Here is a 57,671-nt window from a genome sequence, read left to right as displayed (position 1 = left end):
TCACTACCGCAGTTATTCCTTGTTACAGGCTTGCTTAATATTGCCTTTGGGGTATTTTTATATACCAAGCTGAACAAACATATTAAACATGCCATCATACAAACTCATGATGATCAGCTAAACAGACATGATTAAAGGGTTTGATAATTTGAATCAACAGCATTAATGACAACTGTTATTATAAATCGATTGCTGAACGCCTCATTATTATGATGCCGACCATTGATGTTGTTTGCTATAGTAAGCGCTAAGATTGAGTAGTAGTCGCTGCAACGCTTTAAAAATTCATAGCAACACGTTATTCATAATAAATAATGCCATCAGGAGTGAATCATGGCTTTGCGTTCCTTATCTAAAATCGATCAATTACTGCTTGGGGTAGACAAGGCATTGCGAGCGGTCGTACCGCATTCCAATCCGAGTACTCGCCCTCTGCCTGTGAGTAGTGATGAGATTCCTGAGCTGAGTATTACAGAATCGCGGCACGTTGCAGGGCTGATGCGTATCAATCATACCGGAGAAGTATGTGCGCAAGGGCTGTATCATGGACAAGCATTTACGGCAAAAGATAATAATGTCAAACAAGCCATGCAGCAATCTGCTGAAGAAGAAGTCGACCATCTGGTCTGGTGTGAGACGCGTCTAAGCGAGCTTGGTAGTCATCCAAGTGTGTTTACACCTTTATGGTATGGCATGTCTTTTGGTCTCGGCGCAGTAGCAGGCGCCATCTCTAACGAGTTTAGTTTGGGGTTTGTCGCTGAAACAGAAGCACAAGTTAGCGAACATCTGCAAGATCATATTGGACAATTACCACCGCAAGATCAGCGCTCAAAAGAGATATTGGCACAAATGGATAGCGAGGAATTACACCATCGTGAGTTGGCACTTGCCAATGGTGGCGCTGCATTGTCGCCACTCATGCGTCATACCATGCGCTGGATGGCAAACCGCATGAAAGCCACGGCTTATCATTTTTGATTGATTTACTTTGACAAACACAGGGCAGCAAAAAATGCCTCAGTAATGACTTTTAACACTCCTACTACTGTTTGTATTGAGATTAATTTGCTAGGGTATAAAAAATTGTACGATTTTGCCGTAGCTATATGAGTACAACGTCAATGTCTAGCAGATATCAAGCAGCTATTAAGCAATGGATTTATCAATAACGACCAAATAGACAAAACAACGATTAAATAAGGTAACTATCTTTATGAACGCCATCAGTCAACCGACCCACTCTCAAAAATCGCCTGAGTTTGCGACTTTAACCGCATTGGCCGCAGCTTGTGCCATGATGCTATCTGCGCCTGTGAATGCTGCCGAAGTTGATGCTTCAGCGACTGCAACTACTTCTGTACCGAGCGCGATTGACTCAAGCAAACGAGTGATTCGTCTTGCTAGACCTAATGTAGCTGTCAGTGCTACTCAGGCAGCAATCACTGCTCAACCAGAAGTAGCAACAAGTACTGCAGCACAAGTGAGTGCTCAAGCAAATATCAACGCTAATCAACAAAGCAGTGCCCAAGTTACTAATACTCAAATAAACAATACACAGCCCACTCGTGCGCCTCAAAATACTATTCAAAATCAAGTCATCCAAACCAATCAGAATACTGAGCTTACAGGGACGACACGGGTTTATGAGCGTGGACCGATGGTTGCAACGGGTATCGATTTACGTGGTGGTCAGCTGTCAAACATTCCAACGCCGCAAGTGCAACTTTCAGACATCAGCTTTGTACCTACCATCTTGATAGCGCAGCAAACCGGTCTTGGTACAGACAAATTGGATGTCAGTCTACTCGATGATTTTATTAAAGACACATCACCATATGCACGCCATTATCCACCAAACTTCCCTAACCGCACCCAGCGTCATTATGCTCGTGAAAAAATCAAAGTACTAACTGACTGGATTGAGCCTTATGCCAAATCGCCTAAGGCTTCTTACGATGTGTTACTGCGTGCTGCTAAGCTAAATGGTATGGGACGTAACTTAGACTTAGGGTCAGAATATACGGTACGTGGTGGGCAATATATTGATCGTGCCATCAAAATCAAACCGGATAGCGGCGAAGCCAACTTTATATATGGCATGATGCTCTCAGAAGGCGGTGGTTTTAAAGAAGGTCAAAAGTATCTTGATCAAGCGGTTAGCTTAGGTTATACCGAAGCAGAGCAAAGCTTGGCACAATCGGATGTTTTGAGTGATCGCCGTGAAAAAGCGCTAGAGCGTTTGCGTCGTTTAGAGCAGAAAGTCCCAGACAATACGGTTATCCGTCAGCAAATCAAGCTAATCGAAGATGGTAAGTTTTATATTTGGGATATACCAGCATCAAATATTAAACCAAATATGTAAATCAAAACCTTATAAAGATGATGTATGACAAATACGTCATCAATATTAGATAAACATAGTTAAAAATTAAAAATCTAGCGCCTTTTTTTATATTGAGAAATTAACAATATAGAACTAAGGCGCTTTTTTGCACCCAATATAAACGCACATTATAAATGTCAAATAAAATTTCATCCCGCTCTTACATTTACTTTTATTTGAAGCGCTGTCTTTCTTTATTATTCTATCTTTTCAGTAGTGCTATTTTCTCCAGCGTCGTATCCAGTAAATTTAGCAAAATTTGAATATAAGACGATAAATACGATAGTCGAAGCACCAAACTTCCGCTACACTCATCCTAATATAATTGCTATTTTATAATACATGCCTGTCCATTATTCACTGGAATTACCTATGATTTTCGCTGACCCTGTCAATAATGCGCCGACAGCTATTCATAAAAATAAGATGCCTTTAGCTGTATTGGCACTGCTATCAGCTATGGCAATATTACCTGCCTGTAGCACTGTCTCTGTCAATAGACAGGCCTCTGCCAAGACGATTTCGGCGCAGCGAGGTAATATTGTCACTGATAACAAGCTCAGTAGTGATACCGCATCATTATTATTGTCAGCAGGGCTCAATGAGCAAGCCTGTATGCAGCAGTTTGAGCTTTGCTTAACACAGCTTGCTGATAGCATGCTTAATAGGCACTATCGCCCAGCACTGGCCGCCTTTTCAGAGTTACACTATGCAAAAGCGCGCCAACTCGCTACCTCAAAGAGCTGTAGCAATGCGCTTGCCCGTCCGCCACTTGATCCCTATTATGCCAATGCACCTTTGGATGATGCTGAAGCTAAAGCGCAGCAGAGCAAAACCGAGATATGTTTAATCGACTATCAAGAGCGTCTCTTTGATGCCATCAAATCCAGCTATACCTACTTATTCTATGACAGCTTAGAGCATGATTTTGAAGGAGCCGATGAAAAAGTAAGTGGCGGGCGGGCAAAAAATCGTATCCCAAGCGATATCGATATCCAAACTCAAGATATCTATAATGCCGCGAGCAACGATGTTATTACTCAGCTTTATCAATCAACAGGCGACATGAACCAATTGATGCGCAATGTAAAAGTAGAGCATCTTGCCACGACCACTAATACCAGCAGGCATGATAGTAGTGAGCTTGCCGTCAATGCAGCCATTGCCAATAGTTCACCCGTCAAAGGACAGCCGACCGATCAAGTCAAAGTAATGAAGGTGCAAGTAGACAACTATCATCTAAACGTCTATTTGCCAAATGAAAACAACTATCTTAAAAATGCCAATGAGAAAAATTCTGCGCTAGCAGACTTAGTATCTACTTATGAGCTGCGCTTGTCGGGGCTAAACTCCATTAGCAAGCGACCGGGTTTAGGTATCAGTTTGGTAGCGTCATTGGACGATCGCTATACCACTACTATTCGTCAATTATTACTCTCTTCGCTCTCAGGTCAAATCGGTCAAGAAGCTGCTAATGGCAGACTTGGCAACAATAGCGCAAGCAACGCTGCAAAAATTGCTCAAGAAGAAGATGCCAGCTCACGCATTTATCCTACTGGGCATCTATTGATGACAGGACTGATTAAACCTACGGGCACTAGCGTACTCGACACCCTAAGTAGTGAGCAGCTAGATATCCATTTATATAACCCTTACCGCAGCGAGAGCGCCTCTATCTTAGGCGATGACTATCCACTGGCCGCCAACTTCTCTGCCGGTTATGGACTCTGGTTAGCAGAAAATCAGCTCGATGGTGTCGGCTATCTAAACCTTATTACCCGTCAAAAAGAAGCCAGTTTACCCAAACTTTTTATGCTTGAGCCCTACGACCCTAATAAACGTGTGATTATCATGCTGCATGGTCTTGCATCAAGTCCGGCAACGTGGGTCAATTTGACCAACGATATTTTTAATGATGATAAATTACGTAATAACTATCAGGTATGGCAAATCTTTTATCCGACCAATCTGCCTATTTTAGAAAATCGCTATCAAATCCAAAAATTAATCACTGCCACTTATCAGCAAACAGACCCTGCAGGGGAAAATCTTGCCAGTAAGAACAGCGTCATTATTAGCCATAGCATGGGCGGCATCATTGCTCGCATGATGTTATCTGATGATAATTTGGCGAATAATCTGGATGCATTAGACGATAACAGTTTATTAGCCAACAGCAGCCAGCGTCAGGTTGACGCCATGCTCAAGCAAGCACTTACCAATAAAGAGCTACGCAACCGTTTTGAATTAAAGGCGCTACCGCAAGTTGATACGGCAGTCTTTTTATCTTCACCATTCCAAGGTACTGACTATGCCGATCGCTGGTTTACCCGTGCGTTACGCCGCATTATTTATTTGCCGGTGGGCTTAGTAAAAACCGTTACGGACAATTTGGCAACCATTGCTATAAAAGGCGACTTGGCGAATAACCCTTTAGGGGCGTTATACCTGCAAAATGGTGCCAGTCAATTGAGTGACAAATCCTCCTTTATTCAATTAACCAAAGACATTAGCATCAACAAACGTGTTACTTATCATTCGATTATTGCCAATAACGATTCTGATATCACAAGAGGTCTGGCTGCAATGCAACCGGAAGGCGTCAAACTTGATTTGTCACAAGCAGTCATAGAAGATGACGATAGCGTAATTGAGACTGTCGATACCAGTAGTACCAGCAATGTAGAAAACTCAGATAATTTAAACGTTTCAGCTGCTGTAGTTGATGGAGAGACTGCAAAAGATGTGACTGCTAAGACAGATACCTTGCCACCTGAAGCACTGGTTGCTGCTGTTATCGTCAATGAAGAGATTAGCCAAGCATTAACTGAGCGTCTGTCAGATGGTATCGTACCCTATACCAGTGCGCATCTTGATGGTGCAGCGTCTGAGACTGTGATCAATGGCGGTCATAGTATCCAAGAAAATCCACAAACCATTCTGACTTTGCGACGTATATTGCATAAACAATTACAGCAATAGCTCAAATTGAATGACAGGTTGGTTATTTTCACAGTAGATTTTTTACAATAGATAGCCAAAAAATATTATTAAAAGGTATTGTTTTATATTACTGTTCTGTATCTATTGATAACCTTACTTAAACAATAGCCATAGCTTGAAAAACACTATATTACATTGTTAATCATTTATGACCAATAGGTGCGTGATATGGCTGGATAGCAACTTGCGCGTAAGCAGACTCAGGCGCATAATGCTGAAATAGAAAATATTTTAATAATGCCATAAGAGACATATCTTATAGTTTATAAGGACATAAATTATTTACTTTAACTAAATAGTAGTGCTTAAATTATCATAGATAAGGTGTTGTCTAAATGACAACGATAGCCAGTTTACATTGACTATTGTTCGTAACACTTCTTATCCTACTGACATCCGTATCGACGGACAGCTACGAACAATGATTTCAGCGTAACATGGAAGCAAGCGCTATTCAGCTACAATATAAGGGTAACCGCTTATGTTCGCTACATTTATGATTGACCAGCTTGATGCGCTGATGCTTGCGCGTATCCAGTTCGCTTTTGTTATTTCATGGCACATTGTTTTTCCAGCTTTTTCAATCGGACTTGCCAGCTTCTTGACCGTTTTAGAGTTTCGCTGGTTAAAAACTGGTGAGCCTATCTATGCCGAAGTCTACAAACACTGGGTAAAAATATTTGCCGTGGTATTCGGCATGGGTGTCGTGTCAGGCGTGGTAATGTCCTACCAATTCGGCACCAACTGGGCAGTTTTTTCCGATAAAGCGGGTAACGTGCTGGGTCCCTTGCTTGCTTATGAAGTATTGACCGCCTTTTTCTTAGAAGCATCATTCTTAGGGATTATGCTCTTTGGCTGGGGTCGTGTCAGTAAACGTATGCACCTTGCCTCAACGGCAATTGTCGCTATCGGTACGCTGATATCAGGGTTCTGGATTTTGGCTGCTAACAGCTTTATGCAGACGCCACAAGGCTTTATAGTTGGCGCAGATGGTCTACTATATCCCACCAACTGGTTAGAAATCATTTTTAACCCCTCCTTCCCCTATCGCTATGCCCATATGATGACCGCAGCTTTCTTGACGACGGCCTTTGTTATCGGCGGCATCGGTGCATATTATCTACAATCCAAAAAACATGTCGAACATCGCAAACATGGTCGTGTCATGCTCGGTATGGCGATGGTGATGGCGATTTTTGTTGCCCCAGCACAAGTACTTATCGGCGATATGCATGGGCTTAATACATTAGAGCATCAACCTGTCAAAGTCGCAGCGATGGAAGGGCTTTGGGAAAATGAGCGCGGTGCACCGCTGGTATTATTCGGCATTCCGGATCAAAAAGCAGAAAAAAATCACTATGAAGTTAAAATACCTTATGTGTCCGGTTTAATTTTAACTCACTCATTTGATAAAGAAGTGAAGGGCCTTAAAAACTGGGCACCAGAAGATCGACCATTCGTTCCCATTGTCTTTTGGGCTTTCCGTATTATGGTTGCCATTGGTATGCTGATGGTATTGGTGGGACTATTTAGTCTATATAAATACTTCAAAAAACAACAATTTAATTCTGACAGTATCTGGTTCCACCGCTTATGGATGATGATGACCCCGATGGGTTTTATCGCCCTACTTGCTGGTTGGTTCGTCACTGAAACCGGTCGTCAGCCGTGGACAGTTTACGGCGTCATTCGCACGGCAGAAAGCATGTCTCCGGTTGCGGCACAACAAGTGGCAACGACGCTGATTGGCTTTATCGTACTATATGTCTTTGTGTTCGGCGCAGGCAGCTTTTATATCTTACGCTTGATCGCAAAGGGTCCACAGCCGTATGAAGACCCTGCTGATGATAACTTCTATGAGCACTCTATCACTGAAGGTCAAGGTCGCACGTTAAGCGGCGATAGTAATGCCAGTGAGAAAGTAGAAGATTTGGATCAGCCTGCTGATGACGTCGAAGATGGAGGATTACGCTAATGTTTAACTTTGGTGACGTATTAGATTTACCCCTCATCTGGGGTGGCTTAATTGCTTTAGCTGTCTTCGTTTACGTGTTACTTGATGGATTTGATTTGGGCTGCGGTATTTTATTCCCGTTTGCAGGCTCGGACAAAAATCGTAGCCGCATGATGAACTCTATCGCCCCTTTTTGGGATGGTAATGAGACATGGTTAGTATTGGGCGGTGGTGGCTTATTTGCCGCCTTCCCAGTCGCCTATGGCATTATTATGACAGGGCTTTATCTGCCGGTCACCTTTATGCTGTTCGGTTTGATTATGCGCGGTGTGGCATTTGAGTTCCGTTTTAAAGCAACCTCACATCGCTATGTATGGGATACTTTTTTCTTTATCGGCTCTGTGGTTGCTACCTTCTTCCAAGGGATTATGCTTGGCGCGTTGGTACAAGGATTAGAGGCAAGTAATCGTTTATATACCGGCGGCCCTTTTGATTGGCTCACGCCATTCTCTGTGGTCTGCGGTATCGCTCTGATTATCGGTTACGCGCTGCTTGGCTCGACGTGGTTGATTATTAAGACTGAGCATAAGCTGCAAGTTTGGGCGCGTAAAGTTTCTGGTTGGATGCTATCAGCATTGGTAGTCGCAATGATTGTCGTGACTGCCTTTATGTATTTCTCAGACATTGATGCGCTTGAAGGTTGGTTTAGTTTCCCAGGGTTATTGTACCTTGCACCGATGCCGATTATCGTCTTGGCGTTATTTTTCTTTATGCGTAAAGACTTGACCTCAGAGCGTGAATATCGTCCGTTCTTATTGACCGTCGTGCTATTTTTGATGGGTTATATCGGTGTTTGTTTTGCGATTTTTCCTTACATCGTGCCGTATCAAATGACCATTTATGAGGCAGCAGCAGCAGATACTTCATTATCATTTATGCTTATTGGTGCTGGCATTATGCTGCCTATTATTTTGAGCTATACCGCCTTTGCCTACTATACGTTTAAAGGTAAAACCGGTCACGAGCACATGTATTAATAGCTATTAAGCAGTATTCTATATTCTAAGTTTTCAGGAGAAAACTGTTGAGGAGAATATCATGAAAAATCTTAGTAAAAAACAATCTCAGTGGGCATGGTTTATTGGTTTATATATCGCAGGTTTTCTGACGATTTTTACCATTGCCCAGCTGATTAAATTGGCAATGGGCGTATAAACATTTATCCCATTAGTTATTCATAAAAAACCGCAGTGCTAATCAATAATTAGCACTGCGGTTTTTTATGGCCTATTACTACTAGATATTATAGATTAAGCACCGCAATGTTCGCTTACACCTTTATTTTCTATAAAGGTATTTACCTGCTCTAGGCGCTCAGGCGTACCAACATCTATCCAATTATCAGGCATGATCTCAGCCGTTACTTGGAATTTTATCATTGCTTGTCTAAGTAAGGGTCCAAGGGCGGCAGATTGACCTGATACCAAGCCATCAACCAATCGTGGCGACACCACACTGATGCCAGCAAAAGTATATTTATCGGCGTCACCAATGGCCTGCTCGCTTGCCAAACCATTATTAATAGCAAAGTCGCCACCCTCATTATGTTCAGGATTATCAATCAACAATAAATGGGCGCGCTGGTCTGCGCTTAGCTCATACGTGACCAACTGACTAAAATCAAACGTCGTCCATACGTCAGAGTTGACTAAAATAAATGGTTCATTTTTTAACTTTCCAGTTTGTAGCGCTTTAAAAATACCACCTGCTGTCTCTAATGGCGCGTCAGCTTCAAGTGACCAATGCAACTGTACGCCAAACTGCGTGCCATCGCCAAGCGTATCCATCAACTTATCAGCCAGCCAAGAGGCATTAATCGTAATATCAGTAATACCAGCGGCTTGTAGCGCTTTAATATGCCAAATAATAAGTGGCTGCCCACCTACTTCCACTAACGGCTTTGGTGTCTCTAAAGTTAATGGACGCAGGCGCGTACCCTTACCGGCTGCCAAAATCATGGCTTGCGTTATTACCGACATAGATAATCCTTATTCTTGGCGAAATTTATACGAGGCGGCTGATGATCAATAGCTTTGAATACATTGGCATTAAATATATGAGCGTTAAATATATTGCTGCACAAATTTGGTTTGATAAGCAGGCAATACTGTATCCATTATCCATTGATTAAATGGCAAAACGACTTGTTGCAGACGCGCACTGCCTTTTGTACTTAGCCATTCTAATTCAAAAAGAAAATCACGCATGACTTTAGGAATATCCGCTAAATAACGACTTTTACCATCGCGCTCATAAAGCCGGATAAAAATACCTAGCACTTTTAGGTGCCGCTGTACGCCCATGATATTGACCTGACTTTCAAGTTGCTCAGCACTGTCTGCTGTTGCCAGTCCTGCTTGTTTTTGCAATTGCCAAAAGTCATGAATCCACTGCGTTACTTGCGCTTCCGACCATTCGACATAGGCATCACGTAGCAATGATACCAAGTCATAGCTATGCGCGCCAATCACCGCATCTTGGAAGTCAATCACCCCTAATCGCGTGTTATCTGCCTGATCCTGCATCAAATTGCGGCTATGATAATCACGATGGACGATGACTTGCGGTTGTAATAGAATCTCTTCTATCAAGGCTGATTTTAGGTTTTCCCATAATGACGTATCAAGTGTCACGCCGATATGTGGAATAAACCAGTCGCTAAATAAGTCCATTTCACGGGTTAGCATTGCGGCATCATAATCAGGCAATTGATGCTGAGATTTTGCTGTCTCTACCGGTATCTGTTGCAACGCAACTAGTGTCTGCATCGCTGATTGATAGTAGTCATTTACTTGCGCAGGCGTAGCACCAACCAATAAATGAGCGAACTCTACCGCGCCAAAATCTTGCAAGACCAAAAAGCCTTTTGTCACATCTTGCGCGATCAGCGTCGGCACATTGATGGCTTGCGACATGAGTGCTGCCACATTAATAAACTGCTGCATCGCGTCTTGCTCATCAGCCGAATCCATGACAATATAACGCGCTATTTTTGTCGTATCATCTGTATCAATAGTTACTAGCTGAATACGGTGATAACGGCGAGCACTGGCATCACCTGGCAAGCTTTCAAGAGTAAAGGTTTGATTCTCGAACACTTGTTGCAACCAGCACTCTAATGACTCTTGGCGCGTATTAATGGCAGGTATCGTAAGATTTAATAGTGTTTTATCGGTCATAAAAAGCATCGCAGGTTAAATATAAGTCGTAAATGACTAAATGAGTGATAAGTAGGACAAATACTTGCTAAAATAGTGAGCGCTTATTGCACAGTCGCTGTTGTCTTAAAAATAGCATGGCTATCTAATAAACTTTGATAATTTGATAAATAGTGTAGCTGATTTGGTTTTTTTTGACTATGATTAGTCGTCATTATATGTAAAACGTCCCAACTTTTAAGATTATATTATTTATTATTCGTTTATAAAGCGCTGTAGCTGTCTAAAACAGACTTGATAGACGATATATTGCAATTCAATAGGCTCTACAAATCATAGGTGTGCCCTTGTTATATTCTCCGCTTTACCAAAGCATCCGTTTGATTTTATTTGGCGCGCTAGGCTTATCGAGCTTGACCGTTAGTGCCGCTATCAATCAGACTGACTCGATGATGCCTGAGCCATTGGTGACTGATAGCTCAAACCAGTATGCCGATGACGTAGCAACTGATGCTGGTTTTAATAATGAAATCAATCAAGACATCAGCTATCAAAGCGACAGTCAGCAGGCAGCAGCCTATAAAAAAGCCAGTTTGAGTAGTGATGCTACTCTAGGTAATGACGCGGCTGTAAATAACAATAATATCACTGCGATTAACGATCGTACCAAGACGAGCCAAGATAGACGCGTTGCCCCAGTAAATACAAGCAACGCAGCAAAAGCTGGTAATCGTCGAATTGATACCAATGATGAGAGTATTCAAGAAAGCCTTAAACGTTTAGCAGAATTTTATGAGCTGACGCCAGATACGAATGTTGCAACATCAAACAATGCAGGCACTAGCGTAAATGACGAACAAAATAATATTCAAAACAGTTTGACGCCTGTAACGACTAATATCCCAACCGTAGGTAGCAATCTGCGCTTGCTGCCAAACACTGTCGATAGTGCGGCGCGCTGTGAGGGACAATGGGTCTATCCTAAGAAAAATCTAAATTATCAACGGGCTATTAATGAAGCAGGCGCCAGTAATGGTCAACCAGCACCAAATTTAAACGGTCTGCCCAATAATCAAGCGCCGCTATTTGCAGAATCAGATTATGGCTACTACGATAATGTCGATTATGCTGAGCTATCAGGTAATGTCATCATTGACCAAGGGACTCAGCATATTGAGGCCGAAAAAATCGTACTGGACTTAAGTAACGGGGTGGCAGCGGCGCAAGGTAACGTAATGTTTACGGATCAAGCCACCGGCAATGCTTCTGCGACTGGAGCACAAGACCGAACTCAACAAAACGGTAAAACTAGCCTCACTGATAAAGCGGCGCAAGGTGGTCTCATCGGTGTCGCTGACGATTTGAACTATAATACTGAAACAGGGCAATCTACTGCTACGAATGTCGCTTTTGCCAGTGTTGAGCTACAAGCACATGGTTATGCCAAGCGCTTAAACCGACCGAATGAGAGCCAATATGAATTGGACGAGGTCATGTATAGCACCTGCCCTCCGACCAATCGTAAGTGGCAATTTGATGCCAAAAGCATAGATTTAGACACTGAGACAGGACGCGGTGAAGCTTACAATACCACCTTCCGTATTGCTGATGTGCCCGTATTTTATCTGCCCTATTTTAACTTTCCAATAGACAGTCGACGCGGTAGTGGGTTTTTATTGCCTAATGCAAGTATCAGTAGCGAAAACGGACTTGAAATTGATGTGCCTTACTATTTCAACCTAGCTCCCAACTATGATGCTACGCTAAGCACGCATATTTATACCACTCGTAATCCTATGCTATCTGGAGAGTTTCGTTATTTAACAGAAAATTATGGCGAGGGTATCTTTAATGGTTCCTACTTGCCTAATGACAAAGAATACGATGGAGAAGACCGCCGCAGTTTGTTCTATGATCATTATTGGTCATCTACCAGCATCCCACGCCTAAGCGGTGAGGCCAAATACAGCTACGTATCTGATGCCGACTACCTTAATGATTTTGATACGCTAGGTTTATCAGATAACACCTTAAACTTGCCGCGCCGAGCGCAACTGAATTATTATAATGACTATGTCGACGGCGAGCTAAAAGTAGAAACCTTCCAAACACTTGATGCGTTGAATAACAGTGGGCAGATGTTGCAAGATAAAGACAAGCCTTACTCGCGCCTACCGCAGCTCAAACTTGATTACCGTCTACCTTGGGCAAAGCATTTTGATATCACTGGCGTCAGTGACTCCGCTTATTTTAAAAAATCCATCGATGATGGTTCTGAGAATGAAAAAAGTGGCACACGTTTTTATAATAAACTCAGTGCATCTTATCCTATGGAGAACTCATGGGGTTATATCAAGCCAAAGCTAAGCTTACAACATCTGTTTACCACTTATGATGAAGACAGCTTAGTTGACAATTCATTGGATAAAGATGATGGCAGCCAGTCAGTGTTTGTCCCGCAAGCCAGTATTGATGCAGGTTTACATTTTTATCAAGCCGGCTCACCGTTTGGCGCATTTGATGACACGTTAGGTGGTTATCGTTTACTTAGCCCGCGCCTGAAATATACTTACTCGCCTTATAAAGACCAAAACGATATTCCTAACTTTAATACTCGTATTGCCTCTATTAACTATGAGCAGTTATTCTCAGACAGCTGGTTTTTAGGGCATGATCGCTTACAAGATTTACATGCTTTTACCCCAGGTATTAACTATCGTTACATCGATGCAACGGGCGTGACACGTTTTGATGGTAGCATTGGTGAACAATTTTATCTCGATGATGGACGCGTTACGCTTGATAATACAAAACCTGTCTTTACCTCATCCTCTTCAGGGTTAGTTTGGGATACTAGCACACAGCCGTATAATAATGTCTGGGTCGATGTGAGTGGCGCGCTGACCAATAGCTACGATTTAAATTACATTACTACTGAGTTACGTTACCAGCCATCTGATAATAGCTTGTTTAATGTAGGTTTTATCAAACGTCAACGTGATGAAAATACCAACCAGTTACCACTGTCTGCATTGACAGCGTCAGCAGTTTTCCCAATCAATAATAACTGGCGTGTACTGGCTCAAGGTCAATACGACTATAATCGCAACCAAATGCTCGATTCATTGATTGGGATCGATTATGAAGATTGCTGTTTTGGCTTTGCGGTTTATGGTCGTCGTTACTATAATGACTTGAATATTGCTGAAAAACCCACACAAGCGATTATGGCAGAAGTAAGATTAAGTGGTCTTGGCAGTGGTAGTAGCCGTTTGACACGCTTACTTGCTGATAAAGTATTAGGTTTTGAACCTGTTCAAAATGCATGGAAAGACTAATAACATGATAAGAGACAAGCCTAATTTATAGCCTAGTATGTATGGTATAAACTGGTTTGCATTCTATTATAAACAACCCTAGCCACTATTTTAGTATTAACATTATTTGATGCTAAAGCAGTGGCTAGTGGATTTAACCGATTACCATCCGATGCAATGACATTGATGAGGAGCATCATGAGATTTTTTTCTTTACGCCAGACAAGCCAAGCAGTATTCCTATCGATGGGCTTAATGACTGCTCTTGGTATGAGCGTTAGTGCCCAAGCAGCAACGGTGAACTCTGCAAAAGCGCAAGCGACGACGACTCAAAAAAACAACGTGGCTCGTTTAACGCCTGCCAATAGTACAGATGGCATCATTGCATTGGTGAATGAAAATGCGATTTTAAAAAGTGATCTCATTGCTGCCATTGCTCAGACACAGGCACGTGCAAAAGCTGCGGGTGAACCTATTGCCAATTCAGCACAGTTACAGTCAGAAGTATTAAACGCCCTTATTTTGCGCGAACTACAGCTGTCCTTGATCAAACGTGTTGGTTTAAATCCCGATGAAGCGTCTATCAATAAGCGCTTAGAACAAATAGCAAAAGCAGAAGGTTTAAATAGCATCGCCGCTTTACAACAGCGTTTAGACTCAGCGCAATCGGGCAGCTATGCGACTTTGCGCGCGCAGTTGATTGAAGATGCCGCTATTCAAGCCTTACAACAGCGTCAAATCACCAATCGTGTGCGTATTAGCGAGCAGGACATCGATGCATTTTTGGCATCACCTGAAGCCAAACGCTTGAACCAAAGTGAGTATCAGACAGTCCATGTCCGTGTTCCATATATGGATGACTATAGTCGCCTATCAGAGGCACAGCGTAATGACGCTTTAAAAGTGGCACAAAAGTTACGTACACGCCTTCTTGTGCCAAATGTCAATGTCGCTGAAGCGATTGCAGCCAGTCAAGGCAGCTACCCTATCCCATTACAAGGTGGTGATATGGGCTTTCATAAAGCCGCTGCCCTCCCAACTGAGCTATCGAGCGAGATTACCAAACTTGAGGTTGGCGCTGTGAGTGCGCCTTTAGTCACCCCTGAAGGTATCGATATTATTAAGCTTGCCAATAAAAAAGCCAATGATACCATGCTTGTTCCTCAGTGGAATACTCGTCATATCTTGGTTAAAGTTGATGAGCTACAAACAGATGCTCTTGCTGAGCAAAAAATTAACGACCTATATAGTCAGCTACGTAATGGTGCTGCCTTTGATAGTCTAGCATCAACGTATTCAGACGATCCTGGTTCAGCAGGGCGCGGCGGCGATTTAGATTGGGTTGGTGAAGATCAAATGATTGCGCCGTTTGAAGCAATGATGAAAAACACAGCTGTCGGTGACTATTCTGCCCCGTTTAAAACGCAATTTGGTTGGCACATACTTAAAGTTGAAGGTAAGCGTCAACAAGATGTCAGCGATGAGTATCGTCGCACTATGGCACGTCAAGCTCTATATCAACGCCTAGCACCACAAGCCAAAGAAGACTGGCTACAAGAGCTACGTGCTGGCGCTTATATCCAAGTGCTTGGTTAATGATCAAGTGAACTAAATAACCAGTCAAAGTATTTTATAAAAAAGGGTATATGCCAGTGCGTATATCCTTTTTTTGTGCCTTTTGATTTGTTATTTAATTGAAAATAATTGTAGATACATAAATACTCAAGCATAAAAACGATGAGTAAAAATATATAAATCAATAACTTAAGCACAAAGAAAAGCCCCGAACCTAGGGCGATTGGTTCGGGGCTATGGTTTTTCATATTATTATTGTTATCTCTTCCGTGTTGACTCATCCTAAGTCATAAACAGTAATCCATGAGACAGTGGGCTGTCCTGTCCTATTATTGATACTGTCTCAACACTACATCCTTGCGTATCCTTGTGTTGATGGATGTATTCTAAGACAATTGATGTGCAGCGACTAGAGGCTAAAGACCTTATTTAACGTAAGCATTTGCTTACGTCTGAATTGTTTAGCTAGTAGGTATCCTTTGCTTACTAGGATTCTTCTGAATCTCACTTCTATTCCGATTCTTCATGCTCTTTAGACACCTTGCAACCTTCTTTTTTGCCTGCTTCGATCTTATTTTCCGCCTCTTTAAAGTCGGCTGCTTGTGCTGTAGGAGCATTTCCTTTTTGATTACTCTCCTCTTCTGGCTCATATTGCAACGTTGTCATCACAGGAAAGTGGTCAGAGCCAATCGAAGGTAAACGTTCAATATCAATCACTGTGAAGCAAGCACTATGGAAAAGATGATCCAATGCCCAACGTAAAAACGGATAGTTAACATGAAAAGTATTGATAAAATGTCGCCCAATACGGGGATCTAGTAGCCCTGAAATACGTTGAAAACGCCGTGTGGTCTGTGACCAAGCAACGTCATTAAGATCACCTGCCAATATGGCCGTTTGCTTATTGTCTTTAATATGCTTACCAACCATCAATAGCTCAGCATCACGGGTCGTAGATTTATCAGCTTCTGTTGGACTGGGGGGCATAGGATGCAAGCAATAAAGCCAAATGACGCGCCCACCTTGCAACTGTATCTGAGTGTGAATAGAAGGTATATCATCAATGATTAAATATTTAATCTCAGGGTCTATCAGCTCAAGCTTAGAATAAAGATGCATACCATATAAATTATCTAAAGGCACTTTTACTGTATAAGGGTAATCAGACTCAACTTGATTAAGCGCTTTTTCCCATTTTTCATCACTTTCTAAAGTAATTAAGATATCAGGTTGTTTCTGTTGTACCAACTCAACCAATTTATAAGTATCATCATTGGTGGTCAACACATTTGAAACCATGATTTTTAACTGATATTCCTCAACATCCGGCTTATCTTTGGCATTTTTTACTTCTTTCTTCCATAGCAGAGTATAGGGCAATACCATTCTGAGTTGAAAGGCTAACGTAATACTCAAAGCCGCAAACAACAGCCATTGTTCTAGCTGCCACTGAGGTCCAAATATCACCATACCAAGCCAAGCAATGATACCAAGTATCATGATTTGAATACGAGGGAAATCCACACCGCGTACCCACCAATTATCAAGTGGTAGCCATCCCCAAATAGTGATAAATGCGACGAGCCCTGCCAGTCCTTGCGCACCGTAATATAGAAAGGAGAAATCCATCATGTGTATCGACCATTTATCAAATCAACAGTTATACCATTGATTATGTTCGTTATTATTATGGCTTAGCGTCTATAATAGCTAAACGATAAATTCTCTTAATAAAATGCATATAAAAATATTTAAATAAAAAACATAAAAACGAAAAGTGCTTAAGATAAGCATTATATATAAGGGCTTACTTTAGCATTCCAGACAACCTGCGCCTACTATTGAACACTACTTACCTAATAGATACTATAAAACATTACAAAGATCAGGCTTACGTCTGTGCTTACTCTGTTATCAAAGTCGATATTTCACTCATGATGAATATCATTTCTCATTCATTAGCAGAGCTAGAAGAATGACCATAACTCAAAGTTATAACTATCATAGTTAATAGTGCTAGTAAAACCCGCGAAACCTATCAAAAAACCTTGCTTTTTGGAGCTATTCACGGCATTGTTATTGGTTGGCGATGCAACAATTTATTGTAAAAAAGGATTGAGTTTGATGAGTGATTTAACAGTAGGTTTGGTAGGCTGGCGCGGTATGGTCGGGTCAGTATTGTTACAACGTATGATGGAAGAAAAAGATTTTGACGGTATTACGCCAGTATTCTTTTCAACCAGTAATGCAGGCGGTGATGCGCCAAGTTTTGATGGTATTAAGACCAGCCAACTACAAGATGCTCATGATATTGACGCCCTTACCGCTTGTGATGTGATTATTACCTGCCAAGGTGGCGACTATACCTCAAAAGTACATCAACCACTGCGGGATAGTGGTTGGTCTGGTTATTGGATTGATGCGGCAAGCACCTTACGCATGGAAGAGGACAGCATCATCATTCTTGATCCAGTTAATCGAGTTGTTATCGATAATGCACTCGCTGAAGGCAAAAAAGATTTTATCGGTGGTAACTGTACCGTATCACTCATGCTAATGGCAATCGGTGAGCTGTTTAATAAAGGCTGGGTCGAATGGGTCAGCGCCATGACTTATCAAGCCGCTAGTGGTTCTGGTGCTAATAATATGCGTGAGCTTATTGAAGGCATGGGTGTATTACGTGATGCTGTTAAAGATGAGCTTGCCAATCCTGCTAGCGCCATTCTTGAGATTGATAAAAAAATCGCTCAGACTCAACGCTCAGACGATTTTCCTAAACAATACTTTGGCGTGCCATTAGCCGGTAGCTTGATTCCTTATATCGACTCACAGTTAGAGAACAAGCAATCTCGTGAAGAATGGAAAGGTGGTGTTGAAACCAATAAGATCCTTGGCAACTCTGAAGCAGATAAGATTGCTATCGATGGTATGTGTGTTCGCGTTGGTGCGATGCGCTGTCATGCACAAGGCTTAACAATTAAGCTCAAAAAAGACATTCCATTAGAAGAGATCGAAGCGGCACTGAAGAATAGCGGTAATGAATGGTTAGATGTGGTTGAAGACAATAAAGAAGCCACTATGAACCGTTTAACGCCTGTTGCAGTGACGGGCACTTTGACTGTCGCATTAGGTCGCCTGCGTAAGCTTAATATGGGTCCTGAGTATTTAGGCGCATTCACCGTGGGTGACCAACTATTATGGGGCGCGGCTGAGCCATTACGCCGTATGCTGAACATCATTCGCGAGCAAAATAGCTAAAGCTAATATTCTGAATTTGGATATAAAAAAGACAGCAATTGCTGTCTTTTTTTATGAGTTATTTTTGCTGATAAGCAATCATGACTTCATTGCGGCGCATAAATGGCAGTGTCCATGGTGGATTGTAACGTGCTAATTCGGGTTCACCTGTCATCTTTAATTTTTGCGCCTGCATCCAAAACTGTAATTCTGCCGTTTTCGCAGCCACCTTTTCACTGCCAGCAAGCCCTGAAAACTTAATAACACCGTAAGTCTTAGCGGGTACTTTCACAATTTCAATATTTGAATTATTTGGTTTTGGTAGCGTTTGCAGCGTGTATTGGCTTGGCATAATAAATTGCACACGCCACTTTCCATCGTTTTGTTGCATACTCACTGGCGCTGTCATGGCTATTTTTTGTGACTCATCACTGGTATTTTTATTTTCAGATTGCATCGTCACAGGGGCAGTCATGCTGATTTTGCTACTCTCGCCACTTGGCGCAGTATTGTTACCAAATATATAATCTGCTAACACCTTAAACCCTGCACGACTGGCCATATTTTGATCACCAGAAACCCAAGTTTGCGCTACCAATTGCTCATCATAACGACGCAATTCAAAATTTTCAGTTTGCGACAAGACAGTATATTTCGGCTCTTCGGTAGCCATAGCTGCTCCTGATATCGATAATAAGCTACTTAACAATAAGCTGCTCTTTAAGTAATTTCTTTTGGTCATGACTTATCTCCATTGTCCAAAAGCATATAAGGTATTAATATTTGGGTTTTGGTCTGTTTTCTACTTTAGCAATGACTTGATAAAGATGTCTGTAGCTTTTAGTTATAGTCGACTAAAAACACCCCGTGAAATCTAAGCTAAATAAACATCAATAACCAAAAAAAGCCTAACAATGCTATAATTAGCACCATTTTCATAGCTTACATAGCGGTTATCTTATGCAATTTGTCTTACATAAAACAGCCAGTGGCGTTACTCGCGCACGCCGTGGTACAGTCCACCTCAATCATGGCGACGTACAAACGCCAGCCTTTATGCCAGTAGGTACTTACGGTACCGTTAAAGGCATGCTACCACGTGATATTGAAGCAATTGGCGCAGATATCATCTTGGGCAATACTTTTCATTTATGGTTACGCCCTGGTACCGACATTATTGATAAATTCGGTGGCTTACATAAATTCATGCATTGGGATAAGCCTATTTTGACTGACTCTGGCGGATTTCAGGTATTCAGTCTTGGCGCGATGCGTAAGATCACTGAAGAAGGTGTGACTTTTAAATCACCTATCGATGGTGCTAAAGTCTTTTTATCACCAGAAAAATCGATGCAGATTCAATATAGCTTGAATTCAGATATCGTGATGCAGTTTGATGAGTGTACGCCCTATCCTGCCACTCACGATGAAGCTAAAAAGTCTTTAGAGTTGTCACTACGTTGGGGACAACGCTGCGTTGATGAGCATAAAAAGCTTGGCAGTACCAATGCGTTATTTGGCATCATTCAAGGCAGTATGTACGCTGATTTACGCAAGCAATCACTAGAAGGCTTGCTTGAAATTGGCTTTGATGGCTATGCCATTGGCGGTTTGTCTGTTGGCGAGCCAAAAGAAGAGATGATAGACGTCCTAGATTATATCGCAGATGACATGCCTGCCGATAAGCCGCGCTATCTGATGGGTGTCGGTAAGCCTGAAGATCTCGTAGAAGGAGTACGCCGCGGTGTCGATATGTTCGATTGTGTCATGCCAACCCGGAATGCGCGTAATGGTCATTATTTTGTCACAGGCGACGCCGACAATGCGGGTGTGGTACGTATACGCAATAGCCAATACCGCACCGATGAAGGTCCATTAGACCCTGAATGCGATTGCTATACTTGCCAGAATTTTAGTCGTGCTTATTTATCGCATTTGAATAAATGTAAAGAGATGCTTGGCGCGCAGTTAGCGACGATTCATAACTTGCGTTACTATCAACGTTTGATGCAAAATATCAGAGATGCCATCGAACAAGATAAATTTGATGAGTTCGTGAATGAATTTTATAGCAAACGCGGACAGACGGTGCCAGAGCTGAATTTGCGTTAATAGTAATGGTAATTTGACATTAGCTACTCATATATAAAATACAAAAAAAGGCTTAAGATTCATCTTAAGCCTTTTTTGTTCACTAAATTTTGACAATCTAACTATCAACAGGATACATATCAAGAATAAATGATTAGCCTACCAATGCAGCCACAAATACCACAATGACTGCGATTGGCGCTACAAATTTAGTAACGATTTGCCAAATCTGCCAAGTACCGTTTGATAAATTAAGCTCTTGCTGAATGCTACGTTGGTCCATTCTCCAAGCAAAGAAGATAATGCCTGCAAGACCGGTTAGCGGTAATAAGAACTTACTGGTAAGTTTGTCTAGTGCATCAAAGATGCCATTACCCATGATAGTAAAGTCGCTCCATAAGTTAAAGGACAATAGCGCAGCGATACCCAATAGCCAAATCACAGTACTTGCAGCAATAGTAGACATCGTACGGTTCATCGATGTGCGTTCTTCTAAGAACTCAACACTTGGCTCTAGCAGTGATATCGACGATGTCACAGCAGCAAAGGTAATCAATAAGAAGAACAAAGTACCGATAATCGTACCACCAGCCATGCTACCAAAAGCAATCGGTAGACTGACAAAAATTAAACCAGGACCTGATGCAGGATCAAGACCATTGCTAAAGATAATTGGGAAAATGGCCAAACCAGCTGCTAAGGCAATAACTGTATCTAAAATAACAACCGTACGAGCTGTTTTTAGTAAGTTCACTTCACGACCTAAGTATGAACCATAAGCCACCATGATGCCCATACCAATAGATAGGGTAAAGAAAGCATGACCCAATGCCGCTAGCATTACATCAACGGTCAACTTGCTCAAATCAGGTGCAAACAAGTAATTAACCGCTTCACCAAAACCACCATTTATCACGTTATAACCAACAATGATAAATAAAATCACACCCAGTAATGGCATCATGATTTTAGCAGCGTTTTCAATACCGCGCGTCACACCAATACCGACGATAAGTGCGGTAATGATCATAAATACCGTATGCCAAATCGTTAGCGTACCTGCTGATGCTAGCATTCCATCAAAGGTTGCAGCGACAGAGTCACTGTTTTGACCGGCAAAACTGCCCGTGCCAACTTTAGTGATATAGTTCAGCGCCCAGCCACCGATGACACTATAAAAAGAGAGAATTAAAAAACCACCTAAGATACCAGTTGCGCCGACAATACCCCAGCTACTTGACTTACCTTCACTAACAGCAACATCTTTAAAGGTATTAATAGGATTCTTTTGACCACGGCGACCAATGAGCCACTCAGCGACCAATACAGGAAAACCAACCAAAGCAATACAGAACAAATAGGCAATAACAAAAGCTGAACCACCGCTCTCACCTACCATATAAGGGAATTTCCAGATATTCCCTAAGCCGACTGCCGAGCCTACTGCTGCAAGTACGAAGCCAAAACTTGAGCTCCACTGCGCATGATCTTGTTTATTACTAGCCATTTTTCCTTCCTCATGCTTCAATTAATATTGCTTATAATCATCCTTGATTATTATAAATAGCTGTCCATAATATTTGACTATTTACTCTATGCATCAATGTGATGCATCCAGCAACATTAAGAAATAATTGTTTACATTGTTGTAGAGGCTCAGTTTCTGCTAAGCAACTAAAAAAGTCAAGTAATCATAAATATAAAAAGCCATAACTAATAGTTATGGCTTTTTATATTTATGATTACTATTTATAACATTTAGTTTCGATGGTAAAAACTATTTAAAATGAGCTACCGATGTATTAAAACAGAATTTAGCGCACGACTCCGCGGCGACTTTTCTGTAGCGAATCGATCAAAAATTCGATTTTTGACTCTTTTGGCAGCAGATCTTGTTTCAATACTTCAAGTGCTTGCACTGTCGTTAAACCAGATCTGAATACCACACGATAAGCTTGGCGCAGCACGTCGATGCTATCTTTAGACCAGCCTTTACGGCGCATACCCTCAATATTAAGACCATGTGCCTTAGCAGGATTACCTGAAACCATGGTAAACGCCGCTACATCTTTTAAGACCAACGTTGCACCACCAACCAAACTATAATCGTCAATTGTACAAAACTGATGAATGCCTGAGTTACCACCGACAATAATATGATTGCCAATGGTAACATGACCTGCGACGCCCACATTATTAGCCAATACATTATGGTCGCCAATCAAGCAATCATGAGCCACATGAGTGTTAACCATGAGCAAGTTATGGTTGCCAATTTTTGTCAACCCACCATCTTGCTCAGTACCACGGTGCAAGCTACAGGCTTCTCGAATGGTATTATGATCGCCAATCTCAAGCCAAGTACGCTCACCTGCGTATTTGAGGTCTTGCGGGTCTTCGCCAATGCTTGAAAATTGATAAAACTGATTGTATTCACCGATACGAGTCAATCTAGTGACGACCACGTGGCGATGCAATACAGTATGTGCACCAATCGTAACCTCATCACCGACAATACAGTAAGGGCCAATGGTTGCGGTTTTATCAATCGTAGCAGACGGTGAGATGAGTGCTGTGGGATGGATCTGACTCATAATAGAGGCCTTTGTATCATCGAATGCAATTAAATTAGTAAAACAAATACAGACAGCTTAGTGAAATTAACTAGCCTAAAGCTGCCTTTGTTAAAAAATAAGATGATGCTAATAAATAAGCATTCACATCATGGTTTAAATGTTTCATGCATTATTCAAAGTGACTAATGCGGTTTATTGCTCTTGACGCGCAATCATAATCTGCGCACTAACCGCAAGCTCATCTTCGACATGTACAGTACAATCAAACTTATAAATACCCTGCTTTTGCATCACAATTTTAGAGCGGATAATCAGCTGATCACCAGGGATAACACGGCGCTTAAAGCGCACTTTATCAACCCCTGCGAACAAGTATAAATAGCCATCTTCTGCCGTCAGTCCTGCACTAATAAAACCCAGAACACCTGATACCTGAGCCATGCACTCAACCATCAATACGCCTGGCATGATAGGCTCATCAGGGAAATGCCCATTAAAAAACTCTTCATTAATGGTGACATTTTTTATGCCCGTGATACATTCGCCTGGTGTACAAGCAACTATCTTATCCACCAATAAAAATGGGTAACGATGTGGCAAATAATGCTTTAACGTATGGTAAGTTAATGGCAATGTTAACCCTTGTTCAGCCAAGCTTTTAATGTCTTCTGCCGTTGGGTTATCAATATTGCTAGTGCTCATAGTAACGCTTCCTTGCTGTATTTAAAGTCTTGCTTGAGAGTAAAGCTTTGCTGAGTTTTAATATTATAAATAATCTAAGTATTAATTTTCTTTAACTATGAACCTTTAAACGCTAATCACGACCAAGCTGGCGAAAACGGACAGCCGCACGGCGCCAGTTAGCAGTTGGCATAGCAGCCGTGCCAGAAGAATACGATCCGGCAGTGGTGATTGACTTAGTGACCATAGTCATACCCGATAAGGTAACATCATCTGTGATATCAATATGTCCGGTAATACCGACCGCCCCGCCAATAATGCAGCGTTTGCCAATTGTAGTACTACCTGCGATACCTGTATGAGCAGCGATAGCCGTACCATCACCGATACGGACGTTGTGTGCTACTTGTACGAGGTTATCAATAATAACATGATTTCCAATCACCGTATCATCGATGGCACCGCGATCTATACAGGTTTGACTGCCAATGCGTACATGATCACCTATTAGCACACGCCCTAACTGTGCAATACGCTCCCAACCTGTGACACTAGGATTGGCAGTGGGTGCAAAGCCAAAGCCTTCCGAGCCTATCGTCACCCCAGCGTGCAACCTAACATGACTACCAATAATACAGTCATGTCCTATTACCACTTGTGATTTGATAACACCATCTGTACCAATGGTAGTATTATCCTCGATGACTACATGAGCCTCAAGCACGCTGCGATCACCAATCTGCACTTGCTCACCGATGACACAAAAAGCGCCGATAATCACTTTATTGCCAATAACGGCACTGTCGGCGATGACGGCTGTCGGATGAATACCGCTAAATGAATGTTTGCGAGCGAAAAGTTGACTCACGCTAGCATAAGCCAAATAAGGGACCGCAACAATTAAAGCTACCGTATCACTTGGCACTTCTTTGTGATGCTCTTCAGTGATAAGTACTGCCCCAGCACCAGTATTAGCTAGACTAGAAAGATAGTGAGGATTGGCCAAAAAGCTCAACTGCTGGCGATTGGCCATCGTTAAATTACCAATACCCTCTAAGGATAGACGGCGCTGCTCAGCGCTAAGCTTAGCCTTGTTAAGAACAGGCTGACGCTGCTCAATCTGGGAGATGAGTTGCTCAATCGATATCATAATCAGTATTAGTATTGGCAGGAATAAGAGGGTCGTCAAGTTGAGATATCATCTTGACGACCGGCTAAATCTAACGAACGCTTCAACTACCTAAAGGGATGAATAACAAGAATCAAACCCTTTACCTAGTAACAGGCAATTAGCAAGCGCTTAGAAAGTGTTACCAATTTGGAACTGGACTTTTTCAGTCTCATCGCCTTCTTTGTCACCGATAGGTACAGCATAGCTCAAAGAAATCGGACCAATTGGCGTATACCAAGTGACGCCTAAACCGGCACTAAAACGCAATTTATTGTCTTGTGTTAAGAGAGGTACACCAGTATCCCTATTTGGATTTGTCGTATCTGGATCAATAAAGGTGCGATTTTCTTTGTCAGTGGTATCAAATACCTGACCACCTTCAGCAAATAGTACTGGACGTACTTGATCCGCCCAATCGCCTTTAAATGGCATTGGTAAAATCAATTCAGTACCAAAGCTGACTAGCGCATTACCACCAACTTCTTCGTCTTTAAAACGAACATCATCATCTATCGCATCATTGTAGCTTTGTGATTTAGGTCCAAGCGTTGATGCTTCATAACCACGTACTGAACCATAACCGCCAGCATAGAAATTTTCATAAAACGGTAAATTATTACCATAACCAAGTTTGGTATAACCGCGAGCAACCCAATCTTTATAGATAGGTTGATAAATGTTACCACGATAAACCAGTTTCTGATAACTGGCATCACCTAAGCCAATAGTCGCATCGACTGTATGGCTCATGCCTTTATTCGGAAATACGGGACGATCTAAAGTGCTGTAATCCCAACCGAATAGTAAGTTGTAGCTTTGATATTCGTTTTTAAAGCCCGTACGACCAGAGAATTCATCTTGATCATTATTGAATTTCTCGAACGTACCACCGTCATCTATAATCTGCTGAACGCTTGATACACCTAGACGGCTACCGCCACGTACTGTGGTGTTATCAACATTTAAGCCCGCACTCACACGTTTGGTTTCATCAACCGGATAGCTATAGTTTAACGTTGCACCATAAGCGTCGGTAACATAGTTACTAACGTTTCGATCATCGTATTTGGTTTCACGGTAATAAGCGCTGATACCTTGTGATACACCATTTTCTGTGAAGTACGGATCGGTATAACCTAAGCTATAAGAATCACGCGTCTCTGAGCGTGATAAAGAAGCTTTAACACGGTCACCAGTACCCATAAAGTTGTTTTGGGTAAGATCTAACTGGAAGGTAACACCGCCACTTTGTGAATAACCAGCAGCAATGGTTGAGCTACCAGATGGCTGCTCTTCAACCGCATAGTTTACATCGACTTGGTCTGGTTGATTAGGAACTGGCTTCACATCAACGTTAACATTTTTAAAAAAACCTGTGCGCATCAAACGCGTACGTGACAGCTGAATCTTATCACTAGAAGCCAATGACCCTTCCAACTGACGCATTTCACGGCGCAGTACTTCATCTTGGGTTTTTAAGTTACCAGTAAAATTGATACGGCGCACATAAATAGGACGTGCAGGATCAATATAATAATCGATATCGACGACTTTAGTCTCATCATTGATACGGGGTACTGGTCTGATTTGCGCTAAATAATAACCCTCATTACCATAACGACTCTTAAGAGCGGCAGTGGTGGCATCAAGCTTGGCTTGTGAGTACTTTTCTTTAGCACCAAAAGTGACCAGCTCTTTTAATTCACTGGTTTCAAAAGTTGGCTTACCTAAGAAATTAATTTCGCCAAACTGATATTGCTCGCCTTCGCTAAGACTGACTTCGATAAATACACTGCTCTTATCTTCACTGATATTGAGCACCGCATTGTCTACCGAAAAGCGTACATAACCATCATTTAGGTACAGGGCTTTTAAATTTTCTAAACTTGCCGCGAGCTTCTCTTTCGCATAACGATCAGATTTAGATAATAGACGCGTCCACGAGGACTCTTTTACTGCAAAGACTTCTTTAATTTCTTTATCACTAAAGTGCTTGTTACCAATGATATTGATATCAACTACTTTGGCCGGCTTGCCTTCGATAAAGCGCACATCAAGTTTGACGCGGTTGCCATCAAGCAGCGTCTGATCGACTTCAATATTACTATTGTAATAACCTTGGCTGATATATTGCTGTTGTAGCTCGTTTGCAACGCCTTGTAGGGTTGCTTGCTTAAGTACATTGCCAACAGCAAGACCTGCATTATTTAAGCCTTGCTCAAGCCCTTCTTTGGGAATAAGTTTGTTGCCATCAAAATTAACTTCTGCAATCGTCGGACGTTCAATGACATCAAAGCGCAGATTGCCGCCTTCGATACGGCTTTGAATGTCAGCAAAGTTTTCGGTCGCATATAGTGCTTTGATACTGGCAGCCAGATTTGCATCATTGACCGTATCACCTATTGTAATAGGCAGTACTGGATATAAACTATCAGGTGTTAGGCGTTGTAGACCATTAAAGCCAATATCAGTGACCACAAATTCTGCAGCCTGAACCGGCATACTCATCATTGCTACAACTAACGGCAACCCAGCCGCGCTCATAAATAAAGGCGTACGCATAAACACTATCCGTCAATAAAAAACTTGCTTAAGTTAAGTTGAAAAGCACATCTTATCTGGTCTCTTTTGTGTCATATCGTAAACACTTAGGGAACAGACTCAGAACACTTTATATAAAACGCGTCATAAAATAAACTAAAATATAAAATTAGTACAGCAGCACGGCGATAAAAGAAATTGCTTATCAGCCTAACAATAGATACAGGATAAGCATAAAACCATTAGTCTATCGCATCTTACCGTGCAAGAAGTATGCTATATCATCAAAACAGCCGACTGATATCATTACCAATTGCTAACACCATGAAACCTGCCAGCAAGAGTAAACCAATATTTAATCCTACCATTTGCACGCCTTCAGAGAGTGGCTTGCCACGTATCAGCTCAATCAGATAATAGACAATATGACCGCCATCTAATACTGGAATGGGCAACAGATTCAAAACCGCAAGGCTCAAACTGATTAAGGCTGCGGTAGATAATACCATTTGCCAACTGATATCAAAACTTTGCTTAGCGACTTTGGCAATGGTAATCGGACCTGATAAGTTATCAAGACCTATCATACCTGATAGCATCTTGCCCATTGAGCTGACAGTCATAATAGCCAATTGCTCAGTTTTCTCAAACGATTTGATTAACGACTCGCCAGGACCATAGACCACCGTGGTTTTGTACGCATCAGGAATGACAATCTCAGACTGTGCCACCATAGCACCAATTTGTCCATAATCGTTACCTAAATTGTCTTTTTTACCTTGCGGCATAATCTGCAATTCAATCGGCTTATCATTCCGTAACACGCTAAATGTAAGCAAAGTCTCAGGATTGTCACGGATAATACGAGTGGCGCTAATCCAGTCATTAATGGCTTCATCATTGATAGCAGTGATGCGGTCGCCAGCCTTGAGACCTTGACGACTTGCCGGGCCATCAGGCGTTACATCACCAACTATCGGGGCAATATTTGGTTGCCACGGTATCATACCAAAGCTTGATAAGGCGTCTTTACCTTGCGCGGCACCTTGCATAAATTCTTTTACAGGTGCTTGATAAGTTTTGGTTGCATTATTATTGGCTTCTGATTGCAACGTAACACTTATATTGGCTGTCTCGCCCATGCGCCCAGCAAGGCGATAATTAATCCCTTCCCACGTCTGTACGTCATGACCGTCAATCGCAACGATTTTATCACCGGCAGGCAACTGTGCTATCGCGGCAGGCGTATCCGGCAATACTTGACCAATCTTGGTGGCAAGCTGCTCTGAAGGGGTCATAAATAACACCCAGAACAATGCAATGGCAATAACGAAGTTCATGATAGGACCAGCAGCCACAATAGCTATTTTCTTAAGCGGATGCTGACGATTAAATGCTAAATGCTGCTCATCTTTTGCCACTTCACCTTCACGCTCATCAAGCATTTTGACATATCCACCAAGGGGTAATGCCGAGATACGATAATCAATGCCACTTTTTTTGCTGGTCCAGCCAAAGAGTTTGGGACCAAAACCAATAGAATACGTAAGTACTCTAACGCCGCAAAGACGCGCTACAATATAATGACCCCACTCATGCAAAGCAATAAGCGGACCTAAGACAAATATTGCCGCAAGGAGTGTTAATAGAAACGTCATGATCTTTTCTCAGTAGGTACTCTTAACATCATTCTAAAAGCGATATCGATTGATACATCTAGATCAATCTTGCCACCAGCTTCTCAGTATGCTGACGCGCTAGGTTATCGATTGCCAAAATCTCATCAATATCGGCCGTCTCAGTTAATGCCGAAACTTGTATCTCATTCAATGCTTGCTCATTAATATCAGCAATATCCGTCAAACGAATTTGATTATTCAAAAATGCTGATACTGCAATCTCATTCGCCGCATTTAGAATAATGGTCGCGTGCGTACCCACTTGCATCGCCTCTCGTGCCAGACGTAAGCAGGCAAATTTTTGCAAATCAGGCTCGATAAACTCTAAACCACTTAAGGCAAATAAGTCTAATGGCTGCGAGCCACTGTCAATACGGTCAGGGTAGCTTAGCGCATGAGCAATGGGCGTTTTCATATCTGGGCTGCCAAGCTGCGCCAAAAAGCTGCCATCGCTATATTCTACCATTGAGTGAATGATACTTTGTGGATGAATCACCACATTTATCTTATTTTCAGGCAAATCAAATAAATGACAGGCTTCAATCAGCTCAAGTCCCTTGTTCATCATCGTGGCAGAATCAATCGATATTTTTTGCCCCATCGACCAGTTTGGGTGTTTGACCGCTTCAGCGACACTAGCTTGCTGCATCTGCGTAAATGACTGCTGTAAGAACGGTCCACCAGAAGCCGTTAGCCATAGCTTACGCACGCCATGATTTGGTCGGTGAATTTGGGTATTATCCTGCTGAATGGCAAATGGTAAACACTGAAAGATAGCATTATGTTCAGAATCAAGCGGCAGCAAAGTTGCATGATGCGTTTTGACCGCATTGATCATCACTTGCCCTGCCATCACCAGCGCTTCTTTATTTGCCAGTAAAATACGCTTGCCTGCGCGGGCAGCAGCTAGAGTAGAAGGCAAGCCTGCGGCGCCAACAATAGCAGCAACGACAGTATCAGTTTGTGAATCGGTAGCGATATCCACGAGGCCTGTTTCGCCGCCGACTACTTCAATATCAAGTCCTGCTATACTCAGACGCTTGGCAAACTCATCAACCGCAGCTGTCGGTACGCTAACACGCTTAGGAGCAAACTGCTCACAAAGAGCAAGCAGCTTATCTAAACGGTGATATCCAGATAAAGCATAAACATCGTAATGCTGTGGTTGTGCCGCCAAGATGGCTAACGTACTGTCGCCAATCGAGCCTGTCGCGCCTAATACGGCAATACGTTGGGTCATAACCATGGGTGCCTATAAATGATACGGTAGTAATAAGATGAAAATTAAATGAGCAGCTAAGCTTATGTTCTGTCAGATAACTGCATAAGCGATTTTGATAGTATTAGGCAAGTCAAACGATAATCAAACCAAACTGCTGTATTGCCCAAAAACCAAGCGCAAATATCGGCGTAGCAGATAGCAGCGAATCAATACGGTCAAGTATTCCACCATGCCCCGGTAGAATAGTTCCTGAATCTTTAACATCAGCACGGCGTTTGAGCATAGACTCAAACAAATCGCCCAGTACGGAAGCTAAAATCGTCAGAGCCGATAATGCCACAAAGGCGATGAGCGCTGCACCCGTCAATTGTAATTTAAAGACACTTATAATTACTACGACCAGTAGTCCTGTGACTAAGCCACCCGCCAGCCCTTCCATACTCTTATTGGGTGAAACGTTCGGTGCCATTTTTCGGCGCCCAAGCTTGCGTCCGACAAAGTAAGCACCACTGTCTGCACACCAGACCAATAAAAACACATATAGTAGCCACCATGGCGACAATTGCCATAAGTAAAACATAGCCGTAATTGAAGCCGTTAATATCACTGCTCCCATTAGCGCCAACTGCTTACCGTACCATTTGGTAGACGTTGGGAAAACTCGTACCCAAGACAGCGCCATTAACCATATGACGAGAGAAGCTGCCCACCAAAAAAGCCACGTGACTTTAAACATGAGTGACACTAACGTCAGCAGCAATACCAATACTACGAAGACCGCAGGCTGACGCCACTTTGGCATCAATTTAGTCCATTCATGGGCGGCAATAATCACCCCAATCCCTAAAAGTGGTGCAAATAATATAGGGGTTTGGCTCGCAAACATTGCAATACCAACGATAATAACGAGAACAATTGCCGTCTTAATTCGTTGCCACATACTTATTGAGCCTTATAATAATGAAGAACATTTGGTCAAATTGCGCGATAAATATTTACTATAGATAATGACGTATCATAGCCAGCTGCTGACTATAATAACGTATTGATAGTGACGCACGCTATTGAAAGTGCTCCAAATTGACAAAAGTCGTCTAATGCTCTTAACATGACCTCTAAGATATTTGCTGAGCCGTCACTATTTGCTCGCTGGTTTTGCCAAAGCGGCGTTGACGTTGAGCAAAATCCTCTAGCATTGCTGCTAGCTCATTGACTCTAAAATCTGGCCACAATGTTGGGGTAAAGAACAGCTCTGCATAGGCTGACTGCCACAATAAGAAGTTGGAGAGACGGTACTCGCCGCCAGTACGTATCAGCATGTCTACTTCTGGCGCATCTGCCAATTGCACATACTCTCCAAGTTTTTCCTTATCAATATCATCGATTGATAACTGACCTGCCTGCACTTGCTGTAATAGCTGCTTTGCTGCATGAGCGATATCCCACTGTCCACCGTAACTGATGGCGATGACCAATGTCATAGCATCAAAATCAGCCGTTTTTGCTTCAGCATCTGCCATCAATAATTGCAAATCATCACTAAGCTGACTGCGGTCGCCGATAAAACGCAAACGAATACGGTACTTAACCATACGAGGCATCTGCTCATTGATGGTTAAGCTCAGCAAATGCATCAGCAATGCCACTTCAGTCGGTGGGCGCTGCCAATTCTCACTGGAAAAGGCAAAGACGGTCAAAACCTCAATACCCGTACTGACGCAATACTCAACAATCGGGTCTAGCGCATCTTTGCCAGCGATATGACCCTGACCTTTACCTAAATTATGGACTTTACCATAGCGGTTATTGCCGTCCATAATAACAGCGATATGGCGTGGAAGAAGGGCTGGAGCTAAATTCTCTGACATAGACATAGGCTAACTTGCTTGTTGTTTAGGTAAAATAATCATAACGCGCGCCATACTTTATAAAAACCCTAACTCATAATTTATATAAAGAGATTCATATAAAGTGCTTATAAAAAAGGACAATATAAACAAGCTATAGAGTAAGATTAATTGTCTACACGGCAACAAACAGCCAATAGCACTTTGATATTGGCTGTTTGTTTTTAGCGACTTGTTATATAAAATATTGATAGCGCATCATTTTTGACAGCAGAAAAATGTACTTATACTGCCATCAAATCGGTTTCTTTTTTGCTTAAGCGGCTATCGATTGTTTCAATATATTTGTCAGTGATTTTTTGAATGTCGTCACTGGCGCGGCGCTCGTCGTCTTCAGAGATCTCTTTTTCTTTGGCTAACTCTTTGATGTCATTCATCATATCACGGCGGATATTACGAATAGAAACACGGCTGTTTTCTGCTTCGCCACGTGCCAATTTTTGCATATCTTTTCGAGTTTCTTCTGTCAATGCTGGCATAGGAACACGAATCACATCAGCAGTCATTGGATTAAGACCCAAATCTGCTTCGCGAATAGCTTTGTCAATCGCTTGCACCATGGTACGGTCAAATGGCTGTACCAGTAGCGTACGCGAATCTTCAACGTTAACACTCGCTACTTGATTTAAAGGCGTAGGCGAACCGTAGTAGCTGACCATCACACCTGTCAACATACCTGGATGCGCGCGACCCGTACGAACTTTACTAAAGGTGCTTTCAAGCGCTTCCAAGGTTTTTTGCATGCGCGCTTCGCCGTCTTGCTTAATTTCTTGAATCATGAGGTATCCTTATTTATCGCTACCGACAAATCATTTATTGTTTATTATAAAAACTATTCAGGTGTTTTCACAGATAAGCAGCTGTCTTACTTCTGCCTATCTTTTATCATATTTTTGGGTACGTTATTAATGATAGACGCGTGTGCCCTCATTCTCGCCCATCACAACATTTAATAAAGCATTAGGCTTATTCATATCAAAGACTTGTAATGGTACATCGTGCTCACGACATAATGCGATGGCAGTCAAATCCATAACTCCAAGCTTTTGCTCTAACACCTCATCAAAGGTCAGACCATCATATTTTACCGCATCGCTATGTAGGCTTGGGTCTTTATCATAAACACCATCTACTTTGGTCGCTTTTAGAATCAAGCCTGCTTCAATTTCAATACCACGTAAGCAAGCAGCCGTATCAGTGGTAAAGAATGGATTGCCCGTACCCGCGACAAAGATACATACTTCGCCATTTTTAAGATAACGAATCGCATTACGGCTGCTATAACTTTCAGTGACTTCACCAATCGGCAGGGCTGACATTAGGCGCGTTTTGATATTACGGCGCTCAAGAGCATCACGCATTGCAAGGCCATTCATAACGGTTGCAAGCATGCCCATTTGATCGCCAGTGACGCGGCCGACCAAACCCTCTTTTTGTAATTGGGCACCGCGATATAAGTTACCACCACCGACCACGATACCCACTTGGACACCAAGCCCGCGCAAATGGGCGATAGATAAGCTCATCTTATCAAGCACTTCAGTATCAATACCCATATCTTTCGTACCCGCTAAGGCTTCACCAGAGAGTTTTAGCAAGATACGAGAATAACGCGGGTTTTTGTCAGACATGAGGTCACCTTGTCAGTATTGAATTATAATTAAAGTTATCGGTAATATACAAATAGAGTTTACTTTGAGACTTGACGGCATTGCCCAACTTAAGGATAAGCAGGTACAAAGGTCAAATTGCGCTAATTGTAGCAAAAACTGCCCACGATTGGGCAATTTTCATGCGCCTATTACAGTGACTGCTTAGCCTTTGTAACTGGCAAACAAATCATATTCACTAGCATCGTCGATAGTAACCGTTAAGAACTGCCCAACTTTGACGTGAGCGTCAATATCATCGACATAGACATGACCGTCAATCTCTGGTGCGTCAGCATAGCTACGGCAAATCGCAACACCTTCTTCTCTATCAATTTCGTCGACCAATACCATCAAGGTTTTGCCAATTTTCTCTTGCAGTTTTTGGGCTGAAATATCTTGCTGTAACGTCATCAAACGCTCGTAACGTTCTTGCTTGACATCTTCTGGCACATGATTTGGCAAGTCATTGGCAACCGCACCTTCAACTTCTGAATAGGTAAAGGCACCAACGCGATCAAGACGGGCTTCTACCAACCAATCAAGCAAGCATTGGAAATCTTCTTCTGTCTCACCAGGGAAGCCAACAACGAAGGTTGAGCGAATGACGATATCAGGGCAAATCTCACGCCATGCATGGATACGCGCCAAGGTGTTTTCGCTGTGCGCTGGACGCTTCATTGCTTTTAGGATGCGATGGCTGGCATGTTGGAATGGAATATCAAGATAAGGCAATAATTTTTTCTCGCCCATTAATTCTACGACTTTATCTACATGCGGATACGGATAAACATAGTGCAGACGCACCCAAATACCCAAATCGTTTAACGCTTGGCATAAGTCATAAAATTTTGACTTCAGCGGCATACCATTCCAAAAGCTGGTCTTATATTTCAAATCTAGACCATAAGCAGAAGTATCTTGCGAGATAATCAATAGCTCTTTCACGCCAGCATTTTTCAGCGCCAGCGCTTCATTCATCACACTATCAATCGGACGCGACACCAAATCTCCGCGTAAGCTTGGAATAATGCAAAAAGTACAACGGTGGTTACAACCTTCTGATATTTTTAGATAAGCATAATGGCTAGGCGTTAATTTGATACCTGCCTCATTAATCAAATCTATTTTTGGATCGTAACTCGCATCCAAACTGCGGTCCGGCTTAGGCACATGCAGCGAAACGGCTCTAATCACTTCATCGTAAGCGTGTGCGCCGGTTACTGCTAATACAGCAGGATGCATTTCACGGATTTTATCGGCTTCTTTACCGAGACAACCCGTCACAATCACTTTACCGTTTTTACTAATCGCTTCACCGATGGCATCGAGCGACTCTTGTACTGCTGACTCGATAAAGCCACAAGTATTGACTACGACTAAGTCGGCACCTTCATAGTCACTGGCAACTTGATAACCATCACGGCTAAGCTCAGTGATAATGCGCTCACTATCGACCAAGGCTTTTGGACAACCTAGAGACACAAATCCAATCTTTGGTGCGGCATTGACAGGGGCATTGGTCGTTGCTGTTGTCGTTTTAGCTGAAGCTGCTGAAACTACCTCGCTGCTTTGTTCGACACTACGATTTTGATTATGATTGGCTTTATGATGGTAAGGTTGAACACTGTCCGTCGAGCTTTGCGCAGGCATTGCTGTCGGCTTAGCAGGATTAAAGAGAGTGGCAGTGTCTTTTGGTATAGAAGCTGGCTGTGAAGGGGCTATAGTCGTATTAACGGACTCGGTAGAAATATTGGGCATGGCTAACCTTGCTAGAGATAAATTGGCTGTGCGCATTGTACGTTTTTTTTACAAAAATCGCCAGTTTTGCCGCCCTATAGTGTTGATTTATGGTTAAATATTATATCGAGCCTCTATTTATCTAGGTATTACTCATGACCGCTGATTTTATAAGCACAAAACCAACGCCTGACTTAACCTTTATATCGCAGCATTTGTTCACGGCTATCTTGTGGGTCAATGATGAATTGTCTATTACTTGGCTAAATGCCCAAGCTGAGCAGCTACTGGCGATCAGTAGTGGACGATTGCTTAATCAGTCGGTGTTGATGCTGCTTGCGCCCGAAGAGTTGAAAACCAAAAGCAGCACACTTATTGACAGTCCAAAAGACAAAACCTGCTCTTTGACTGAACGCTTTTTTCAAGCGAAGCAGTATCAACAACCTTTTATTGACCATGACCATCTGATAAACAGCCCATTAAATGGCAACTTATCACTCTCGATTGACTATAGCGTGACCCCTGTTATCTATCAGCAGCAAAATTACTTTATTATAGAGATATGGGGCAAAGACCGCCAAAGTCGCATCTCAGAAGAACAGCGCCAACAGCAGCAATACAATGTTGCGCGTCATATGCTGCGCTCGGTTGCTCATGAAATCAAAAATCCGTTGGCTGGTATTCGCGGTGCCGCGCAATTATTGCAGCGTCAATTTATCAAATTTAGTGAGCGCTCTTTTAATACTCACACTACTGATACTGACTACCCTAGCCTTATATCGAGCCCGACCTTAAACCCTGATAACCATCTACAGAAAACCACTGACAAATTACGCAGCTATACCGACATCATTATCTCAGAGACAGATCGCCTCACTCAGCTGATTGGGCAGTTTCTTGGTTCCAATCAATTACCACATTGGCAAATGCTCAATGTTCATGAGCCAATAGAGCATGTTTTGGCATTGATCATCCATCAATATCCGCAAGTTTTATTACAGCGTGACTATGATTTATCGTTACCTGAACTCTGTGCTGATAAAGACCAGTTGATTCAAGTCTTCTTAAACTTAATTAATAACGCTTGCGAATCCATGACGGAATTTGCACAAACACTGCAGCAAAGCGTGCCAGCCGTATCCAGTCAATTAACATCAGATATTCCACTTAATAATCTTGATTTTGACGATGGCTATCAACCCAAACTCCATATTCAAACACGTGTTGCCTTTCAACATACGATTGCTGGGCAGCAACATAAACAAGTACTACAAGTTGCTATCACCGATAATGGTTCTGGCATTCATCCTGATATCATTGGGCAGATATTCTTCCCAATGGTGACCAGTCGCGCGCTAGGAACTGGGCTTGGTTTATCCATTGTGCAAGATATTATCAGCCGTCATCATGGTATGATTGATGTCAGCTCTACTCAATCGCAGGGCGCCAGTACAAATACTAATGTCGATAATAAAAACAGCCATTATAGTCAGACCCGTTTTACTCTTTATTTGCCTTTTCATCAGCCAATTGCTGAAAATTAATGCCTTCACCTCAATTCTTCTCACTGCTTATTAGGCTAAATACATGACCCAGTATAATGACACCCAATCTCTTACAAGCAATGAGCGAACACCAATGGTCACGGTCAATAACAACCCTGATAATGAGCTTGCTACTTTATGGCTCATTGATGATGATGCGGCGCTGCGTATGGTGCTTGCAGATACTTTTGAAGACGCTGGATTGACAGTTATCAGCTTTACCCAAGCACAAGCAGCGTGGACACGCCTCAATGATATTCTAAAATCGTCAGAGTCAATCGCCTTGTTACCTGATGTGATATTGACCGATATTCGTATGCCGATGATGGATGGTCTATCCTTTAGTGACTGGGTACACAAGCACTTTCCTAAGCTTCCGATTGTCATTATGACAGCGCATTCAGACCTTACTTCTGCCATTAGCAGCTATCAGACTGGTGCATTTGAATATCTACCCAAGCCGTTTGATTTAGATGATGCGGTCGCAACGATTTATAAAGCCATTAATTATCAGCCGAATCTAGTCATATCAAACCATTCAATCGAGTCTAATACGAATGTAAGTGCTGATACCAAAGAACAGCCTGTGAACAAATCAAATGCAGCCAAATCAGCTAGAAAAATCCCTAAAGCTGCTGAAAGTAAAACTCATGAAAAACCCAAACCCCAAACTAATAACAATCCAAGCGGCATCATTGGTCAATCACAAGCCATGCAAACGGTATTTCGTGCCATTGGTAGACTTGCGCACTCACCGATTACCGTTTTAATCACTGGTGAATCAGGTACAGGTAAAGAGTTGGTCGCTAGCGCCTTACATCAGCACTCACCGCGAAACAATAAAACCTTTATTGCACTAAATATGGCAGCAATTCCCCATGATTTGATTGAGTCTGAATTGTTTGGTCATGAAAAAGGCGCATTCACTGGCGCCACAACTTCACGCCAAGGTCGTTTTGAGCAAGCAGATGGCGGCACGTTATTTTTAGATGAAATCGGCGACATGCCTTTTAGTACCCAAACGCGGCTGCTACGAGTGCTGGCAAACGGTGAGTTTTTTCGCGTGGGTGGTCAGCAGCCCGTCAAAGTAGATGTACGCATTATTGCCGCTACCCATCAAAACTTGGAAGAATTGGTCAAACAAGGCAAATTCCGTGAGGATCTATTTTATCGCCTGAATGTCATTCGCCTGCCATTGCCGCCCTTACGGACTCGCCGCGAGGACGTACCAGCATTAACCACTTATTTTATGCAGCGCGCTGCTGAGCAAATGAATACGGCACCAAAACAGCTACATCCGGCAGCAATGCAAATGATGCAATCTTTTGAATGGCGCGGTAATGTCCGTCAACTTGAGAATGTCTGTCTCTGGCTGACAGTAATGGCGACTGGCGACACCGTTATGATCGATGACTTGCCTCCAGAGTTGCTCGAAAACATCTCCTCTACTCTAGACAATCAACAGCATCATATATCCTCACAAGACGCTATTGAAAATAATTATCTACAAAGTCAGGATACTTTTGGTACCCAAAGCTGGCAACAAGCTTTAGCTATTTGGGCGAAGCAGTCACTACAAGCTGGCGCAACCGATATTTTACAGACAGCAACACCTGAGTTTGAACGGGTCTTGCTAACCGCAGCGCTCCATCATAGCGGCGGCAAAAAGATAGCTGCTGCCAATTTACTTGGCTGGGGACGCAATACGCTGACACGTAAATTACAACAGCTGAACCTTTCATCATATCAAGAGTAATATTAGTGTGAATAAAGTGATAAAAAATATGAATTAAAAAATCAATAATATCAATTATTTATGATATTCAGCAAAAAAAATGGCTAAATAATTAAAAATAAGTGCAAATAGGGCTTGCCAAACTATTCAAACTCTATATAATAGCCAACCACTGAGACGCACTACCGAATCAGTTATTTATCTCGATGGGGTTTGAATATCAACACCAAAGATGATAAGGTAACGAAAATGGGGCTGTGGCGGAATTGGTAGACGCACCAGATTTAGGTTCTGGCGCCGTAAGGTGTGAGAGTTCGAGTCTCTCCAGCCCCACCATTTTCGGATAGTACATCTTAGACCAAATATTAAAGCCTGCTTTTAGCAGGTTTTTTTGTGTCTGGGATTTACTAGATTTATCCTTTCAACCTTAGTTATTGAGTTCGGTTACCTTGCCATATTCCATACTTTCTAAATCTAAAAGCATCTCATTCATACTCTGATACCTTTTCTCTATCTGCTTCGCCAATGCCTTATCAATAACATCCTGATAGCGACTATATTCTAATGGCAAGGTCGGAACAGACTGTTGGCAATGTTGTGTCGCCCAATCAATCATTGGATCACTACTTTGAGCATCAATGGCAAATGGTCGCTCGCCGACTAATATCTCATACAACATAATCCCAAAAGCGTATATATCGCTTTGAACCGTTGAGCCATACCCTTGCCAACGCTCAGGAGCAAGATAGGCAGGCGTGCCAGCAATATTTGCTACACTGGGCTGACAAAGAGTGCGCGCTAAAGCAAAATCCGTCAATAATAAATCAAACGTGATACGGCTATTATCCGCATTATTTGGCAAAAAACCTTCTAGCAAAATATTACTGGGCTTAATATCATTATGTAGCCAGCCGATATTATGTAAATGGTAAATAAGATTGGCAGATTGTAGGATAAATTGATTCTTTTGTGCATGTGTTAATAATAAATGCTTTTGAGCGCTCAGCTGATTTGCCAAGCTGCCATTTGGATAATAAGGCAGGACAAGGATAGTCAGCTGTTGCAACTGCGCTAATATTTTCGAAGTAATATTTTCATAAAACAATAGTGGTGGTACGATAGCGGAAAGGCTATTTTGAAGATTATTTTGATTATTTGATAAGTTGTTTATAGATGTTAGGACGTCAGCTTCATAGATCAAATCAGACAGGTCTTGATGAGCATTAGCATATAACTGCCATTTAATCATTACGCGCCCAAACTGCGAGTGTTGGGCACGCGTTAAACCTTGATAATCAAATTCACTACCATTATGTTGCTGACTGAGTCGTTGATGCGAGATCTCGCTATAATTTAGGCTGAAAAAGAATGCCGTTAATACTGGCAGGATTTGCTGCGCTTGCACTCGTAACGCTTGTTTTGCATCTGCTTGTACTACACGAGGAATACTGGCACTATTTTTCATGGTAAAGTGATGCCTTTATATATCTAGTAAGCCAAACGTCATTGTAATTTTTATAAGCGACTGATTATTATGCCCCAATCTACTAAGCCCGTTATGAATTATGCTCTGCCAGACCATTTATTAGATCTGCTCAGTCAGTATCTGCAAGAGCAGGTCACGCCAACTATTGAGATTGATCCTGCGCAGCTGGCTTATCGCTGGGTCGGTGGGCAGACTGGACATTTAGAGCCGTTGGCAGTTAATTTGTCTTTAAATTTAGATGACTTACATGGTATCGACACGCAAAAATCAAAGCTGGTACAGAACACGCGTCAATTCCTCAAAGGCTATCCTGCCAATCATGTCTTAATGACAGGGACACGCGGCGCTGGTAAATCATCGCTGATTCGAGCATTGCTTCAAGCCTATCATGATGAAGGTCTGCGCATTATCGAAATTGCCCGAGACGACTTACGGATGCTTGATAAAATACGGGCAGCGATTAAAGCCTTACCAGCTGACTGCAAATGTCGCTATGTGGTGTACTGTGATGACTTGGCATTTAATGGTCAAGATGAAAGCTACCGCACCTTAAAAAGTGTGTTAGACGGCTCGCTGGATTCAGAGCAAGACAAATTATTGGTTTATGCAACCAGTAACCGCCGCCATCTACTACCGCAGCTCATGAAAGACAATGTTAATATTTATAATGGTCAAACCGATGAGGTTAACCCTTATGAGACCATTGATGAGACGGTGTCTTTATCTGACCGTTTTGGTTTATGGCTGTCCTTTCATCCAATGGATCAAAACACGTATTTATACATTGTGCATCATTATTTATCTATTCAGCAAAAAACTGATGCTAAAACTAGTCATGATGACATGTACGGTGATGCAGCAAATAAAGGTGCAGACAGCATTGATGAGTTACCCACCCATATCAGATCAGCCGCATTACGCTGGGCATCAGAACGCGGTGGACGCTCTGGTCGAGTGGCGTATCAGTTCAGTCGTTATTGGATAGGACAGACCCAATTGGCAGCTGAAGACAGTCAGTCTTAAAAACTCATATCATGTATTTTTATGGTCGCGTGCAGAGCCTAAATACTGTACGCGACTGCCTATATTATCACCCACTTCTTCCGCTGTTCCATTCACCAGATATTGGTCAAAATCTGCTGCCAGCCATAGATTACCTTGGTAAACACTTTCGGTATCCAATCGAATATGCGCCATATTTGGCGTACTGCTATTTGGATTATCAAAGCTCTGATAACGGGCGCTAAAATGAGTGAGAATTAAGTTCTTAAGCCCATTGTTTTGGGCAAATCGACCCAATAACTGCGCGCTACTATGCATTGGATCAAAATCTGGATTTTTTGCCTGAATCTTATTTAATACTTCATGAGTATATGTAGCTTCATGAACGAGTAAATCCGTATCGACTATAGCATTGTTAAGACACTCTGGCGTATCGTTATCTCCAGCCACCACTACCCTTGTATGCTGACTCTCATTATCGACATAATCTGTTGAACGAAGCTTGCGACCGTCTTCGGTTATAACGTCTTCGCCCTGTTGCAGTCTGCTCCACAGCGCGCTGGCTGGAATATTATCTGCTATCAGCTTGTTCTTATCAAGGTGGAGACGACTTATCGTCTGGGTGATACCAAAGCCATAAGAGGGAACGCGATGCGATAACGGCGTGATACCAATCTCAAGCTGATGTTGATTGTCAAAGCGGATAGTTACCTGAGCTTTATTTTTACTATCTTGCTCAGATAGCAAATCTTCTATCGCCATAAAGTTAATAGGAAATGGAAAGTGCAATTCGGTAGTCAAAATAAGAGCATCAAGCAGTGTGGCAATCGCTTTTGGTGCAAGCAGTATCAGCGGCGCAGTACGTCCTGACATTGCCGCACTCGCTAACAACCCCGGCAAACCATAGCAATGGTCGCCATGCACATGAGTAATGCAAATCGCTTGTAACTGATGTAAAGATAACTTGGTATGTAAAAGCTGATGCTGCGTACCTTCACCGCAATCAATCAATAACCACGGCCGTGATTTCTTGTTTTGCCGTTGATTTGTCCCTGAGCTATAAGGGTTGAGGCACTCGATGGCAAGCGCCGTTACATTACGTTGCTTGGTTGGCACACCTGCTGCGGTACCCAAAAAAGTGAGTTTTAGCATCGCTTATCTCTCCTGGTTATCATTACGAGCCATTATGACAACTGACATATCATGGTTTTTTTGCCTTCAATCATCTGTCCACCATTTGCCGTACATTCATTGACCATATTGGATTCATACGACTTCCAGCCACCATAGAAGCTGGCAATGCATAGAATCACTACCAACAGTTTTTGTGACCATGCTTTAATAGAAACTTGCTGACTATTCACATTATTATCAAACTCATTAAGTAGTTGTTCATTAGCACTGTTGGTATGGTCGGTATTATTCGACTTATTCAAATCTGTCATTTTTCATCCTAAAAAAAGGGTTTGTCTATAAATAAACAAAGCCCTTTATTGTTATATTAAATCAATAATTAATAATAAGCGTCGCACTTAAAACCGTAGACGACCGCCCTTTTCTTCTGCACGCTTAAAGGCATCACGTTCTTCACAACGCTTAAGCCAAGTTAAGATATTGGTATATTTACTACTGTCTAAACCTGCGCCTGCATTGGCACCGACCACAGCCAGATGCATCTGAATATCAGCGGCGCTAAATTCTGCTCCGGCAAACCAATGGTTGTCTTGTAAATGCTGCTCCATCATATCGAGTATGGCAGTCAAGCTTTTGCTTATCATGCTTTTTTCGACTTGCTTTTTGATGCTTTTACTCACAGGTTTAATCAGCATCGGCGACTGCTCAACCACTTTAGTAAATACCAAACGCATGACCAACGGTGGCATCACTGATGCTTCGGCAAAGTGTAGCCAAAGCGTATAGGCCTCCCACGCCGCTTCATTATCATCAGCAGGCTTAAACTGCTTTTCTTTATCATAGTGCTTTAATAGATACTCGATGATAAAGCCTGACTCAATCAGCACACGACCATCGACCTCTAGCATCGGTGCATGACCGAGCGGGTGTATTTGCTTTAAACTGTCAGGGGCACGGTACGCTTTGTTACGCTGGTAGCAGGTCAGTTGGTAGTCGGCATTCAGCTCTTCTAATAGCCATAAGATACGAAATGAGCGTGAGTTTGCCAAGTGATGAAGGTGTAGCATAAACCATCCTTATAATAAGTTTTTAGTATTCAATAGCAGATTTTATAAGTCAATTCTTCAATATTCTGTTTAAATAAAGGAGTTTAATAAATCAAACAACCCGATTTAAGTCAATAATAATGCTTGATAATAACTCACTTACTGTTTTTATTATAGCTTTACTATGTAGCTTGACTTATCAAACCACTTTTATCGGGCCACACTACTTATCATTACATCAATAACTACTTTGAATCTAACGCTTGGATTTTACGCGTGATTTTATCTATTCGCTGTTGGTATTTCCTGATTTTACGAAAACGGTGCGCCTTTAATACCCCTTCTATACGATGGTCGATAAAACGGCGACGCGGTGGAAAACTCCCAATTTGCGGCTCTCGGTAACCATGCAAATGATTGTCACGGCGTCGGATAAGAAAGCCTTTCATGCTATCAGCAATCATAATAAACAATGCCAGTGTAATCATGCCATACATGAATAACGAGCCTCCTTCATCCAGACTTTGATTTAACACAGTAATAGATAATACAAATAGCAGCATAGGCTCTATGTAGCTGAGCGCTCCAAATAACGACACTGGCAGCTTACTACTAGCAACCATAGTTAGAGACATGGCAAGCGCACTAAAAGCGCCTAGCAGGGGCAATATGTACCAAAATTTGGTATTTTGCGCCGCTACACTAAAGCCGCCGCTGCTATAAAGCATAATTAGCACCACTGGCGTCAGTAACGTCAAATCTGATAACAGACCTGTAATAGGCGGCACAGCAAGCTTACGACGTAGCAAATAATAAGGCGGATAACCCAAGCATGCAAATGCGGTTACCCAAGATATACTGCCATATTGCAATATATCATAGCCGATACCGAGCGCAGCACATATCGCTGCTAACCATTGCAAAACACTCATATGCTCATGATAGAAAAAACGCCCAATCACAATCATGACCAACGGCAATAAAAAATAGCCCAAGGTCACATCAAGACCAAAGCCATTGACCGGTCCCCACATAAACAGCCAAATCTGCCCACCTAAAATTGGGGTTGGCAGTACAAAAATAATCCACTCTTTTGGCGTCTTTAGTGTTTTGAGATAATCAAATACATGCTGCCACTGTTTTGTAAGACTGACCAATAGCACTAGGCTCAGGAGCATCATCAATACACGCCACGAAGCCACCTGCGTACCCGTTAATGGCAGCATAAATAGCCCAAATAGAAACATCAAAGAAAACAAAAAACTTGATGATACTGAAGCCAAAGTTCCCTGAACGGTCTGATTGGTCGTAAGCATAACAACAGCCTTAAAAAACAGAAAAAAAACAAAGCCTCCAACGATAACGTCAGAGGCTTTTTTTATAAAAGGTAATAAAAGAATAGACCAAAAAGCTAACTAATAAAAGCGTTATTCATCAGTCTCAGTTTCTGTATGACTAGTATCATCAAAGTCTGTCTCTGTAGCATCACTATTCGCCGCATCAACATCCATCTGTTCTTGACCTTTTACTTCAAACGTTCCATCTTCTCTCATTGCATCAATCAGCTCATTGTTACCCTCTTCGTGCTCAACACGCGCCATAGCAACCAGTTTTTCATCTTTTGATAAACGAATCAGCGTGACACCTTGGGTATTACGACCAGAGCTTGCTACATGCTCAACTGGGGTACGTACTAAAGTACCTTTGTCTGAGATTAAAATAATATCGTCTGTAGAGTCCACCTTGGTAGCACGAACCAGCGCACCATTACGCGTGCTAGTTTTAATAGCGATAACACCGCCACCGCCACGATTTTGGGTGTTGAACTCATCGATAAAGGTACGTTTACCAAAGCCATTTTCACAAGCAATCAGAATCTCGCGGACATCATCTTCGATAACAACCAATGATTTGATAAACTCATCAGTAGCCAGACGCATACCACGGACGCCTTTTGCCGTACGACCCATCGCACGAGCATCAGTCTCATTAAAGCGAATCGCTTTACCACTTGACGCAAATAGCATGACTTCTTGGCCACCATTGGTGATACGAGCACTCACCAATTTATCGCCTTCTTCCAAGCCAACCGCAATCAAACCGTTCGAGCGAATATTGGCAAACTGTTTCAGCTCTACCCGTTTTACCGTACCATTTGCCGTTGCAAAGAATACAAAAGGCGGCTCTGCTTGCGTGCTGTCGTCTAATAGATCATCATCATTATCTACTGGAGCATCTGCTGATGTTTCGCCTTTGACCGATAACTCTTCTACTATTTTTGGAATAGGCAATATCGTTGTGACCGTTTCATCAGCATTTAAGCCAATCAAATTCACTAATGGACGTCCACGGGCACCGCGGCTGGCGATAGGCACTTCAAAACCACGTAAACTAAAGACGCGACCTGTATCAGTAAAGCACAGTACGGTTGCATGCGTTGAAGTCACAACTAAGTGATCAATCACATCGTCCTCTTTCATCGCCGTCGCTGATTTGCCTTTACCGCCACGTTTTTGCGCGACATAATCATCAATGGGCTGCGTTTTCGCATAACCAGTACGTGATACCGTCATCACAACCGTTTGCTCTGGGATCAAGTCTTCACGGTTAAAGTCCATACGCGAATCAATAATATCGGTGCGACGCTCATCACCAAAATTATCACGGATTTCAATCATCTCGTTTGAGATAATGGTCATTAGCTTATCAAAATCACCAAGAATAGATTCTAAATGGGCAATTTCACGCAACAAGTCTTGGTATTCTTCGGTTAATTTATCTTGCTCAAGACCAGTTAGGCGATGCAGCTGCATGTCTAAAATCGCATTTACTTGCTCAAGCGATAAGCGATAGCTTTCTTGATTATTAATCAGACCAAACGGCGCTTTTGGATCTTCGCCTTCGATAAAGTCAGGACGTACCGACTGGCTGCCTGCAGCGGTTAGCATCGCTACAACACTGCCTGAACCCCAGATATTACTGAGTAAGTTTTCACGAGCCAAGCCGCGGTTTGCAGAGGCTTTAATTGTCGCAATAATCTCATCAATGTTCGCTAGTGCAACGGTCAATCCTTCAAGCAAATGACCACGGACACGGGCTTTATTGAGCTCAAAAATGGTACGGCGCGTTACCACTTCTTGGCGATGGCGTACAAATGCTGCAATCAGCTGGCGTAAGGTCAATAGCTTCGGTTGACCATTGTCAAGCGCCACCATATTGATACTAAAGCTCGATTCTAGCGGCGTTTGCAGGAACAAGTTGTTAACGATCACTTCCGCTGTTTCGCCACGACGTAAATCAATAGCGATACGCATGCCGTCTTTATCAGACTCATCACGAATCTCGGTAATACCTTCGATTTTTTTGTCACGCACAAGTTCTGCAATACGCTCAATCAGCTTGGCTTTATTGGTTTGATAAGGCACTTCGGTGAAAACAATACGCTCACGGTCACGGTTGACACCCGTCTCACTCATCGGCTCAATAATATATCGACCACGTACATGCAAGCGACCTTTACCAGTACGATAAGCATCTAAAATACCCGCACGACCATAGATAATACCGCCCGTTGGGAAGTCAGGACCTGAGATATGCGACATCAACTCTTCGGCAGATATTTGCGGATTTTCAGCATAAGCTAAGCAAGCGTTAATCACTTCAGTTAGATTGTGCGGCGCCATATTGGTCGCCATACCAACTGCAATACCGGTTGCACCGTTAATCAATAAGTTAGGAATACGCGCAGGCAAGACGCTTGGCATACGCTCAGAGCCATCGTAGTTGTCTTCCCAATCAACGGTATCTTTATCCAAGTCAGCAAGCATTTGGTGGGTCAACTTGGTCATACGCACTTCGGTATAACGCATCGCTGCCGGAGGATCATCATCAATTGAGCCAAAGTTACCTTGACCATCAACCATCGGGTAACGCAAGCTAAAATCCTGTGCCATACGTACGATGGCATCATAGACGGCACTATCGCCATGTGGGTGATACTTACCAATGACATCGCCGACCACACGTGCAGATTTCTTGTAGGCTTTGTTATAGTCATTAGACAATACATGCATCGCATACATCACACGGCGGTGTACTGGTTTGAACCCATCACGCACATCAGGCAGCGCGCGCGAGACGATCACGCTCATCGCATAATCCAAATAGGACTGCTTTAATTCGTCCACAATGGCAATAGGACTGACCGATTCGCTCATATACACTCCCTCACTCACATCTACTCTCTAGCATTGGCATATCTAAGCCATAATGGGCAACAATAACGGCACCAAAGCGCCGTTATATAATAAATACAGTGACCATCAAAAAAGGCTTAGCAATCATTCAAATCTATAGAGAATTAGCGATAGTTTTAATGTTGAATAAAAGAAGCTATTTTAGCACAAATTTGTTGATTTAGGGGGTTCTAGGTGCTATTAAAATCAAGCAAAACAGTTCAGTAATTGCTACTTTTTGCATCAATTACCATGATTCAAAAACCTTTCCCAACAGCATTGATATCACTGGCTAATTTTGCCATTGATATATATAAAGACCGTTTTTTAGCAATACCATTTAACGCCCACTTTTTTCAAATAGCGCGTCATCAGAGTTGGGTGTTAATGCAATTTAAAAACAATCCTAAAAAGACGTCAACGCTAGATTAGCGCCCTGCTTTATTGTACGATACGCCACCATACATCCTCCGATATAGACAACTCTTTATGCCAACCAATCCTCAATATATTAATAATAGCGATGCGGTAGACTCTACAGAAAATGTGACAGTACAAGCGTTAAAAGAAGATGTGCGTACTGACCGCAGCTTTGATGCGATTGCCGATCATTTTGAGAAAAAGGTCTATGGTGGCTTAAAGGGAGACATTCGATTAGCAGTATTGCGCCGTGATCTTTTTGAATACTGCGCGCAGATGAGCAGCACTCTTGGGCGACCTTTACGTATTTTGGATGTAGGCGCAGGGCTTGCGCAAATTGCGATTGAGCTTGCGACTCAAGGACATACACTGGTCATCAATGATATCTCAGCCAATATGTTAGAGAAGGCCCAAGAGCGCGCTGCACAAAGTAGTGCAAAAGATGAAAAATTGAATATTACGTGGTATGTATGCCCCTATCAAGAGCTTGAAGAAAAGCTGGCTGACAAGACGGAGAAATTTGATTTAATCATGTGTCATGCGCTACTTGAATGGTTGGCAGAGCCTGCCGCGGTAATGGACTTTTTTGACCAGCAATTATCCGATAATGGAGCATTATCGCTGTGCTTTTATAATCCAGCGAGTTTTGATTATCGTAACTTGATAATGGGTAATTTTAACTTATTAGATAACACTGAATATAAAGCCGACAATAAAAAGAGCCTAACGCCCAATCATCCGGTTGCAAAGGAAGAGGTTGAAGCTTGGCTACAGGCGCATGAGTATCAGACTCTGATCGCCAGCGGACTGCGCGTATTCCACGATTATTCGCCACTAAAACGTGGTGGGCATAACGATCCTGAAGCGGTCATACGTATGGAGTTACGTTACTCGCAACTGGATCCCTATAAGTGGCTTGGGCGCTACTTACATCTACTAGCGACGCGTGTCTCTTTACAACTTTAATATCGTGCGTCCTTTCGGTAAAGACAACTTAATAAACGCTATCATATGTCCTCAAACCGCTCTGACCTATCGTACTCCGACCACGTGGTGGCGTTGATGTCTTTTTCATCAAATACCACCACATGCTCGAGTATAGGCAAGATACCGATTTGGGTGCCGACTTCATGATTATGATGACTGGCGACCAATGATAATACCGTTTGACCATCATCCAGTTGCAAGCGATAGAGATAATTGGCACCGCGAAATACCCGACCAACCACTAAGGCAGTCTGCGTACTGTCATCATCATGGATAATGTCATCGGGACGCACCAATACCTTAATCGGCGTACCATTCGGATAGTCGTATTCACAATACTGCGGCTGACCGGACGCATCGTAGACTTCCATCCGTCGATAAATATCACCAAGCGCCGTCTCAACATGACCTTCTTTGATGATGCCGTCTATCATCGCGCCTTCACCGACGAACTCAGCGACAAACGGGCTGACCGGTTCATGATATAGCTCACTTGGGGTTGCCCACTGTACTAGCTTACCTTTATGCATGACCCCGACTTTATCAGCGAGCGCAAACGCTTCATTTTGATCATGAGTGACCAAAATAGCAGTGGTATTGGTACGTTTGAGGATATCACGAACATTCATGGCCAGTGACTCACGCAATACCACATCCAAGTTCGAAAACGGCTCATCGAGCAGTAATAACTTAGGCTTTGGAGCCAATGCACGAGCCAATGCCACCCGCTGCTGCTGTCCACCTGAGAGCTCGCTTGGGCGTTTATCGGCATGTTCAGACAATTCTACCAGCGCTAGCATCTCAGCAACACGGGCTTTTTTGTCGGCAGCAGACCATTTATTGAGACCAAAGCCGATATTTTTTGCCACGCTTAAATGACCAAATAGCGCATAGTCTTGAAATACCATCCCCATGCCGCGCTTGGCAGGCGCAACAGCAAATGAGAGTCGCGCTGCTTGCTCTGTCAGCCGCTGATTGTTAAGCGTGATTTTGCCGCTACGACTCTCTTCTAACCCTGCAATCGCTCTTAATGCCGTGGTCTTACCACAGCCGCTATAACCTAAAAAACAACCAATTTCACCTTGCTGTAGGTTCAGTGACAAACCATTGACCACTATGGTGTCGTCATAGCCAACCACCAAATCTTGTACACTAAAATACGGCTGAATGCCGGTAGTATCATGGTGCTGAACGAAAGTGCTATCTAAACTAGCAACACCTTGTCGTAATTCTCTTTCCGCTACAGCTTGAGCCATTTGCGCTTTGGTTATGATAGTCATAGGTGGCTTTTTCACGTTACTTTGTCGTGCTTTACTCTGAGGCTCTACAGAATCAGAGTCTGCTGGATTTATTGAATCGTTCATCAAGTCAGTATACATAGACAGTACCAATAAGCTATTAGTGAAGAAAATCCAGCGTCACAACATTCAAAATATTAGACGTTAAAAACATGAAACTTTAAAAGTGTGAATAACGTGAGAAGCACCAATTAGAATCCGTTGATCATTTAAGCACAATATTTTAATTAAAAAATACGTTAACCCTGCTTATCGCTTTGACGCAGTAATATCCAAACAGGAATAAGACCGACCAATACAATCAACAAACTTGGCAATGCAGCGCGACCCCACATGCCTTCACTGGTCATCTCAAATACCCGGACGGCCAGCGTATCCCAACCTTGACGCCGCGTCATCAAAGTAATCGGCATCTCTTTCATCACTTCGACAAAACCCATCAACAAACCCGTTAATACCCCTGGGCTCAATACGGGCAACATCACTTGTCGCCAGCGCTGAAAAGGACTATCGCTAAGCAACTTAGCAGCTGCTTCTTGATTGACGGTCAAGCGCTGAAGCTGACGGTCTACCGGCTGAAAACTGACCGTCATAAAACGGGTCGATAGAGCCAGCAGCATCACGATCACACTCCCAGATAAAAACTGCGTGGAGGTTATGCCATAAGCAATCAGCTGATTATCCAGCCACGCAATCGGAATAAAGATCCCGACCGCTAATACCGTACCCGGCACCACATAGCCCAAATTGGCTAAAGTAGTCATAAGCTTAGTAGATTTGTCCGGATATTGACGCTTAATCCACGCAATCATAATCGCTAAGACCGCAATAAACGCAGTGGTAATACTAGCAATCATGAGGCTGTTGGTAACAAAATCAATATAGCGGGCATCAAAATCTTGCTGAAAATTTGCCGCTGTCCAATAGATAAGCTGTGCAAACGGGATCAAAAACGCGATCAAAAATACCAGCGTACAAAGCAGCGTCATAGCAAGCTTAGCTGGTTTACTGACTTCAAAACGTTGGCTACTACCTTGGGTAATAATATTACCGCGTTTTGCTTGCCAATATTGTTCAAACAAGACAACGATGAAGACCACACCAATTAATAGTGCTGCCAACTGTGCCGCTGTCGTCAAGCTAAAAAACCCAAACCAAGCTTTATAAATGGCAGTAGTAAAGGTATCAACATTGAATACTGACACCGCGCCAAAGTCTGCTAGCGTCTCCATACTTGCCAGTAGCAAACCACCGATGACCCAAGGTAATGCTTGCGGTAATGCCAACCGAAAAAACACTCGACCACGACTTAAGCCAAGCATCTGCCCAGCTTCAATAGCTCGCCTACCTTGAGATAAAAAGGCTTGGCGCGCCAGCAAATAAACATAAGGATAAAAAGCCAATGACAAGATCAGCCCTGCACCCCAGACGTTACGTACCGACGGAATGGCAGTCGTAACCCCAAAATCTCTTAATGCGGTTTGTAATGGTCCACTAAAATCAACGATACCAACTGTGACAAATGCTAAGACATAAGCTGGCATAGCAAGCGGCAACATCAGCGCCCACGAAAAAAACCGCTGTCCAGGGAAGCGGTACATACTCGTAAGCCATGCCAATGCCGTGCCAATCGTGCCAGAAATTACTGTGACCATTAATAGTAAAATAGCCGTATTTTTGAGGACTTGCGGCAATACGTACTCACGCATATGCCCCCAAATATCAGCGACGGGCTGTGTCCATGACAATAACACGATTAAAATCGGTACTAGCATAAACAACGAAATCAGTCCTAAGACTGATTTCGAGATGATACGTTTACGGGTAGCATGGTCTTGGCGAATAGATTTACTCGTATTGCCTGTCTCATTACTTTCATTGACAGTATTGTTCTGACTTGCAGACGATTCTGGCATTGTTATCATAAGTTGTTACCGTGTCATAAGCATCATAACTCTATTAAATAACTGACAGATTAAATGACTGGCAGACTTTTATTTATAGCCTGCTTTGTCCATCATTTGAATAGCTTGGGTTTGTAATGCACCAAATTTCTGTACATTGATATCGTCTGGTTTGAACTGACCCCAAGATCTAAGCATCTCTGACTCATCAATCCCAACTTTGACTGGGAATTCTTTATCAGCGCTAGCATAAAGACCTTGTGCGTCATCAGAAGACAACCATTCCATCAGTTTCAATGCGCCATCTGCATTGTCTGAACCCGTTACTACGCCAGCACCTGAGATATTAACGTGCGTGCCTGTCGTACCTTGGTTTGCCCAAAATATTTTTACTGGGAAATCAGGCTTTTCATCAAGCAGGCGACCATAGTAGTAGCTATTGGCAATACCCACTTCACACTGACCAGCAGCGATAGCTTCTAGTAGATTGGTATCATCACTGAAAACATCAGTAGCTAAGTTAGCAACCCAACCACGGATGACCGCTTCTGTTTTTTCAGCGCCTAAATGCTCCATCATGCTCGCAACCAATGACTGGTTATAAACCTTTTTCGAGGTGCGTAGACATAATTTGCCTTTCCACTTTGGATCCGCCAAATCTGCATAAGTGGATAATTGATCAGCGCTTACTTTACTTGGGTCATAAAAAATCGTACGGGCGCGCAATGACAAACCTGTCCAGCGACCTTCTGGATCACGATACTTAGCCGGTACATTTGCTTCCAAAACGCTAGAAGCAACAGGTTGCAGTAAACCTTGCTCAGCCGCTTGCCACAAGTTACCTGCGTCAACTGTCAAAAGCATATCGGCTGGGGTATTCTGACCTTCAGCTTGCAGACGCGCCATCAGTGGACCATCTTTGTCTGTAACCAGCTCAACCTTCACACCCGTCTGTTCAGTATAACGATCCAACAATGGCTTGATTAGCTGCTCATTACGTGATGAGTAGATAGTCACTGTCTGTCCATCAGCACTCGCCGCGTTGTCTTTTGCTACTTCTTGCTCAGTGCTTGGCGCTGGCGTTTCGGCATCAACACTTTCTTCTGGCGTCGATGATTTACTACAGCCAGCAAGCGCCAACATCATGCCAAATACGGCAACTGGTAAAGTAAGTTTAGCAGAAGATAAATTTGCACTGATTACATTCAATGACATGGTTTTCCCCATAATAGCGCGGCAGATAGGTAGGATAAAAAGACATTAAAAATCATGGATTGATAGGATTAAAAAGGCCCTAATGTCTGGAAAGCATATACTAATGGAAATGATATTAATTATCAATACATTTATTTAGCCCGATTATTTAGTTAAATAATCGACAATTCATGCTGTATATAGTGGTTTTTTAATGGGGTTTTGATGCCGTTGTAATGAATCTTGCCGCATTTCCAACTAAGACTTATACCAGTTATTATCTTACAATAGCCATTGCCCCAGAATAGCATTGACTGCCGCTTCGGTGCGCAATATTCGTGCACCGATATGTACCGCTTGGCAGCCTTGCCTTGCAAGCAGCTCAACTTCATAATCAATCCAGCCTCCTTCTGCACCGATAAAAACCATGCTTGGTAGTATCGATTTCTGAGGTGATTCAGAGCTTTCTAATTGTTCTTGCACATATTGTGAAAACGATAATTCCGCATAAGGGTGAGCGACAATAGCTCGATTGGTGATTAAGTTTGCCAACTCATCTTCAACAAAGGGCTTAAAGCGTTTTTGCAAACTGATACGCGGCGCGACGGTATCAACGCCTTGTTGCAGACCTTCTAATACGAACTCATCAAGGCGACTCAGCAGCGGGCTTTGCCAGTAGCTTTTTTGCGTACGATAGCTATTAATCAAAATAATATCGTGGACACCAAGCGCGGTCATATCCATAATCAGCCGGCGCAATACTTTGGGGCGTGGCAATGCCAACACTACCGTGAGGTTAAGTTTAGGCGGCGATACTGTTGCTAAATTGACATCACTTAGCAAAATACGCTCAGGCGTCATATCAGCAATGATAGCGCTGCCAAGATTGCCTTCTAACTGCCCAATTTTTAGGGTGTCGCCTACTTTCGCTCCCAGAACTTGGTTAACATGCTCAATTTGTGCCACTGCATTGATATGTGCAGATTTATTAGAGAAGCTTGCAGCCGGTAATAAGATACAGTTCATAGTGGCTCTTAATTTAAATCTTGGCTAACGTTTTGAAGAGCATGCTGCTCGATGACTTTTTCTATCATCGATAATTGACGACTCAATACGGCTTGCTGCTGATCGGTCATCCGCACGCCTGCTTGTCCTGCTTGCTTAGCCAACATTAAATGACTCAGCCAATATTTTAGTTGTTGATAAAGGAGTGTCTCATCATCGGCAGAATTTTGGTTTTCGTTCGCTTGTTCAGTATTATCCATAGCCTGATAAAAAGGGTTGTTTGGCTGATATAACGCCCCAACGCTTGCTAATTTATCCACGACGCTTTGGCAAGATTGCGTATGAACACCCATTAATACCGGTGTCGCCACACTTGCCGGCTCAACTGGATTATGTCCGCCCACCTCGACCAATGAGCCGCCAACCACTGCTACATCGGCAAGAGCATACCAATTCATCAACTCACCCATGCTATCCGCCAGATAGACTTGGGTAGTTATGTCGATAGCTTCTGCTGCACTGCGCCGTGCCATGGTCAAGCCTGAATTTTGAATCAGCGCTGCCACTTCATCAAAACGCTCTGGATGGCGCGGAACGATAATAAGTAGCGCTTTTGCCAATGCAGGGTTTGACAGTAATTGCTGCTGCCATGACAGTACCGTATTCTCTTCACCACCATGAGTGCTTGCTGCCACCCAAATTGGACGATTGACCACGCCCAAATCAATCGCCGTCACACTCGTTTTTTTTGCTAACTCTGTCTGCTCGCTATTTAAAATATCGACATCGATAGTCTTGTCATCATCTGGCTCAGACACATTAGACAATTTAGGCGTATTAATGACCCACTTTAGCGAGCCTGCTACACGGATTTGGGCGCTATGCGCACCCAATTGTCGAAAGCGTTTGGCGGAGTCATTATCCTGCGCAATGATTAAACTCAAATTTTTCATCATGCTGGTGCTGACTGCGCCAATTTTTTGATAGCTTTTAAAAGAGGATGCGGACAGTCGCCCATTCACCAAGATACTTGGCATATGATGCTCAGATAATTTGGTTAAGATGTTTGCCCATAGCTCTGTTTCTACAAATAAGGCAGCAACAGGTTGTACATGAATCAAAAAGCGCTCAATCACCGCCGGACTATCAACTGGCACATAACTGTGACTCAATCGACCTTGCGCAATGTCTTCTGCAAATCGACTGGCACCGCGCGCAAAACCAGTCTGGGTAGTATTGGTCAGCCATATCCGATAACCACGAGACAATAGTGCATCCAATAATGGCGTAATGGTATTGGTTTCTCCCAAAGAGACCGCGTGGCACCAGATGGTTTTATTTCGCTTATTAACATTGATGCTACTGTTTAAATCCGCAGCTGGCAGATACGTTTCTGTGGCTATAGGAGGCGCAGGATAACGCTTACCAAAACGCTGCTCGACTTCTTGCTTATAATTATCCCGCGCATGCGAGCGGCGCCATACCTGCAGGCGATATAACGGCTTTAATAAGCTTATGCCGACTTGATAATATACAGGCGGATTATATACCGCTTGGCTTTGCAGAGGCTGTGCCTGAATAGAAAGATTTTTTGAGGTGTCAGAAGATGGCATGCAAAAGCCCAGATAATTAATGGAGCAGATAATAGGAGTCGCGCACAAAAAACGCACCAATTCTACCTGAATTTATTGCCAAACAATACGTTTTTAAATTCAAGGATGTTGGTCATCGTTTTTTAGACCAAAATAATAATGAGTAAGGCTATTACGATAATGACTGCAAACAGTAGCTGATAGCGCTTAAGGCTATGCTGCTCTTGCTTTTGGGTGTTGATTAACGTTTGTGCTTGTTGCCACTGACCGACCAAGCTTGCCGCTTCGATGTGCCCATTTTCTGCCGCTTGCTCGAGCCAATATTTACCGACCTTAAGGTCTTGCGTAACCCCTACGCCTTGATAATACATTTTACTCAGTAAGCGCTGAGCGCGGCTGTCATTTTTACTTGCCGCTTGTTGCACCCATTCAACCCCAGCCTCTATACCAGCGACTTTATCAGCGCCTTCGTTTGCTATCAGACCTTCGCCGAGCAGCTCATACATCGCCAAGCGCAACATCGCAGCACTGTTTCCTGCATTTGCAGCGTCTTCTAATCCTAGCAGGGCCTGCTGCTTTGCTTGCTGATGCGCCTCTGAAAAGACGACTTGCTTACGGGGTTTTTCTTGCTTGGCAATATGACGTTCAAACTGATCTAAAACCTTGCACGCCTTCTCATATTCAGTTTCGCCCGTGGTCTGTGTTACTTCTATCTCATGTAGCTCTGTTAATAGTTGGCTAAAAATCTCTGGCGTGGGTGGTTTTTTTGCGACTGCCGTGGTTTTTACTGGTTCTACTATAGGTGCTGCCGTTGCGTTTGTTATTTCTATATCTTCTGCTAATGGCATTGATGTAATTGTAGTAGCTGCTGTAGACGATACATTACCCGCTTTGTCATATGAAAGTTGATTTGTCGCCATGTCTATGGACGACTTACTATTCGAATAAAAGGATGTGCTACTATTTTCAGGGCTTACTTTCTCAATAAATGCCTTTTCATTTGCTGTTTGAGTGTTTGGTTTATCTGCTATGGTCGTATTAACCAAATGAGGCTGATGATTTACAGATTTTGGCAATCTGTCACTAACGGCTTGGTATAAGCCGCTAGCGACTTCACCACCTTGCGCCGATTTAAACGCGCGGTC

At 42.8% G+C, this 57,671-nt stretch carries 43 protein-coding genes and 1 tRNA gene (2 of these 44 cut by a window edge); 16 read left to right on the top strand and 28 right to left on the bottom strand.

Annotated elements, in window-relative coordinates:
• The 7 genes from JMX75_RS04615 to JMX75_RS13105 form a co-directional block, all read left to right on the top strand.
• Positions 1-135 carry the 3' end of an MFS transporter gene (locus JMX75_RS04615; RefSeq protein WP_201531238.1) on the top strand. 1,206 nt of this gene lie to the left of the window's left edge, so only the last 135 of its 1,341 coding nucleotides appear in the window; the start codon falls outside the window, past its left edge; its stop codon occupies positions 133-135.
• Between the two features lie 204 nt (positions 136-339).
• Positions 340-978, top strand: a complete 639-nt coding sequence (gene coq7, locus JMX75_RS04610) for a 2-polyprenyl-3-methyl-6-methoxy-1,4-benzoquinone monooxygenase (protein ID WP_227673142.1) — start codon at positions 340-342, stop codon at positions 976-978.
• 235 nt (positions 979-1,213) lie between these two features.
• The gene (locus JMX75_RS04605) at positions 1,214-2,362 is read left to right on the top strand and encodes a tetratricopeptide repeat protein (protein ID WP_201531236.1); all 1,149 of its coding nucleotides are present in this window, start codon (positions 1,214-1,216) and stop codon (positions 2,360-2,362) included.
• A gap of 393 nt (positions 2,363-2,755) precedes the next feature.
• Positions 2,756-5,365 carry an esterase/lipase family protein gene (locus tag JMX75_RS04600; RefSeq protein WP_201531235.1) on the top strand — a complete coding sequence of 870 codons (2,610 nt, stop codon included), beginning with the start codon at positions 2,756-2,758 and terminating at the stop codon, positions 5,363-5,365.
• 502 nt (positions 5,366-5,867) lie between these two features.
• Positions 5,868-7,361 (top strand): cytochrome ubiquinol oxidase subunit I, encoded by a 1,494-nt coding sequence (locus tag JMX75_RS04595; protein ID WP_149409593.1) that lies wholly within the window; start codon positions 5,868-5,870, stop codon positions 7,359-7,361.
• Complete coding sequence (gene cydB, locus JMX75_RS04590; RefSeq protein WP_011514020.1) at positions 7,361-8,377, top strand: cytochrome d ubiquinol oxidase subunit II; 1,017 nt, start codon at positions 7,361-7,363, stop codon at positions 8,375-8,377. Before JMX75_RS04595 ends, cydB begins: the two co-directional genes overlap by 1 nt.
• 61 nt (positions 8,378-8,438) lie before the next feature.
• The gene (locus JMX75_RS13105) at positions 8,439-8,555 is read left to right on the top strand and encodes a hypothetical protein (RefSeq protein WP_020443792.1); all 117 of its coding nucleotides are present in this window, start codon (positions 8,439-8,441) and stop codon (positions 8,553-8,555) included.
• A 95-nt stretch (positions 8,556-8,650) separates the two neighbouring features.
• Here the strand turns inward: JMX75_RS13105 and murU are convergent, their stop codons facing one another.
• Complete coding sequence (gene murU / locus JMX75_RS04585) at positions 8,651-9,379, bottom strand: N-acetylmuramate alpha-1-phosphate uridylyltransferase MurU (RefSeq protein WP_201531234.1); 729 nt, start codon at positions 9,377-9,379, stop codon at positions 8,651-8,653.
• An 84-nt stretch (positions 9,380-9,463) separates the two neighbouring features.
• Positions 9,464-10,579 (bottom strand): aminoglycoside phosphotransferase family protein, encoded by a 1,116-nt coding sequence (locus tag JMX75_RS04580; RefSeq protein WP_227673019.1) that lies wholly within the window; start codon positions 10,577-10,579, stop codon positions 9,464-9,466.
• 326 nt (positions 10,580-10,905) lie between these two features.
• Here JMX75_RS04580 and JMX75_RS04575 point away from each other — a divergent pair, with 326 nt between their 5' ends.
• Both JMX75_RS04575 and JMX75_RS04570 read left to right on the top strand, forming a co-directional pair.
• Positions 10,906-13,896 carry an LPS-assembly protein LptD gene (locus tag JMX75_RS04575; RefSeq protein WP_201531232.1) on the top strand — a complete coding sequence of 997 codons (2,991 nt, stop codon included), beginning with the start codon at positions 10,906-10,908 and terminating at the stop codon, positions 13,894-13,896.
• Positions 13,897-14,073: 177 nt separating this feature from the next.
• Entirely contained in the window at positions 14,074-15,471 is a 1,398-nt protein-coding gene (locus JMX75_RS04570) for a peptidylprolyl isomerase (RefSeq protein ID WP_011514024.1), read from the top strand.
• Positions 15,472-15,960: 489 nt separating this feature from the next.
• Here JMX75_RS04570 and JMX75_RS04565 read toward each other — a convergent pair whose 3' ends face one another.
• Positions 15,961-17,082, bottom strand: a complete 1,122-nt coding sequence (locus JMX75_RS04565; protein WP_201531231.1) for an endonuclease/exonuclease/phosphatase family protein — start codon at positions 17,080-17,082, stop codon at positions 15,961-15,963.
• Between the two features lie 492 nt (positions 17,083-17,574).
• Here JMX75_RS04565 and asd point away from each other — a divergent pair, with 492 nt between their 5' ends.
• Positions 17,575-18,708, top strand: coding sequence for an aspartate-semialdehyde dehydrogenase (gene asd / locus JMX75_RS04560; RefSeq protein ID WP_133104439.1), 1,134 nt, complete (start codon positions 17,575-17,577; stop codon positions 18,706-18,708).
• A 58-nt stretch (positions 18,709-18,766) separates the two neighbouring features.
• On the opposite strand, the gene JMX75_RS04555 is transcribed toward asd, so the two are convergent.
• Complete coding sequence (locus JMX75_RS04555) at positions 18,767-19,429, bottom strand: SOUL family heme-binding protein (RefSeq protein WP_201531229.1); 663 nt, start codon at positions 19,427-19,429, stop codon at positions 18,767-18,769.
• Positions 19,430-19,647: 218 nt separating this feature from the next.
• Between JMX75_RS04555 and tgt the strand changes: the two genes are divergently transcribed.
• Complete coding sequence (gene tgt / locus JMX75_RS04550; protein WP_020443802.1) at positions 19,648-20,799, top strand: tRNA guanosine(34) transglycosylase Tgt; 1,152 nt, start codon at positions 19,648-19,650, stop codon at positions 20,797-20,799.
• A 133-nt stretch (positions 20,800-20,932) separates the two neighbouring features.
• On the opposite strand, the gene JMX75_RS04545 is transcribed toward tgt, so the two are convergent.
• The 12 genes from JMX75_RS04545 to rimO form a co-directional block, all read right to left on the bottom strand.
• Positions 20,933-22,285: a sodium-dependent transporter gene (locus JMX75_RS04545; protein WP_011514029.1), complete on the bottom strand. Its 1,353-nt coding sequence runs from the start codon at positions 22,283-22,285 to the stop codon at positions 20,933-20,935.
• 307 nt (positions 22,286-22,592) lie between these two features.
• Complete coding sequence (gene lpxA / locus JMX75_RS04540; protein WP_011514030.1) at positions 22,593-23,372, bottom strand: acyl-ACP--UDP-N-acetylglucosamine O-acyltransferase; 780 nt, start codon at positions 23,370-23,372, stop codon at positions 22,593-22,595.
• 174 nt (positions 23,373-23,546) lie between these two features.
• On the bottom strand, positions 23,547-24,056 hold the full coding sequence (gene fabZ / locus JMX75_RS04535) for a 3-hydroxyacyl-ACP dehydratase FabZ (RefSeq protein ID WP_011280792.1): 510 nt from the start codon (positions 24,054-24,056) through the stop codon (positions 23,547-23,549).
• A gap of 112 nt (positions 24,057-24,168) precedes the next feature.
• A complete protein-coding gene (lpxD, locus tag JMX75_RS04530) occupies positions 24,169-25,185 on the bottom strand; it encodes a UDP-3-O-(3-hydroxymyristoyl)glucosamine N-acyltransferase (RefSeq protein WP_201531288.1) in 1,017 nt (338 codons plus the stop codon).
• A 150-nt stretch (positions 25,186-25,335) separates the two neighbouring features.
• A complete protein-coding gene (gene bamA / locus JMX75_RS04525; RefSeq protein WP_201531227.1) occupies positions 25,336-27,768 on the bottom strand; it encodes an outer membrane protein assembly factor BamA in 2,433 nt (810 codons plus the stop codon).
• Between the two features lie 263 nt (positions 27,769-28,031).
• The gene (gene rseP, locus JMX75_RS04520) at positions 28,032-29,405 is read right to left on the bottom strand and encodes an RIP metalloprotease RseP (protein ID WP_201531226.1); all 1,374 of its coding nucleotides are present in this window, start codon (positions 29,403-29,405) and stop codon (positions 28,032-28,034) included.
• 58 nt (positions 29,406-29,463) lie between these two features.
• Positions 29,464-30,672, bottom strand: coding sequence for a 1-deoxy-D-xylulose-5-phosphate reductoisomerase (gene ispC, locus JMX75_RS04515; protein WP_201531225.1), 1,209 nt, complete (start codon positions 30,670-30,672; stop codon positions 29,464-29,466).
• A gap of 106 nt (positions 30,673-30,778) precedes the next feature.
• Positions 30,779-31,588, bottom strand: coding sequence for a phosphatidate cytidylyltransferase (locus tag JMX75_RS04510; protein ID WP_201531224.1), 810 nt, complete (start codon positions 31,586-31,588; stop codon positions 30,779-30,781).
• 175 nt (positions 31,589-31,763) lie between these two features.
• A complete protein-coding gene (uppS, locus tag JMX75_RS04505; protein ID WP_413786625.1) occupies positions 31,764-32,522 on the bottom strand; it encodes a polyprenyl diphosphate synthase in 759 nt (252 codons plus the stop codon).
• Positions 32,523-32,779: 257 nt separating this feature from the next.
• On the bottom strand, positions 32,780-33,334 hold the full coding sequence (gene frr / locus JMX75_RS04500) for a ribosome recycling factor (protein ID WP_011514038.1): 555 nt from the start codon (positions 33,332-33,334) through the stop codon (positions 32,780-32,782).
• Between the two features lie 126 nt (positions 33,335-33,460).
• Positions 33,461-34,186 (bottom strand): UMP kinase, encoded by a 726-nt coding sequence (pyrH, locus tag JMX75_RS04495; protein ID WP_011514039.1) that lies wholly within the window; start codon positions 34,184-34,186, stop codon positions 33,461-33,463.
• A 183-nt stretch (positions 34,187-34,369) separates the two neighbouring features.
• Positions 34,370-35,965: a 30S ribosomal protein S12 methylthiotransferase RimO gene (gene rimO / locus JMX75_RS04490; protein WP_201531222.1), complete on the bottom strand. Its 1,596-nt coding sequence runs from the start codon at positions 35,963-35,965 to the stop codon at positions 34,370-34,372.
• A 134-nt stretch (positions 35,966-36,099) separates the two neighbouring features.
• On the opposite strand from rimO, the gene JMX75_RS04485 reads away from it, so the two are divergent.
• From JMX75_RS04485 to JMX75_RS04475, 3 genes are all read left to right on the top strand, one after another.
• The gene (locus JMX75_RS04485; protein ID WP_201531221.1) at positions 36,100-37,488 is read left to right on the top strand and encodes a two-component system sensor histidine kinase NtrB; all 1,389 of its coding nucleotides are present in this window, start codon (positions 36,100-36,102) and stop codon (positions 37,486-37,488) included.
• 43 nt (positions 37,489-37,531) lie between these two features.
• Entirely contained in the window at positions 37,532-39,244 is a 1,713-nt protein-coding gene (locus JMX75_RS04480) for a sigma 54-interacting transcriptional regulator (RefSeq protein ID WP_201531220.1), read from the top strand.
• Positions 39,245-39,474: 230 nt separating this feature from the next.
• A tRNA-Leu gene (locus tag JMX75_RS04475) sits at positions 39,475-39,559 on the top strand.
• A 91-nt stretch (positions 39,560-39,650) separates the two neighbouring features.
• On the opposite strand, the gene JMX75_RS04470 is transcribed toward JMX75_RS04475, so the two are convergent.
• Positions 39,651-40,688, bottom strand: coding sequence for a serine/threonine-protein kinase (locus tag JMX75_RS04470; RefSeq protein WP_227673021.1), 1,038 nt, complete (start codon positions 40,686-40,688; stop codon positions 39,651-39,653).
• 69 nt (positions 40,689-40,757) lie between these two features.
• On the opposite strand from JMX75_RS04470, the gene JMX75_RS04465 reads away from it, so the two are divergent.
• Entirely contained in the window at positions 40,758-41,732 is a 975-nt protein-coding gene (locus JMX75_RS04465) for an ATP-binding protein (protein ID WP_201531218.1), read from the top strand.
• Between the two features lie 9 nt (positions 41,733-41,741).
• Here JMX75_RS04465 and JMX75_RS04460 read toward each other — a convergent pair whose 3' ends face one another.
• The 5 genes from JMX75_RS04460 to gyrA all read right to left on the bottom strand — a co-directional run bounded on the left by JMX75_RS04460 (position 41,742) and on the right by gyrA (position 48,108).
• Positions 41,742-42,863: a ribonuclease Z gene (locus tag JMX75_RS04460; RefSeq protein WP_201531217.1), complete on the bottom strand. Its 1,122-nt coding sequence runs from the start codon at positions 42,861-42,863 to the stop codon at positions 41,742-41,744.
• Between the two features lie 32 nt (positions 42,864-42,895).
• Positions 42,896-43,156 (bottom strand): hypothetical protein, encoded by a 261-nt coding sequence (locus JMX75_RS04455; RefSeq protein ID WP_201531216.1) that lies wholly within the window; start codon positions 43,154-43,156, stop codon positions 42,896-42,898.
• Positions 43,157-43,243: 87 nt separating this feature from the next.
• On the bottom strand, positions 43,244-43,912 hold the full coding sequence (locus JMX75_RS04450) for a glutathione S-transferase (protein WP_201531215.1): 669 nt from the start codon (positions 43,910-43,912) through the stop codon (positions 43,244-43,246).
• Positions 43,913-44,136: 224 nt separating this feature from the next.
• Positions 44,137-45,207 carry an EamA family transporter RarD gene (gene rarD, locus JMX75_RS04445; RefSeq protein WP_201531214.1) on the bottom strand — a complete coding sequence of 357 codons (1,071 nt, stop codon included), beginning with the start codon at positions 45,205-45,207 and terminating at the stop codon, positions 44,137-44,139.
• A 111-nt stretch (positions 45,208-45,318) separates the two neighbouring features.
• Entirely contained in the window at positions 45,319-48,108 is a 2,790-nt protein-coding gene (gene gyrA, locus JMX75_RS04440) for a DNA gyrase subunit A (RefSeq protein WP_201531213.1), read from the bottom strand.
• A 507-nt stretch (positions 48,109-48,615) separates the two neighbouring features.
• Here gyrA and JMX75_RS04435 point away from each other — a divergent pair.
• Positions 48,616-49,512: a methyltransferase domain-containing protein gene (locus JMX75_RS04435; protein ID WP_201531212.1), complete on the top strand. Its 897-nt coding sequence runs from the start codon at positions 48,616-48,618 to the stop codon at positions 49,510-49,512.
• A gap of 41 nt (positions 49,513-49,553) precedes the next feature.
• Here JMX75_RS04435 and JMX75_RS04430 read toward each other — a convergent pair whose 3' ends face one another.
• The 6 genes from JMX75_RS04430 to JMX75_RS04405 form a co-directional block, all read right to left on the bottom strand.
• Positions 49,554-50,813, bottom strand: coding sequence for an ABC transporter ATP-binding protein (locus tag JMX75_RS04430; protein ID WP_413786624.1), 1,260 nt, complete (start codon positions 50,811-50,813; stop codon positions 49,554-49,556).
• A 257-nt stretch (positions 50,814-51,070) separates the two neighbouring features.
• Positions 51,071-52,756, bottom strand: coding sequence for an ABC transporter permease (locus tag JMX75_RS04425; protein ID WP_201531210.1), 1,686 nt, complete (start codon positions 52,754-52,756; stop codon positions 51,071-51,073).
• A gap of 69 nt (positions 52,757-52,825) precedes the next feature.
• Positions 52,826-53,950: a Fe(3+) ABC transporter substrate-binding protein gene (locus tag JMX75_RS04420; RefSeq protein WP_020443822.1), complete on the bottom strand. Its 1,125-nt coding sequence runs from the start codon at positions 53,948-53,950 to the stop codon at positions 52,826-52,828.
• A 261-nt stretch (positions 53,951-54,211) separates the two neighbouring features.
• Positions 54,212-54,955, bottom strand: a complete 744-nt coding sequence (locus JMX75_RS04415; RefSeq protein WP_201531208.1) for a 16S rRNA (uracil(1498)-N(3))-methyltransferase — start codon at positions 54,953-54,955, stop codon at positions 54,212-54,214.
• A gap of 8 nt (positions 54,956-54,963) precedes the next feature.
• On the bottom strand, positions 54,964-56,547 hold the full coding sequence (locus tag JMX75_RS04410; protein WP_201531207.1) for a 3-deoxy-D-manno-octulosonic acid transferase: 1,584 nt from the start codon (positions 56,545-56,547) through the stop codon (positions 54,964-54,966).
• 122 nt (positions 56,548-56,669) lie between these two features.
• Positions 56,670-57,671: the 3' portion of a tetratricopeptide repeat protein gene (locus JMX75_RS04405; RefSeq protein ID WP_201531206.1), read on the bottom strand. The gene runs 498 nt beyond the window's last position; the window shows 1,002 of its 1,500 coding nt (coding positions 499-1,500); its start codon lies off the right edge, out of view; the stop codon is at positions 56,670-56,672.

It is taken from the genome of Psychrobacter sp. LFX-11D (assembly GCF_904846475.1).
In the GTDB taxonomy this organism is placed as follows: domain Bacteria; phylum Pseudomonadota; class Gammaproteobacteria; order Pseudomonadales; family Moraxellaceae; genus Psychrobacter; species Psychrobacter cryohalolentis.
The sequence above is the reverse complement of the archived record's forward strand: the minus strand, read 5'-3'. Positions and strand labels throughout refer to the sequence as shown.

Bases quoted from the DNA above. Each gene is read 5' to 3' on its own strand.
- JMX75_RS04580 (WP_227673019.1), bottom strand. From the start codon at position 10,579: ATGACCGATAAAACACTATTAAATCTTACGATACCTGCCATTAATACG.
- rimO (WP_201531222.1), bottom strand. From the start codon at position 35,965: ATGCCCAATATTTCTACCGAGTCCGTTAATACGACTATAGCCCCTTCA.
- rseP (WP_201531226.1), bottom strand. From the start codon at position 29,405: ATGACGTTTCTATTAACACTCCTTGCGGCAATATTTGTCTTAGGTCCG.
- JMX75_RS04570 (WP_011514024.1), top strand. From the start codon at position 14,074: ATGAGATTTTTTTCTTTACGCCAGACAAGCCAAGCAGTATTCCTATCG.
- murU (WP_201531234.1), bottom strand. From the start codon at position 9,379: ATGTCGGTAATAACGCAAGCCATGATTTTGGCAGCCGGTAAGGGTACG.
- JMX75_RS04455 (WP_201531216.1), bottom strand. From the start codon at position 43,156: ATGACAGATTTGAATAAGTCGAATAATACCGACCATACCAACAGTGCT.
- ispC (WP_201531225.1), bottom strand. From the start codon at position 30,672: ATGGTTATGACCCAACGTATTGCCGTATTAGGCGCGACAGGCTCGATT.
- lpxD (WP_201531288.1), bottom strand. From the start codon at position 25,185: ATGATATCGATTGAGCAACTCATCTCCCAGATTGAGCAGCGTCAGCCT.
- frr (WP_011514038.1), bottom strand. From the start codon at position 33,334: ATGATTCAAGAAATTAAGCAAGACGGCGAAGCGCGCATGCAAAAAACC.
- JMX75_RS04605 (WP_201531236.1), top strand. From the start codon at position 1,214: ATGAACGCCATCAGTCAACCGACCCACTCTCAAAAATCGCCTGAGTTT.
- JMX75_RS04595 (WP_149409593.1), top strand. From the start codon at position 5,868: ATGTTCGCTACATTTATGATTGACCAGCTTGATGCGCTGATGCTTGCG.
- JMX75_RS04410 (WP_201531207.1), bottom strand. From the start codon at position 56,547: ATGCCATCTTCTGACACCTCAAAAAATCTTTCTATTCAGGCACAGCCT.
- JMX75_RS04485 (WP_201531221.1), top strand. From the start codon at position 36,100: ATGACCGCTGATTTTATAAGCACAAAACCAACGCCTGACTTAACCTTT.
- fabZ (WP_011280792.1), bottom strand. From the start codon at position 24,056: ATGAGCACTAGCAATATTGATAACCCAACGGCAGAAGACATTAAAAGC.
- JMX75_RS04470 (WP_227673021.1), bottom strand. From the start codon at position 40,688: ATGAAAAATAGTGCCAGTATTCCTCGTGTAGTACAAGCAGATGCAAAA.
- JMX75_RS04425 (WP_201531210.1), bottom strand. From the start codon at position 52,756: ATGATAACAATGCCAGAATCGTCTGCAAGTCAGAACAATACTGTCAAT.
- JMX75_RS13105 (WP_020443792.1), top strand. From the start codon at position 8,439: ATGAAAAATCTTAGTAAAAAACAATCTCAGTGGGCATGGTTTATTGGT.
- JMX75_RS04555 (WP_201531229.1), bottom strand. From the start codon at position 19,429: ATGACCAAAAGAAATTACTTAAAGAGCAGCTTATTGTTAAGTAGCTTA.
- JMX75_RS04430 (WP_413786624.1), bottom strand. From the start codon at position 50,813: ATGACTATCATAACCAAAGCGCAAATGGCTCAAGCTGTAGCGGAAAGA.
- JMX75_RS04435 (WP_201531212.1), top strand. From the start codon at position 48,616: ATGCCAACCAATCCTCAATATATTAATAATAGCGATGCGGTAGACTCT.
- JMX75_RS04420 (WP_020443822.1), bottom strand. From the start codon at position 53,950: ATGTCATTGAATGTAATCAGTGCAAATTTATCTTCTGCTAAACTTACT.
- JMX75_RS04480 (WP_201531220.1), top strand. From the start codon at position 37,532: ATGACCCAGTATAATGACACCCAATCTCTTACAAGCAATGAGCGAACA.
- JMX75_RS04460 (WP_201531217.1), bottom strand. From the start codon at position 42,863: ATGCTAAAACTCACTTTTTTGGGTACCGCAGCAGGTGTGCCAACCAAG.
- rarD (WP_201531214.1), bottom strand. From the start codon at position 45,207: ATGCTTACGACCAATCAGACCGTTCAGGGAACTTTGGCTTCAGTATCA.
- bamA (WP_201531227.1), bottom strand. From the start codon at position 27,768: ATGCGTACGCCTTTATTTATGAGCGCGGCTGGGTTGCCGTTAGTTGTA.
- pyrH (WP_011514039.1), bottom strand. From the start codon at position 34,186: ATGTCTGACAAAAACCCGCGTTATTCTCGTATCTTGCTAAAACTCTCT.
- tgt (WP_020443802.1), top strand. From the start codon at position 19,648: ATGCAATTTGTCTTACATAAAACAGCCAGTGGCGTTACTCGCGCACGC.
- JMX75_RS04415 (WP_201531208.1), bottom strand. From the start codon at position 54,955: ATGAACTGTATCTTATTACCGGCTGCAAGCTTCTCTAATAAATCTGCA.
- gyrA (WP_201531213.1), bottom strand. From the start codon at position 48,108: ATGAGCGAATCGGTCAGTCCTATTGCCATTGTGGACGAATTAAAGCAG.
- JMX75_RS04450 (WP_201531215.1), bottom strand. From the start codon at position 43,912: ATGCTACACCTTCATCACTTGGCAAACTCACGCTCATTTCGTATCTTA.
- cydB (WP_011514020.1), top strand. From the start codon at position 7,361: ATGTTTAACTTTGGTGACGTATTAGATTTACCCCTCATCTGGGGTGGC.
- lpxA (WP_011514030.1), bottom strand. From the start codon at position 23,372: ATGAGTCAGATCCATCCCACAGCACTCATCTCACCGTCTGCTACGATT.
- JMX75_RS04510 (WP_201531224.1), bottom strand. From the start codon at position 31,588: ATGTGGCAACGAATTAAGACGGCAATTGTTCTCGTTATTATCGTTGGT.
- asd (WP_133104439.1), top strand. From the start codon at position 17,575: ATGAGTGATTTAACAGTAGGTTTGGTAGGCTGGCGCGGTATGGTCGGG.
- JMX75_RS04565 (WP_201531231.1), bottom strand. From the start codon at position 17,082: ATGATGGATTTCTCCTTTCTATATTACGGTGCGCAAGGACTGGCAGGG.
- JMX75_RS04465 (WP_201531218.1), top strand. From the start codon at position 40,758: ATGCCCCAATCTACTAAGCCCGTTATGAATTATGCTCTGCCAGACCAT.
- uppS (WP_413786625.1), bottom strand. From the start codon at position 32,522: ATGTCTATGTCAGAGAATTTAGCTCCAGCCCTTCTTCCACGCCATATC.
- JMX75_RS04545 (WP_011514029.1), bottom strand. From the start codon at position 22,285: ATGGCTAGTAATAAACAAGATCATGCGCAGTGGAGCTCAAGTTTTGGC.
- JMX75_RS04600 (WP_201531235.1), top strand. From the start codon at position 2,756: ATGATTTTCGCTGACCCTGTCAATAATGCGCCGACAGCTATTCATAAA.